Annotated in this window: 39 protein-coding genes and 3 riboswitches (1 of these 42 cut by a window edge); of the genes, 33 read left to right on the top strand and 6 right to left on the bottom strand. The window is 45.8% G+C overall.

Features of this window, described 5'->3' with window-relative positions:
- Positions 1-271: 271 nt before the first annotated feature.
- The 7 genes from cobT to ACFQ0C_RS13705 all read left to right on the top strand — a co-directional run bounded on the left by cobT (position 272) and on the right by ACFQ0C_RS13705 (position 8,715).
- Positions 272-1,336, top strand: coding sequence for a nicotinate-nucleotide--dimethylbenzimidazole phosphoribosyltransferase (gene cobT / locus ACFQ0C_RS13735; RefSeq protein ID WP_379367636.1), 1,065 nt, complete (start codon positions 272-274; stop codon positions 1,334-1,336).
- Positions 1,337-1,392: 56 nt separating this feature from the next.
- Positions 1,393-2,013: a bifunctional adenosylcobinamide kinase/adenosylcobinamide-phosphate guanylyltransferase gene (locus ACFQ0C_RS13730; protein WP_379367634.1), complete on the top strand. Its 621-nt coding sequence runs from the start codon at positions 1,393-1,395 to the stop codon at positions 2,011-2,013.
- Positions 2,014-2,387: 374 nt separating this feature from the next.
- Positions 2,388-3,374, top strand: a complete 987-nt coding sequence (gene cbiB, locus ACFQ0C_RS13725; protein WP_379367631.1) for an adenosylcobinamide-phosphate synthase CbiB — start codon at positions 2,388-2,390, stop codon at positions 3,372-3,374.
- Complete coding sequence (cobS, locus tag ACFQ0C_RS13720) at positions 3,356-4,195, top strand: adenosylcobinamide-GDP ribazoletransferase (RefSeq protein WP_379367644.1); 840 nt, start codon at positions 3,356-3,358, stop codon at positions 4,193-4,195. Before cbiB ends, cobS begins: the two co-directional genes overlap by 19 nt.
- Positions 4,196-4,232: 37 nt before the next feature.
- Positions 4,233-7,025 (top strand): cobyric acid synthase, encoded by a 2,793-nt coding sequence (locus tag ACFQ0C_RS13715; protein WP_379367629.1) that lies wholly within the window; start codon positions 4,233-4,235, stop codon positions 7,023-7,025.
- Complete coding sequence (locus ACFQ0C_RS13710; RefSeq protein WP_379367627.1) at positions 7,022-7,588, top strand: cob(I)yrinic acid a,c-diamide adenosyltransferase; 567 nt, start codon at positions 7,022-7,024, stop codon at positions 7,586-7,588. The genes ACFQ0C_RS13715 and ACFQ0C_RS13710 overlap by 4 nt, the downstream gene beginning before the upstream one ends.
- Positions 7,585-8,715 (top strand): RluA family pseudouridine synthase, encoded by a 1,131-nt coding sequence (locus tag ACFQ0C_RS13705; protein ID WP_379367625.1) that lies wholly within the window; start codon positions 7,585-7,587, stop codon positions 8,713-8,715. The genes ACFQ0C_RS13710 and ACFQ0C_RS13705 overlap by 4 nt, the downstream gene beginning before the upstream one ends.
- Before the next feature lie 137 nt (positions 8,716-8,852).
- Here ACFQ0C_RS13705 and ACFQ0C_RS13700 read toward each other — a convergent pair whose 3' ends face one another.
- A complete protein-coding gene (locus ACFQ0C_RS13700) occupies positions 8,853-9,911 on the bottom strand; it encodes a DctP family TRAP transporter solute-binding subunit (protein ID WP_379367623.1) in 1,059 nt (352 codons plus the stop codon).
- Between the two features lie 598 nt (positions 9,912-10,509).
- Between ACFQ0C_RS13700 and ACFQ0C_RS13695 the strand changes: the two genes are divergently transcribed.
- The 3 genes from ACFQ0C_RS13695 (at position 10,510) to dctA (ending at position 14,739) form a co-directional block, all read left to right on the top strand.
- Positions 10,510-12,141 carry an ATP-binding protein gene (locus tag ACFQ0C_RS13695; RefSeq protein WP_379367621.1) on the top strand — a complete coding sequence of 544 codons (1,632 nt, stop codon included), beginning with the start codon at positions 10,510-10,512 and terminating at the stop codon, positions 12,139-12,141.
- The gene (locus tag ACFQ0C_RS13690; protein ID WP_379367619.1) at positions 12,138-12,860 is read left to right on the top strand and encodes a response regulator; all 723 of its coding nucleotides are present in this window, start codon (positions 12,138-12,140) and stop codon (positions 12,858-12,860) included. The genes ACFQ0C_RS13695 and ACFQ0C_RS13690 overlap by 4 nt, the downstream gene beginning before the upstream one ends.
- Before the next feature lie 565 nt (positions 12,861-13,425).
- A complete protein-coding gene (dctA, locus tag ACFQ0C_RS13685; RefSeq protein WP_379367617.1) occupies positions 13,426-14,739 on the top strand; it encodes a C4-dicarboxylate transporter DctA in 1,314 nt (437 codons plus the stop codon).
- 118 nt (positions 14,740-14,857) lie between these two features.
- On the opposite strand, the gene ACFQ0C_RS13680 is transcribed toward dctA, so the two are convergent.
- Positions 14,858-15,607 (bottom strand): YdcF family protein, encoded by a 750-nt coding sequence (locus ACFQ0C_RS13680; RefSeq protein WP_379367615.1) that lies wholly within the window; start codon positions 15,605-15,607, stop codon positions 14,858-14,860.
- Positions 15,608-16,022: 415 nt separating this feature from the next.
- Here ACFQ0C_RS13680 and ACFQ0C_RS13675 point away from each other — a divergent pair, with 415 nt between their 5' ends.
- The 14 genes from ACFQ0C_RS13675 (at position 16,023) to ACFQ0C_RS13610 (ending at position 34,609) form a co-directional block, all read left to right on the top strand.
- Entirely contained in the window at positions 16,023-16,943 is a 921-nt protein-coding gene (locus ACFQ0C_RS13675; protein ID WP_379367613.1) for an ABC transporter permease, read from the top strand.
- A 5-nt stretch (positions 16,944-16,948) separates the two neighbouring features.
- A complete protein-coding gene (locus tag ACFQ0C_RS13670; RefSeq protein WP_379367611.1) occupies positions 16,949-17,827 on the top strand; it encodes a carbohydrate ABC transporter permease in 879 nt (292 codons plus the stop codon).
- A gap of 62 nt (positions 17,828-17,889) precedes the next feature.
- A complete protein-coding gene (locus ACFQ0C_RS13665; RefSeq protein WP_379367609.1) occupies positions 17,890-19,419 on the top strand; it encodes an extracellular solute-binding protein in 1,530 nt (509 codons plus the stop codon).
- Positions 19,420-19,464: 45 nt separating this feature from the next.
- Positions 19,465-21,750, top strand: a complete 2,286-nt coding sequence (locus ACFQ0C_RS13660) for a helix-turn-helix domain-containing protein (RefSeq protein ID WP_379367607.1) — start codon at positions 19,465-19,467, stop codon at positions 21,748-21,750.
- 16 nt (positions 21,751-21,766) lie between these two features.
- Positions 21,767-22,810 carry a hypothetical protein gene (locus ACFQ0C_RS13655; RefSeq protein ID WP_379367605.1) on the top strand — a complete coding sequence of 348 codons (1,044 nt, stop codon included), beginning with the start codon at positions 21,767-21,769 and terminating at the stop codon, positions 22,808-22,810.
- A gap of 39 nt (positions 22,811-22,849) precedes the next feature.
- Complete coding sequence (locus ACFQ0C_RS13650; protein WP_379367603.1) at positions 22,850-25,465, top strand: alpha-mannosidase; 2,616 nt, start codon at positions 22,850-22,852, stop codon at positions 25,463-25,465.
- 881 nt (positions 25,466-26,346) lie between these two features.
- Positions 26,347-26,718, top strand: a complete 372-nt coding sequence (locus tag ACFQ0C_RS13645) for an arsenate reductase family protein (RefSeq protein ID WP_379367601.1) — start codon at positions 26,347-26,349, stop codon at positions 26,716-26,718.
- A 25-nt stretch (positions 26,719-26,743) separates the two neighbouring features.
- A complete protein-coding gene (locus ACFQ0C_RS13640) occupies positions 26,744-27,814 on the top strand; it encodes a site-2 protease family protein (protein WP_379367642.1) in 1,071 nt (356 codons plus the stop codon).
- Between the two features lie 57 nt (positions 27,815-27,871).
- Complete coding sequence (locus tag ACFQ0C_RS13635) at positions 27,872-29,053, top strand: aminotransferase class I/II-fold pyridoxal phosphate-dependent enzyme (RefSeq protein WP_379367599.1); 1,182 nt, start codon at positions 27,872-27,874, stop codon at positions 29,051-29,053.
- Positions 29,054-29,303: 250 nt separating this feature from the next.
- The gene (locus tag ACFQ0C_RS13630; RefSeq protein WP_258218223.1) at positions 29,304-29,783 is read left to right on the top strand and encodes a hypothetical protein; all 480 of its coding nucleotides are present in this window, start codon (positions 29,304-29,306) and stop codon (positions 29,781-29,783) included.
- Positions 29,784-30,052: 269 nt separating this feature from the next.
- A complete protein-coding gene (locus ACFQ0C_RS13625) occupies positions 30,053-31,135 on the top strand; it encodes a Gfo/Idh/MocA family protein (protein WP_258218224.1) in 1,083 nt (360 codons plus the stop codon).
- 25 nt (positions 31,136-31,160) lie between these two features.
- Entirely contained in the window at positions 31,161-32,180 is a 1,020-nt protein-coding gene (locus ACFQ0C_RS13620) for a Gfo/Idh/MocA family protein (protein WP_379367596.1), read from the top strand.
- A 111-nt stretch (positions 32,181-32,291) separates the two neighbouring features.
- On the top strand, positions 32,292-33,257 hold the full coding sequence (locus tag ACFQ0C_RS13615) for an AraC family transcriptional regulator (protein ID WP_379367594.1): 966 nt from the start codon (positions 32,292-32,294) through the stop codon (positions 33,255-33,257).
- 77 nt (positions 33,258-33,334) lie between these two features.
- Positions 33,335-33,486, top strand: a riboswitch (FMN riboswitch).
- 178 nt (positions 33,487-33,664) lie between these two features.
- Positions 33,665-34,609, top strand: a complete 945-nt coding sequence (locus ACFQ0C_RS13610) for a DMT family transporter (protein WP_379367592.1) — start codon at positions 33,665-33,667, stop codon at positions 34,607-34,609.
- 233 nt (positions 34,610-34,842) lie between these two features.
- Here ACFQ0C_RS13610 and gcvH read toward each other — a convergent pair whose 3' ends face one another.
- The gene (gene gcvH, locus ACFQ0C_RS13605; protein WP_379367590.1) at positions 34,843-35,241 is read right to left on the bottom strand and encodes a glycine cleavage system protein GcvH; all 399 of its coding nucleotides are present in this window, start codon (positions 35,239-35,241) and stop codon (positions 34,843-34,845) included.
- Positions 35,242-35,463: 222 nt separating this feature from the next.
- A riboswitch (glycine riboswitch) is annotated at positions 35,464-35,558 on the top strand.
- Positions 35,559-35,561: 3 nt separating this feature from the next.
- Positions 35,562-35,668, top strand: a riboswitch (glycine riboswitch).
- Positions 35,669-35,773: 105 nt separating this feature from the next.
- Here gcvH and gcvT point away from each other — a divergent pair.
- From gcvT to gcvPB, 3 genes are read left to right on the top strand one after another with little or no spacing between them, the layout of a single operon-like run.
- Positions 35,774-36,877 carry a glycine cleavage system aminomethyltransferase GcvT gene (gene gcvT / locus ACFQ0C_RS13600; RefSeq protein ID WP_379367588.1) on the top strand — a complete coding sequence of 368 codons (1,104 nt, stop codon included), beginning with the start codon at positions 35,774-35,776 and terminating at the stop codon, positions 36,875-36,877.
- A gap of 49 nt (positions 36,878-36,926) precedes the next feature.
- Positions 36,927-38,288: an aminomethyl-transferring glycine dehydrogenase subunit GcvPA gene (gcvPA, locus tag ACFQ0C_RS13595; RefSeq protein WP_379367586.1), complete on the top strand. Its 1,362-nt coding sequence runs from the start codon at positions 36,927-36,929 to the stop codon at positions 38,286-38,288.
- Positions 38,285-39,790 (top strand): aminomethyl-transferring glycine dehydrogenase subunit GcvPB, encoded by a 1,506-nt coding sequence (gene gcvPB, locus ACFQ0C_RS13590; protein ID WP_379367584.1) that lies wholly within the window; start codon positions 38,285-38,287, stop codon positions 39,788-39,790. Before gcvPA ends, gcvPB begins: the two co-directional genes overlap by 4 nt.
- A 65-nt stretch (positions 39,791-39,855) precedes the next feature.
- Here the strand turns inward: gcvPB and ACFQ0C_RS13585 are convergent, their stop codons facing one another.
- Complete coding sequence (locus tag ACFQ0C_RS13585; protein ID WP_379367582.1) at positions 39,856-41,100, bottom strand: multidrug effflux MFS transporter; 1,245 nt, start codon at positions 41,098-41,100, stop codon at positions 39,856-39,858.
- Positions 41,101-41,306: 206 nt separating this feature from the next.
- On the opposite strand from ACFQ0C_RS13585, the gene ACFQ0C_RS13580 reads away from it, so the two are divergent.
- Positions 41,307-42,386, top strand: a complete 1,080-nt coding sequence (locus tag ACFQ0C_RS13580) for a lactonase family protein (protein WP_379367580.1) — start codon at positions 41,307-41,309, stop codon at positions 42,384-42,386.
- 716 nt (positions 42,387-43,102) lie between these two features.
- On the top strand, positions 43,103-43,984 hold the full coding sequence (locus tag ACFQ0C_RS13575; RefSeq protein ID WP_379367578.1) for a 5'-3' exonuclease: 882 nt from the start codon (positions 43,103-43,105) through the stop codon (positions 43,982-43,984).
- Between the two features lie 61 nt (positions 43,985-44,045).
- Here the strand turns inward: ACFQ0C_RS13575 and ACFQ0C_RS13570 are convergent, their stop codons facing one another.
- Together ACFQ0C_RS13570 and ACFQ0C_RS13565 are read right to left on the bottom strand one after the other, a co-directional pair.
- A complete protein-coding gene (locus ACFQ0C_RS13570; protein WP_379367576.1) occupies positions 44,046-47,342 on the bottom strand; it encodes an S-layer homology domain-containing protein in 3,297 nt (1,098 codons plus the stop codon).
- A 162-nt stretch (positions 47,343-47,504) separates the two neighbouring features.
- Positions 47,505-49,160: a TIM barrel protein gene (locus ACFQ0C_RS13565; protein ID WP_379367574.1), complete on the bottom strand. Its 1,656-nt coding sequence runs from the start codon at positions 49,158-49,160 to the stop codon at positions 47,505-47,507.
- 446 nt (positions 49,161-49,606) lie between these two features.
- Here ACFQ0C_RS13565 and ACFQ0C_RS13560 point away from each other — a divergent pair, with 446 nt between their 5' ends.
- From ACFQ0C_RS13560 to ACFQ0C_RS13545, 4 genes are all read left to right on the top strand, one after another.
- Positions 49,607-50,539: an ABC transporter permease gene (locus ACFQ0C_RS13560; RefSeq protein ID WP_379367640.1), complete on the top strand. Its 933-nt coding sequence runs from the start codon at positions 49,607-49,609 to the stop codon at positions 50,537-50,539.
- A 15-nt stretch (positions 50,540-50,554) separates the two neighbouring features.
- Positions 50,555-51,430, top strand: a complete 876-nt coding sequence (locus ACFQ0C_RS13555) for a carbohydrate ABC transporter permease (RefSeq protein ID WP_379367572.1) — start codon at positions 50,555-50,557, stop codon at positions 51,428-51,430.
- 42 nt (positions 51,431-51,472) lie between these two features.
- Positions 51,473-53,062: an extracellular solute-binding protein gene (locus ACFQ0C_RS13550; protein WP_379367570.1), complete on the top strand. Its 1,590-nt coding sequence runs from the start codon at positions 51,473-51,475 to the stop codon at positions 53,060-53,062.
- Between the two features lie 271 nt (positions 53,063-53,333).
- Positions 53,334-54,984, top strand: partial view of a methyl-accepting chemotaxis protein gene (locus tag ACFQ0C_RS13545; protein WP_379367568.1) — the 5' portion only. It continues 47 nt past the right edge of the window; the window shows 1,651 of its 1,698 coding nt (coding positions 1-1,651); the start codon lies at positions 53,334-53,336; its stop codon lies off the right edge, out of view.

Here is a 54,984-nt window from a genome sequence, read left to right as displayed (position 1 = left end):
TAGGTGGGGTTGTGTTTTAACTATGTCATGGAAAAACTTTGTGAATTTTCACACGATGATTTACAAAGTTGATGATGTGTAAGGTCTGATGCAACGCTAGTGGAGGTTTTCCATGTAATTGTTTCATATCACTTAAATTTATAGCTTTTCGCAATCAAATTTTCTAAAGCTTGATTTTTGATCTTTGGCTGAATAATCACGAAGAAGGATAGAGAATGATAGATAGAATATGAAAGATTGATAGATAGTTCATGAGAGGGGAAAAAGGTAGATGCTTCAATCATTAAATCATTTATTGAAGGAAATAAAACCGTTAGATCAAGAGGCGATAGCGGCAGCAGGGCGCCATTTAGACCAATTGACCAAGCCCCCTGGAAGTCTGGGCAAACTGGAGGATACAGCACAACAGCTCGCTGGAATTACTGGAGAGACGATTACGGAGCTTGGTAAGAAGGCAGTCATCGTCATGGCGGGTGACCACGGAGTTTGTGAGGAGGGTATTAGCGCATTCCCAGCGGAAGTAACACCTCAGATGGTGCTTAATTTCTTGAGCGGAGGCGCAGCGGTTAATGTGCTGGCGCGTCAGGCCGGTGCAGATGTGGTTTGTGTGGATATCGGCGTTAATGCCGATTTGGAGCATCCACAGCTGTATTCGCGCAAGGTGCGTAAAGGAACGCGCAATATGATGCGTGGACCAGCAATGACGGAGCAAGAGGCTCTAGAAGCTATCCACATCGGAATCAACCTAGTGAAAGAACTGGTTGATGACGGCTACACCTTGTTTGCTACCGGAGAAATGGGCATCGGGAATACGACGGCAAGCTCTGCTATGCTTGCCGTGCTAACGAGCACGGATGTGGCAGGTGCAGTAGGTCGAGGTACGGGTATCGACAATGATATGCTGAGACACAAGCAAGAAGTTATTGAACGGGCAATTGAGATCAATAATCCAGATGCTAACAATCCTTTGGATGTGCTTGCCAAATTGGGCGGCTTGGAAATTGCAGGGCTAACCGGGGTGATCCTTGGTGCGGCAATTTATCGCAGACCTGTAGTGATCGACGGCTTCATTTCGTCAGCGGCCGCACTGGTGGCAAGCCGAATTTCACCACAAAGCACATCCTACATAATTGCTTCGCATCTTTCTCACGAGCAGGGACATGCTCGATTACTCGAAGCAATTGGCTTGTCGCCTATGCTGCGGATGGATATGCGACTTGGCGAGGGCACCGGAGCCGTCCTTGCATTTTCGCTGATCGAGGCTTCAGTCAGAGTAATGAAAGAAATGGCAACATTCGCAAGTGCAGGGGTATCCCAAGCTCCATCCGAGCAATAATCCGTGCTAACGAAAAAAGCTTTGCCTTGTGGCAAAGCTCTTAGGGAGGTTACACCATGCTCATACTGGTAACAGGCGGTGCCCGAAGCGGCAAAAGCTCTTTCGCTGAGCTGTATAGCTCCAGGTTGGGGCAGCAGGGCAAATACATAGCAACAGCGCAAGCCTATGATGAAGAGATGAGAGCAAGAATCGGATTGCACAAGCTTCAGCGAGACAGCGGAGGCTTTAGCTGGACAACGATAGAGGAGCCATATGCATTAGCCAAAATACTTCAAGAACTGCACATCGACGATACTAGTGCTGCTGATATAGGTCTTGGAGGTGAAGGCAATCGAAAATTAGACCAAGAGCCAGTCATCCTCGTAGATTGTCTGACTCTATGGTTGTCAAATTGGCTGCTGCAGTATGAGCAGAATACAGATATGGAAGAGCGGCTGCATGCGCTGCTAGACGAACTGAATAGTGTATGCCGTCAGTATGCAGCGGATGAAGTGAGGCATTTGGTATTGGTTACCAATGAGGTAGGTTATGGTCTGGTTCCCGAGTATAAGCTGGGGCGCCAGTTCCGCGATTTGTCTGGCAGGATGAACCAACTATTGGCCCGGGAAGCGGATAAGGTGTTTCTTGTTACAGCAGGAATTCCGGTAGAGTTGAAAAGCATCCGCTATGAGTTCTGAGGCAGGAGACCAAAGGGGATTAAAGCTTAGATATTATGTATATAAGTTTATAATAGGGTTCTGCTCGAACTTGATAAAAAGTTGAAAGTAAGTTCAGACGAGGGCTGAAGCTAGAACAAAGAACAAAGAACAAAGAACAAAGAGCAAAGAACAAAGAACAAAGAACAAAGAGCAAAGAACAAAGAGCAAAGAACAAAGAGCAAAGAACAAAGAACAAAAAACAACGAACCTAGAACATAGAACATAGAACATAGAACATAGAACGATGTAAATTAGGTAGTGAGTTGCACTGGCAGATTGGCAGCGATCGATTTGATGTTAGCTAAACGCTAAGCCGACAAGAAGCACAAGTAAGCAGGCGGGTGGGGAATAAGTTGTTGTTTTATTCTTGGCAGGAGAGCGCAGTTATGCTGTTGGCCGCAATTATAATAGATTTAATTATAGGGGACCCGCGCTGGCCAACGCATCCGGTTATCCGAATAGGGCAATGGATAAGCTGGGTTGAATCCAGGCTGCTCCCATCTGACATAAACGCGGCTTCGCCTGGTTCATTACGACGCCGTGGTGTGGTATTAACCGTTTTGACATTGCTAATTGTTTTTTCTGTAATGTGGCTGCTGCTGTGGCTCGCTCACCAGATCCATCCATGGATCGGTTATGCCATAAATACGTGGTTCATTGCCACGACAATTGCTGTCAAAGGGCTGAAAGACGCAGCTATGAAGGTGTATCGTCCGCTTCGTGAAGGGCGAATGGATGAAGCGCGGAAGTATGTAGGCTATATCGTCGGAAGGGACACCTCAAAGCTTGATGAGCCGGAGATCACCCGCGCAACAGTAGAGACGGTAGCTGAAAATACGGTGGATGCCGTCGTATCTCCGTTGTTTTATGCTTTATTAGGCGCAGCGCCGCTTGCTATGCTGTACCGTGGGGCCAATACTTTGGATTCTATGGTCGGCTATAAAAATGAAAAATATTTATATTTCGGATGGGCCTCAGCACGTTGGGATGATGTGATGAATTGGCTTCCGGCAAGATTGACAGGCTGCTTGCTTGTATGTACGGCTGCTCTGCGGCAAGGCTGCTCTGCTGCGCGGGCTGCCCGCGCGATTCGCAAGTTTGCCCGGCTGCATCCGAGTCCCAACAGCGGCATACCTGAATCAGCAGTAGCGGGCGCCTTAGGCATCGAGCTTGGAGGCATCAATGTCTATCACGGGCGGACAAGTGAACGTGCGAGAATGGGATGGCCGCTTCGGGAAAGGTGCAAGGAGGATATTATTCTTACGGTTCATATGCTGTACGGTGTAAGTTTTTTAATTGCAGGGGGGCTGATGTGCGCATTATGCTGGACTTGGTTGTAAAAGGATTAGCGGGCTGCGCAGCCGCCTTTCAATTTCTAACTCGGCTGCCCATACCCGTAAAGCTGGACTATACGGATTCTTTATTCCGGCGCAGTGTCATCTTTTATCCACTGGTAGGAATGGTGCTTGGACTGCTGATAAGTTTTACAGGGGAACTGCTGCAAGGGGATTTACTGTTAGCCGCTGGGCTCGGGCTTGGTTCCAGTGTTAATGCTGCACTACTGCTCCTCGTGTGGGTTAGTTTGACAGGCGCGCTGCATCTCGATGGTTTGATGGACACCGCTGATGGTATCCTAAGCCACCGACCTAGAGAACAGATGCTGGAGATTATGAAGGACAGCAGGGTGGGTGCGATGGGTGTTATTGCTTGCGTATTGCTCCTGCTGGTTAAATGGACATTGCTGCAGCAATGGCTGACCCTGCCGCATCATACATTTATGTTCATCCTTCCGCTTGCATTATTGTGGAGCCGTTGGTACATGGTCGTGGCGATAGCTAAGTGGCCCTATGCTAGACAAGGGCAAACGAGCCGGGGGATCGGTTCCTTTTTTCGTGGACTAAGTGTTAAGCATTTGATTTTTCATACCTTGCTTGCGTTGCTGCTGTCTTTTGCACTGGTCTGGCTGTCGGATGGGGGGATTTTGTCATTGGACGGGCTGTTGATTATTGGTGCTGCTGCGATTGGTACTGTATTGTCCGGTGTACTCATAAGCATTTACTTGAGCCGCAAGCTGGGTGGATTAACAGGAGATACATACGGGGCCATGAATGAATTGTTGGAAGCAGTGCTGCTGCTTATTTTGTATATTACAGTTCGATAATGAAAAATAGGGTAAGGCTTTTAGGAGGGGAAACTTCATGCTGGAACGGTACGGGCATGGCGGTGATTTGTGGACCGCTGCTGAAACATTTGGAATAAGTAAGGACGCGTTTCTTGATTTCAGCTCGAACATGAATCCTCTTGGACCGCCAGCTGCCGCAGAAACTATATTACGGGAGCGGTGGCGCGATATAGTTGCCTATCCGGATCCTGCTGTGAGGGAGCTGCGCACCAAGCTGGCAGCAAAATATAGGGTGCCTATGGAAGCCATTCTGGTCGGTAACGGTGCTGCGGAGCTGATAGATTTGGCGGTGCGTGTCCTGCGGCCGGGAGTTACGGCTCTGGCTCGACCTTCTTTCTCGGAGTATGAGGAAGCAGTGCAAAAAACGAATGGAGCTATATACGAAATTCCACTGCAGGCTAGCCATGATTTTCTGCTTCAGGAGGCAGATGTCGAGCAGGCATTGGCAATAGCGGATCTATTGTTTCTAGGATCACCTAATAATCCGACTGGCCGTCTTTTGCAAGCTCCAGTGCTTGAACGTCTGGCTGCAGCGGAGAAACCGGTTATTCTGGACGAAGCCTTTATCGATTTTCATCCTGAAGAGAATCGCCTGACAATGATTCGAAAAGCGTCTGAATCTCGCCAGCTGATGGTTATTCGTTCTATGACGAAGTTTTATTCGATACCCGGGCTGCGGCTTGGTTTTATAGTGGCACATCCAGACAGGATTAGGGAAATGCAGCATCAGCAGGTGCAGTGGAGTGTTAATACAATGGCCCAACTGATAGGAGCGTCGGTATTGGATGATCATGATTACGAGCGCCGAACGCATGAGTGGCTGGCTGCAGAACGTCCATGGCTGACCAACAGTTTAAGTGAACTGGGGCTTATCGTAACGCCGAGCGATACGAATTATTTATTATTTTCGACTAAGCAGTTAAAAATTACTGTGCAGGATTTGCAGGCAGAAATGGGGAAAAGGGGGATTTTGATCCGTGACGCATCCCTATTTCCAGGTTTGGATAACTCGTATGTTCGTGTAGCGATACGACTGAGAGAGCATAACGAACGGATGATCAAGGAGCTTCGAGCATCACTTGAGGTGTTGGGTGGCTTGCGGCAGCTTGAGCAAATAGCAGGTGACCATGCTGCCCAAGTGACTCTGTCGACCGGGCATGGGCAGCAGCAGAATGACATGCTTCAAGAAGCTGTCGGCTCATCTCTCGCTCCAACCTTGATGGTGCAGGGGACATCCTCGGATGCAGGAAAAAGCTTGCTTGTAACTGCGCTGTGCAGAATTTTATTACAGGATGGTCTGCGTGTTGCCCCGTTCAAATCACAAAACATGTCGCTAAACTCTTACGTTACTGCCGATGGCAAAGAAATTGGAAGGGCGCAAGGGATGCAGGCGGATGCGTGCCGTATTGCGGCCACAACCGATATGAATCCTATTTTGCTTAAGCCGAAAAAGGATATGGTTTCGCAGGTAGTTGTGCATGGTAAGCCATATCGTGATTTTGACGCCAGAACATATCGTGAAAAATATTTGTCCGAGGCGGAGACGATCGTTAAGGATGCACTTGTCCGATTGCGTTCCGCTTATCAGGTGGTTGTGCTGGAAGGGGCTGGGAGTCCGGCAGAAGTTAATCTGAAAGATCGCGATATTGTCAATATGCGATTAGCTGGTTGGGCGGATGCTCCTGTAGTATTGGTGGCTGATATTGATCGGGGAGGCGTGTTTGCCTCATTGCTCGGTACGATGGAAATATTTACACCTGAGGAAAGAGATCGTGTGAAGGGCTTCATCATTAACAAGTTTCGAGGAGACGTAACCTTGCTCAAGCCAGGCCTTGATTGGCTCGAGCAGAGGACCGGCAAGCCGGTGCTGGGAGTCATTCCGTATCTGCCCAATCTGGAGCTGGAGGATGAGGATTCGGCTTCGTTGGATCGCAAGCTTGCAACGGGTGCTTTTGGAAGCAGCGATGGTAATAATTATGCAGGTGCTTCTCAAGGTGCGTCTGAAGGACAGGACATGCAGCTGCTCTATATAGCAGTGATTCGTTTGCCGAGGCTCTCTAACTTTACCGATGTTGATCCGCTGTTCTACGAAAAAGATGTCCGCCTTCGCTATGTCAGTTCACTCGAAGAGCTGGGGCGGCCGGATGCGGTTATTATCCCGGGGAGCAAAAACACAGTCGACGACATGTTGTTTTTAAGGGAAACGGGTCTTGATCAGGCGCTGCTGGAGCACGCGCAAAGAGGCGGCTGGATCACTGGTATTTGCGCAGGCTATCAAATGATGGGAGAGCGGCTGCTGGACCCGCATCTTCTGGAGTCGGAACATCCGGAAACGGCTGGGCTCGGATTATTCCCGACAGAGACTGAGTTCACAGCTGATAAGAAGACGGTGCGTGCTGTAGGAACATCTCTTTTATATAGTGATGCTGCTGGCCGAAACCCGCTGCTGCAAGTAAGTGGGTACGAAATTCATATGGGGCGAACGCGCTTTTTACAGCCGGTAACTCATCCATTCTTCATCGCGGAGGAAGGTAGCGGTCAGGAGGCTCATCCGGATGGTGCTGTTTCGACGAACGGAAGACAATGGGGCACCTATGTGCATGGAATTTTGCATAGCGATGATTTTCGCCGGGGTTGGCTGAATGGAATTCGCGAAAGTCGCGGTTGGGAACCTTTACAAGCGGAGCTTCGGTTTCAGGAGCGCAGAGAGGCGGCTTTTGACCGGCTAGCCGATCATGTCAGAAGTCATTTGGATACGAATCGTTTATATGAGATGATAGGTTATAAGAGTAGGGAGGCGAAACGATGAGAATTTATACAAGAACTGGCGATGCCGGTCAAACCGGAGTAATTGGGGGACGTGTCGACAAGGACGATGTGCGCGTTGAAGCATACGGAACCGTGGATGAGCTCAATTGTTTTGTAGGGCAAGCGATGGGGTTTCTGGATGCGGAGAAATTTGGTGATTTGCTGGCGGACTTATTGGATATACAAAATGAATTGTTCGACTGTGGTTCCGACTTGGCATTGCTTAAGCAGGAGCTTCGCCCTTATAAAGTGAAGTCGGAGATGGTAGACCAACTGGAAGCATGGATAGACAAGTACGATGCTGAGACGCCGGATATTAAAAAGTTTATATTGCCTGGCGGCACGCAGGCGTCCTCCGCGCTTCACGTTTGCCGGACGATATGCCGCCGCGCAGAGCGCCGGGTTGTTACGCTGGCCCGGACGCAGCCGATCAATGAAGAAGTACGCCGCTATTTGAACCGGTTGTCCGATTTGTTCTTCACTGTTGCACGCCTGGCAAACGTTAGAAGCGGTGTGGGAGATGTTGAATATGCTCGTAGTGCGGATGTGTTTCGTCGCAAATGAGTACCTATTATGAACCATTAATATACATCGTTTCTCAAGAGGAAGAAGGCTTCTATTTGAAAACGATTTTGCAAAATCGGATGATGCTCTCTCGCAAGCTGCTATCGCGATTGAAGCTCACGGAGCGGGGAATCACGGTTAATGGTGATCGCCAATATATAAGCGTTCGGGTTCATGCTGGGGATGTAATTGAGGTCAGAATGCTTCAGGAGGAGTCGGATGATATTTTGCCGCAGGAGCTCCCTCTGGATATTTTGTATGAGGATGAGCAACTGATGGTGCTTAATAAGGCAGCCGGAATGATTGTTCATCCGACCCATGGACATTATGTGAATACGTTGGCGAACGGCGTCGTTCATTATTGGCAGCAGCAGGGGAAAAGCTATCGGTTCCGTCCGATTCATAGGCTCGATCAAGAAACATCAGGGGCGCTTGCTGTGGCCAAAAATCCTTTTATCCACCAGCAGGTGTCCGAGCAAATGCAGGCGCATCAGGTGAAAAAGGAGTACATAGCTCTGGTGCATGGAGTAATGGAAGCTGATGAGGGCACCGTAAATGAGCCGATAGATCGTGACCCCGAGGAGCCGCACATCAGGATCGTGACGGAGAGCGGATACTCAGCGGTCACGCATTACAAGGTGGAGCGGCGGTTTCGGGAAGCGACAATGGTGAGGCTTTGGCTAGAAACCGGACGGACTCATCAAATCCGTGTGCACATGAAGCATTTGGGACATCCGCTGTTGGGCGATAAGCTGTACAAGCTGGACAAATATGAGCCAAGCATAGTGGGCGTACAAGGCGGCTTGGAGGCGAGAGGAGCAGCACTCGATTCTGCAGGCGTCTATGAGACGAGTGCAGCGCATGAAGCGCATGAAGCGCATGAAGCCCATGAAGCCCGAGAAGCACGTGAAACCCATGAAGCCCATGAAGCCCATGAAGCCCATGAAGCCAGTAAAGCTCATAGTATTCTCGCCACAGCTTCCGCTCCATTTGGCTTGAAACGGCATGCACTGCATGCTTGTTTGCTGGCTTTTACACATCCTGGCACGAAGCAATGGATGCAGTTCGAAGCGCCGCTGCCTGATGATTTGGCTCAGTGCCTGGTACACCTTGAGAAGCTTGAATAGCTCATAACCCCCAAAAAGCTTTCATCTCCACACCAATGGTTTTGAAAGCTTTTTTGTATTTTCCAAAAGCTCAATGTACAACAAAAGTCAGGCTTGGCAGCTTGAGCTTCTGTTAGATCCCCCTGCATGGTGGTTAATTATTGCATGTACTTTTTCCGCAATCGGCGAATTTCGTCCATCAGCTCTTTCCCGATGACCGCTTCGTACTGCGGATAGATCGGCTCCCATGCCCGCATCCACTCTGATAGCTGTTCGGTTGTCAATGAATTGATTTGTAATTGCGACTCCTGCTTTATTTTCTCGAACTGTTCATCATTCATCTGGATGGCATTATGGTAAGCCCATGCAGTCGTTTCCTTCATTGCTTGTTGAATTTGCTGTTGAATTTCTGGTGAAAGCTTTTGCCAAAAGGAGCGGTTCATCAGCACTGCATAGCCGAGATAACCATGGTTAGTAAGCGTCATATATTTCTGAACTTTAAAAAACTTTTTAGAATAAATGTTGGTGATGGAATTTTCCTCTCCATCTACAGCTCCACTTTCCAAGCCGCGATATACAAGATTAAATGGCATCTGCGTTGTTTTTGCGCCTAACAGCTGGAACTCGGCATCAAGCAGAGTGCTTCGCATCGTCCTAAGATGCTGTCCCTTCAGATCATCTGGCTGGAGAATCGGCCCTTTATTGCTCGTAAGCTGCTTAAAGCCGCTGTTCCAATAAGCGAGTCCTACCATATTAACCTGATTTAACTGTTCGAACAGCAGCTTACCGATTTTGCCCTCAAATGCTTCCTGGACTGCTTCTTGTGTGAGAAAGGCGTATGGTAAATCCAGCACCATCCATGACGGCAGCACTTCGGACAAATTGGGAAATGAAGGGGCGATCATCTGCACATTTCCCTTTTGCAAGGCTTCTACTTCATCCGGCTCGGCATATAAAATGCTGTTGGGATACACCTCTACTTTAACGCGTCCCTTTGTTTTTTCCTGAACAAGCCGGGCAAACTCCTGAGCCGCTAACCCCTTTGGGGTGTTTTCAGCGACAACATGACTGAACTTTATCACAGTCTGCTCGTCAAATCCGACCTGTTCATCATCATAAACGACAGGAGCCTGCATAAAGCTTGGATAAAAGCCGATAACTATAGCAACGGCAAGACCCAACACCACAATAACCGCAACACTGAAAAAAGATTTCACCCGAGTCTCCCCCCCTCTCCTTTTTGCCCGTCTCTATCTATAGGTCCATCTTAAATGAATGTTTTTAAATTCTTAACTATATTGTATTTAAATGCTTAAGAAACTCCAAACTTTTTTGCTCTTTAGATGAAAGTTAATACTAGATATTACTAGAAAAAGAACCCAACGCGCGCGGATCCCGAGCGGGCTTGGTGCCATTGCATGGTGGTCGGTCGAGCCCACGCTGATTCAATATATTAGAATAGATGTAAAAGCTCCATCTAATTCCCTTAATTCGGTGGCACCAATTGAATATAACTTGATTTTCTGGCGTTAATTTGGCATTTATCTTTGCCAGGAAGTAGTTTCAGGCCAATTAACGGTGGGTTTTCCAGTAAAATGCTCTGATAAAGGGATTTAGAACGAAATTAGCGGGATGTTTTCCAGTTCGTTTCGTATTGCCCCAATAAGGGAGAGGCTTTTTTGTTTAAGAGATCTGATTTTAGTGTAGAGCCACTATTTTACAGATAAAATAGTGTTCCGTACAGGGATGAGCTTTTGCATCCATTCTGCTTTATTGTATGATGGTATTAAGATACCATAAGGAAGCAGGTTACGTATGCTGCAGCGTTTGAAGATTAGTTGGAAAATTACGATATTTTCTTTTAGCATCGTGGTTTTTTCCTTGTTGATCGGCGGCACTATTCTTGTCGGGTCGATTGTGAGCTTGAAGGAGGAGGAGCTGGGACGCCGGCTTCTTGTGACGGCGCGAACGGTGGCGCAGATGCCTGAGGTGACCGAAGGCATCACCGCGCAGCAGCAGCAGCCGGCCATTCAAGCCTCGGCTGAGCGCATTCGCATCATCAACGACGTCACTTACGTCGTTGTGATGGATCAGAACCGGGTAAGGCTGTCGCACCCGGTTCAAGCCATCATCGGCACCCCTTCGGGAGGGGCCGATGAAGGGCCTGCCTTTGCCGAGCACAGCTACGTGTCCAAGGCAAAGGGGAAGCTGGGCACGGTGCTGCGCGCCTTCGTGCCCGTAATGAACGCCGACCATGTTCAGGTCGGCGTAGTTCTGGTAGGGCAGCTGCTGCCGAGTATCGGGCAGGTGATGCTTGGTTTAAGCGGGCAAGCTTATGTGATTCTGCTGCTGACGCTGCTGTTCGGTATTTTGGGCTCCTGGAAGCTTGCCCAGCATATTAAGCTGCAGATGTTCGAGCTGGAGCCCCACGAAATTGCCCGGCTGCTGGTAGAGCGGACCGCTACGTTTCACGCTATGCATGAGGGAGTTATCGCCATTGATAAGGATGAACGGATAACGATCTTTAATGATAAAGCCAAGCAAATGCTAAAAATAGAGGGCGATGTAATAGGCAAGTCCATTCGTGAGGTCATTCCGGATACACGGCTGCCTGAAATACTGGATCTCAATCATCCTATCTATAATCAAGAGCTGCATGTCAGCGCGGCACATATTATGAGCAATCGTGTGCCGATTAAAGTAAACGGACAGACGGTAGGCGCTGTAGCTATTTTTCAGGATCGTACGGAAGTAACCCGCATCGCCGAGGAGCTGACGGGCGTAAAAACCTTCGTAGATGCACTGCGTGTGCAAAATCATGAATATATGAATAAGCTGCATACGATCGGTGGATTAATTCAGCTTGGGAATAAAGATAAGGCCTTGAATTATTTATTCGAAATTACGGAGCAGAAGGAAGAGCTTACCCGTTTTCTCAGCCAGAACATCAAGGACGATAGCCTAACAGGCCTTCTGTTAGGAAAAATTAGCCGCGGTCAAGAGCTGGGTATAACCGTTTCGATTGATCGTGAAAGCCACCTGATGCGTTTCCCTGAACGGCTTGATCATCACGACTTTGTTGTGCTTGTGGGTAATTTAGTCGAAAATGCATTCGATGCTCTCCAGAGTAAGCGGGATCAGTTGGACAAAAATGTATTTATCAGCATAGAGCAGGATGAGGATGTGCTTTCCATTCTCATAGAGGATAACGGAGGGGGGATAGACCCAGCCGTTCAGCAGCGTATTTTCGAACAGGGCTTTACGACCAAGGGAACTAAAGGACGTGGTATAGGGCTCTATCTATTGGCAGGCATCGTGCAAAAAGGAGCAGGAACTGTAAGGGTGGATTCAGTACCTGACGAAGGCACGTCTTTTATGATATCCTTTCCGATGCAAGCGTCAGTGGAAGGAATCGATGAAACAAAAAGGAGGATTAGTCCGTCATGAGCGAACGGTTGATGAAGGTGCTGTTGATCGAAGACGATCCTATGGTACAAGAGGTTAACAAGCAATTTGTAGAACGAGTCAGCGGGTTCATCGTCACGGGTGTGGCTAGTACAGGCTTGGAGGGGATGGAGCTGCTTCGAAAGCTGGAGCCTGACTTGGTTATTCTCGACATCTTCATGCCGCTTCAGGATGGATTGGAAACGATAACACAAATCCGACGGCAGCAGCTGTCTGTGGATGTGATGGTTATTAGCGCTGCGAACGATCAGAGTACGATTGCCCGGATGCTGCAAAATGGGGCCGTAGACTATATTATAAAGCCGTTCAAATTTGAGCGTGTTAAACAAGCCTTGGAGCAGTACCGCAGCATGAAAGGCTTGCTAGAAAAGGAAGGAGCCGTTTCGCAAAACGAGCTGGACCGATTGCTGTTTGGCTCCGAGACACGCAGTGTCAGCATCCCGAGGGTGATCCCAGATCAAGAAGCAACGGCAGAGCAGCTGCCCAAAGGCTTGCAAGGGATTACTTTGAAACAGATTACACTGTTTTTATTAGATAATCCTCATCCTCTGTCGGCGGAAGAAGTGGCTGAAGGAGTAGGCATAGCTCGAGTTACAGCGCGCAGATACCTGGACTTTCTAGAGAAGTCAGGCAAGGTCCGTCTCGATCTCCAATATGGGATAGGACGCCCGGTCAACAAGTATGTGATATCACAGCATTAAGAAAAGCTTCTATTCGAAGCCCTTTCGATGAAGATACATTCGTGTTCTGGAGGTAGCTTTTCTTGCAATATTAGAAAGGTGAACCTCCGGTTCAAACTTATACTTTCAATATTATAAAAAAAGTATTCCCTTGAAATCCGGCATCATTCCACAATGAGGAGCTTTCCTTGTCAGAATGGTGTTTTTTTTGCATCGATTTAAGACCAAAAAGACCAAAAATACCAATAAGGTCAAATGATTCACAAATCATATTGTAAGCGATATCATAAGTCCATGGAATGAACAAGAAAGTGAAGGGATACGACATGGTCAATCCTAAAGGCCGTGATGTCATGGAAGGAATACTTAAGCTGTTCAATCAGTCCGCAAGCGTAACTCTTCCCCCTACCTTCTGAAATCCAGAGGATAGTGCTTCAGGTTTGTGAAGGATGAAGCAGGTCGATCGACATGAAAGCGATTGCATCCTCTAGGACGAAGAACGGATTGAACGTTATAGCTTCCCAATGCCTTCTGACAGAAGGTTGTAGAGCTTCCACCCATTTTACAGAAGAAGAGAGGAATTACAATGAGAATCAATTTGAAAAACCTGACCGTGCAAGTGTTGATTGCGATAGTGCTTGGGATTGCGATCGGACAATTTTTCCCGGCGGTAGGTGTCCAGCTTAAAGTACTTGGAGATATTTTCGTCAAGATGATCAAAATGGTTATCGCACCGATCGTATTCTTCACCATCGTTATCGGTTTTGCTAATATGGGTGATATGAAAAAGGTAGGCCGTATCGGCGGTAAAGCGGTACTATACTTCGAAATCATTACAACCTTCGCAATGGCGATAGGAATCGGGGTCATGTACCTGGTTAGCCCGGGTTCAGGTATGGATACCAGTAAAGTCGGTGCTAGCGCTGCAGAAGTTGCCAAGTTCGCGAAGCAAGCGTCGGATACTCCTCACGGGTTTATGGATTTCGTTGTCAGTGTTATTCCAGATAGTGTTGTAGGCGCGCTTGCCAAGGGAGAGATGCTTCCTGTTCTGTTTTTCTCCGTATTGTTTGGTCTGGCTATGGCCGGTCTTGGTGAGAAAGCTAAACCGGTAACTCATTTTTTTGAAAAAATGAATGAAGTATTCTTTAGACTTGTCAGTATTATTATGCGTTTCTCTCCGTTCGCAGCTGGTGGCGCAATGGCTTATACCATTGGAAAATTCGGTGTCGGCTCCCTGTTCTCGCTTGGCAAAATGATGGGTTCGGTTTACATTACAATGTTTTTGTTTGTCGTTATCGTTTTAGGCTTGGTTGCAAGAATATATGGCTTTAGTATTTTCAATTTGATCAAATTCATTAAAGAAGAAATTTTGCTTGTACTAGGTACTTCATCATCCGAATCCGCATTGCCGCGGTTAATGGAACGTCTGGAGAAGTATGGCTGCTCCAAGTCCGTTGTCGGCTTGGTTGTTCCAACAGGGTATTCCTTTAATCTCGATGGAACATCGATTTACTTATCAATGGCAGCCCTGTTCATCGCTCAAGCTTATGGGATTGAATTGACGTTGCTGCAAGTAGTGACGCTACTCGGCGTGCTGATGCTTACGTCGAAGGGAGCGGCAGGGGTTACCGGTTCCGGGTTTATTACATTGGCCGCTACTTTAACGGCTATTCCAGGCAACGTTATTCCTATCGAAGGTATGGCTTTATTGCTTGGCGTTGACCGCTTTATGTCTGAAGCTCGTGCGATTACTAACTTGATCGGCAACAGCGTTGCTACGGTGGTTATTGCAAAAAGCGAGAATCAGTTCCGCACACAAACGAAGGAATCTTCTACAGACACTACTGGTGAAGATACCGTCTATATCGGCAATAAAATAGCTGCTTCTTCCGAAGCCTGATATCCTCTATATAGAAAAGCCATTCCTTCGGCAACACGAAGCGAATGGCTTTTTTGGACAGAAAATACTAGGAACTCCATAGTCTCAAAATTAGCTGCTAAACAGGCTATCCGGTGAGCTAGTGAACCAACAATTCGAGCAGCCCTAAATACTCTTTGGCAGCTAACGAGCTTTTTTGTAATCCGTCAGCCGAAGGCAAAAATGCGCTTAAAGTAATGGAATAGGGCCGGGGTACAAGAAAGTCTGCCGGATAAGGAGCAGTAAGGACTCCAAGCTGTTTGAAATTTTCTACAGATCTTGGGATATGAAAGGCAGATGTTACTAATACTGGCTTGGTAAAGTTTTTTTGCTTCATGATTTCTATTGTATTTAGAGCATTTTCTTTCGTGTTCCGGCTTCTGTCATCAAGCGATATGGACGACTCCGCTACTCCTAGAGCGAGCAGGTTCCGTTTGCAGATTTGGCCTTCATTGCCGGTATCTTCATAAACTTGACCACCGGATATGATAATCGGCAGGTTCGTGCTCTTGTGCAGCTTATATGCCGTAACAAGCCGGTTCATCGTGTAGCCGGTTAAATTACCGCTGCCACCCACATCAGGGGTATTTCCTACTGCACCGCCGGTCAACAGAACGATTACATCCCCTTCAATAGTGACGGGAGGTTCATAGCGATGCTCCAGGTAGCCGATCAAATTGTTCCCAATAATTGGCGTGCAAATAAGATAGATGAAGGCAATAGCTGCCCATAACAGCTTAGCGGCGCTTCGTTCCCTTTTACGTAACCAAAGATTAAACAACACGAGAACAGTAATAAAAAGTCCTGGCGGAATGAAAAAGGTATAGATATATTTAATAATATAAAGCATTAGCCTACTCCTTACTCCTGACATGACATTTCTATAGTCAATCCAATCAAATTCTTTAAGTAATATTTTATCAGAAATCAATAGAGTTGCATAAATTACTTTGAGGTTGCCCTTGTTTGATCCGAATGGATCGCTAAGGACAGCCTTTTTGCTTTTCTGAAAATTGATATTAGGGGGACCTGGCTCAAAGCTGCCTAGTTCAAACACTTATGTTGGCAAATGATTATGATATTCGTTAAATGATTATGGTTAGCTATTTACTGCTTAATGTCAGCTAATACCAGATGGTCGGCTGCTGATTATAGACTGAACAACGATATGCAAATTACATTGGGATAGAGCCGGAACAAAAGCTTTGGAGGAAAGGAGTTACGGCTTGCTATGACGGTTATTTTGTATAAGGGAGGTGAAGAAGATGGTACACAAGTTGATGAGTAGAAGCAGGGGGGATCTGGGAAGAAATGGCTGGCTCTACTTAATGCTGCTGCCCGGACTGCTGTATTTTATTTTGTTCAAATATATGCCGATGTGGGGCTTGTTGATTTCCTTTCAAAATTATCAGCCCGCGCTTGGCTTATGGGGGAGCAAATGGGTGGGGACGGCGAATTTTTCCCGTTTTTTTGGGGACCCGGCTTTTTGGCTGTTATTTCGGAACACGACTATTTTAGCGGTTTATAATATATTTATTTTTTTTCCGCTGCCGATAATTGTAGCTCTTCTATTAAATGAATTGAGGGTACAATGGTTCAAAAGATCCGTTCAGACGTTAATCTACATCCCCCACTTTTTTTCAATGGTAGTTGTTGTAGCTATAACCTATGTGCTGTTTACAACCGAAGGAGGAATGGTCAACGAATCATTAGCGGGGCTAAGTGTGGATAAGGTGAATTTTCTGACAGAGCCCTGGTGGTTCAGACCGATGGTGACACTCCAGATCATTTGGAAAGAAACCGGCTTCGGAACGATTATATTTCTCGCGGCATTGGCAGGAATAGACCCGCAATTGTACGAAGCTGCAAAAATAGACGGGGCTAACCGATGGCATCAGCTCAAGCATATAACCCTTCCCGCGATTAAAAGCACGATCATTGTCCTGCTTATTCTGAGGCTTGGTCACTTTCTGGATACGGGGTTCGAGCAGATGCTGCTTATGATCAATGCCTTGAACCGCGATGTAGGTGAAGTGTTCGATACGTATGTATACACAAGCGGTATTCTCGAAGGCCAATTCAGCTATTCGACGGCAGTCGGGCTGTTTAAATCGGTAGTAGGGCTCATCCTCGTCGTCGCGGCTAACCGGATAGCCCGCAAACTGGGGGAAGAAGGAGTGTATTGACAGCTATGCCTCACAGAAATTCTATATCAGGAATCCTGTTCGATACTTGCAATTATATGTTTCTTGCCTTTATCGCGCTGCTTACTCTGTTTCCATTTCTTCATATTGTTGCCGGCTCGCTGGCGCCTGCCAAGGAAGTGCTGAACAGCACATTTATTTTAGTGCCGAAACAGCTATCGCTAGAAGCGTACCGGTATATATTTTCGGAAAGCACATTGTCCCGCAGTTTAGGGGTAACGATATTTATTACGGCTGTAGGCACCTTATTCAATATGGCGATGACGGCTATGATGGCGTACCCACTGTCGCGGGATATTCAAAGAAAGCGTCTGATTATACTTCTGGTCGTGTTCACTATGTTGTTCAGCGGAGGCATGATCCCGTCCTTTCTTGTTGTGAAATCGCTAGGACTTTTGAATTCATATTGGTCATTATGGCTTCCTGGAGCCATCAATCCGTTTTACTTGATCATTCTGGTTAATTTTTTCAAGCAGCTGCCGGTTGAGTTTGAGGAATCGGCCAAAATTGACGGTTGCAGCGATCCGGCGATTTTATGGAAAATTATTATTCCACTGTCTTTGCCGGCGATAGCGACGTTCTCCCTGTTCTACGCTGTTGGACATTGGAACACCTTTTTCCAGGCGCTTATTTACATTAATGATGCGGGAAAATGGCCTATTCAGGTGCTGCTGCGGCAAATCGTTATTATGTCATCGGGAGGGATCGGAGATGCCAGCTTCAGCAGTGAAGCGTTGTATCAGGTTCCGCCGCAAACGGTAAAAATGGCTGTCATCGTTGTTTCAACATTACCGATTATAGCTGTCTACCCATTTCTACAAAAGCATTTCGCCAAAGGCGTGCTGCTCGGCTCGATTAAAGGTTAACATTTTGGACCTGCAATGCTGTTATTTCATATATAATATTATTTGAAAGGTAGGGCAAAAACATGAAGGCTGCAAAAAGACATACACGAGGACTTTCATTATTAAGCATCCTCACTATGGTGACCGTTCTTGTTGCCGGTTGTGCTGACAAACAAAAGGAGAGTGCCTCCGGTACTGCACCGAATGATGCGCAGCAGTCGTTAAAGCTCAGTATCATGGCGACCTATTACACGCCACAGCCGCCTAATTCCCAGAATGAGGCGTGGAAGAAGCTCCAGGAGCTGACGAATTCATCCATTGATATGACTTGGGTTCCGCGTTCGGCCTTTGATGACAAAGTCAGTGTATCGATTGCTTCTAATGATTTACCCAAAGTGATGCTAGCGCTCAAGTATAATGCTGCCCCCCTCGTGAATGCGATCAAATCAGGTGTGTTTTGGGAAATCGGACCTTATCTGAAGGATTACAAAAACCTGAATGCTATGAATGCGATTCAGTTCAACAGCACGAAGGTGGAGGGCAAGATTTATGGGCTGTACCGGCCTAGACCAATCTCACGCCACGGCATCATTTTCCGTAAAGATTGGCTTGCGAATGTTGGCTTACAGGAACCGAAAACGCCTGAGGAATTATACAATGTCATGAAAGCCTTTACACTCAATGATCCGGACCGTAATGGAAAGAACGATACGCTTGGCATGGCTGAGTATAAAGATATCGAGGCTTATTTGATGCCTCATATGGCTGCGTTGTTCGGCGCTCCGAATAAGTGGAAGGAAGAAGGCGGCAAATTCACAGCTGAATTCATGGCCAAGGAATATTTGGATGCGATGAAGTTTATTAAACGGCTGTATGATGAAAAGCTGATGAATCAGGATTTTGTCGTGACGGAGGAACTGCAGCGAAGCACTATGTTCTATCAGGGTAAAACTGGGATCGTACTTGGCAATGCGGATGGTGTTGGTTCCATGCAAAACGAAATACGAAAAAATCTTCCGGATGCAAAAGTAGAGCTTATGGGTAATCTCACGGGTCCGAAGGGTGAGCGGAATATGGCACAGCAAGGATATACAGGAGTTTATTTATTTCCTAAGTCATCTGTGAAGACCGAAGCTGAGCTGAAGCGCATACTAGCCTTCTTCGACAGGCTTCTTGAAGCGGATGCAGTCAATTTGCTCGCATGGGGTATAGAAGGCAAGCAGTACAAGCTGACGGATGGGCAAGTAGAGAAAATCGTAGACGCAGACAAGTTCACTAGCGATGTCCTGGGCCTGGATGAACTGCGGATTGATGATAAAGCAAGAGAATTGCCGGTTAAGGGTGAAGAAGAGATCGTTAAAAAGGCCAAAAAAGTGATGCAGGACAATGTGAAGCTGGCCGTTCTTAACCCGTCATTAGGTCTGGAATCGGAAACATTGGTTCAGAAAGGCTCCGATTTGAATAAAATTATTAATGATGCCAAGATCAAGTTTATTACAGGCAAATTGGATGAGGCCGGTTGGAGCAAAGCAATAGAAGATTGGACTAAGGCAGGCGGAGATAAGGTCATGGCCGAATTGGCTGCAAGCTTCACGGCTTCGAAATCCAAATAATCGGTTCTGAAACAAAGGAAAGAAACCTGCTGGCTGGAGGTCGCCATGAAAAACCATCGAATCAATTACTTCAAAAAGCTCGTTCTCTTTTGCATCTGTATAGGGATTGTACCCGTTATTATTCTCGGGTATTTTTCCTATGCGAAGTCTTCCGCCCTCTTGTTGGAGAAGGCTAATAGAAGTAATGCCGAGATGGTGGAGCAAGCCCGGCTCCGGTTCGAACAGAAGCTGAAGATGGTAGACAATACCCAGACGCAATTTATTAGCTCGTCTTCCGTCAACTTGGCGATGGATAAAAAGCTGGATAGTAACAACTACTTATTGTACGAGGAATTGATCCAGTCGATTTACAGGCTGCAAACCTATGAATTTGGATTGTCAGAGGTGTACCTTGCGAACTTGAATCAAGATTGGATTTTGGATAGTGCCGGGAGAAGAACGTTTGCGCAGCATAGTCTTTCCAGCTCTTTTATGGAGTATGCCGCAGTTCGAAAGGCTTCCTTCTGGACGGCCTTGAAATCACCTTTTTTTGAGGAAGGCAATGCTTTGAAGTGGAACATGGTGCTGGTCAAAAAGATTCCTATTAATTCTATTCAGCCTCTTGGGTTATTGGTCGCAGTATTGCCGAGTGTCGAGCTTAATAAGATGGTTCCACAAAGAAGCGAGCCAGGCCAATTTTATGTCCTCGACAATAAGCAACAGGTAATCGCGGCCGATAATCCGGAGCAGGTTGGCCTCAACCTGTCCAACGATCCGTTCACGTCCAGAATCGTCCAAGACAACCTGGAAGCCAATCAGTTTCAAATGGATATCAATAACGAACCCTACAGTATTACTTATCGAAAATCGAATTATAACGATTGGATTTATGTTACAAAGGTTCATATCGAAGATATCACGAAGGAATCAAGAGCGATAGGTTGGGTAACTGTAGCTATTTGTCTTGGCTTACTTGCACTAATCCTGCTCTTGTCTCTTCAGGGCTCGCGGAAGCTGTATCTTCCCATCCGTAAGCTGTACGAGATTGTATTGAAATCCCCTGATATGCCGAACTTGTCTGCAAGAAGTGACGAATTATATTGGATTGAGAGAAGGATGAAGGTTCTGCTTGGCAATGAAGCTCAAATGACCCAGCAGCTGCGGGATTTTTTCGTACACAAATTGCTACAGGGCGCTGTGAGCTCGAATGCAATAACCGATCGGACTCGCTCTGGAGAACTGGATACATGGAAGGAACTACGGGTCGTTTGTTTGCGTATCGACACACTTGAAGGCTCCAAGTATACAGAGCTGGATAAGGATTTGCTTCTGTTTGCCATCAACAATATGGCAGGTGAGCTGGTGCCTGCACAGATGCGATTGAATCCGGTTGTCATTAATGAATTTCAGGTAATGATCATAGGCAGCAATGTCGAATATCCAGATGAATCGAGAGCGGACATTTATGCGCTGGCGCGGAATATTCAAACGGCGGTCAAGGATTTCTTGAAATTGCCGGTCAGTATCGGTATCAGCCGCTTATTTACTGATTGTATCGAGGCTCCCCGTGCTTTCCAAGAAGCTAAAGAGGCGTTGGCCTACGGCATTCGTCTCGGAGACGAATCAATACTATTTCTTGATGATATGTACGATCCATCTATAGCCGATTCCATGACATTTCCTCAGCAAATTGTCAGGGAGCTTACCGATCATATCAAGCTGCTGGACGAAGAGACGGCTTATCGTTTATTGGATGAGTTCATGACGCTAGTCACTGCCAGAAATATTAGCCACCAGGAATTCCAATTGTATCTGCTGCGGCTGTTAATTGATCTTCTGCGCTTGTATCAGGATCTCGGTGGGAATATGTATGATCTTTCGCCGAATGAGAAGTCCTTGGTCAATGAGCTGTTCATGCTGAAATCTGCCAAGGAAATTGTCATTTGGTTTCAATCATCGATGATTAAGCCTATGATCCTGTTCATCGAGAAACGCAGAGATAACCAGTATATGAAAATTTCCGATATGGTATTGGACATCATTCATCGCGAATATGGCACACCCTTGTCACTTGAAATATGCGGTACTCGGTTGAATTACCATCCGGAGTATGTCGGTCGTGTATTCCGTAAGGAAACAGGCTTCGCTTTCGGCGATTACTTATCGCGGTACCGCTTGCATATTGCCAAGCAATTACTAATTGAGACGAATATGACAGTAACTGAAATATCCGAAAAGCTTATGTACAACAAGCCGCAAAATTTCATTCGTTATTTCCGCAAAATGGAAGGTGTCACACCCGGGCAATTCCGGGAGTCATTCCTTGCGAAGGACAAAGAAATTTCCTCTTGAAAGGGGTTTGGCAATTATGATGGAAATACGTTCATTTCGAGATAGCAATACCGGCACTGCCATTAAAGCAGTCGGGCAGAAGGGGACCGATACAGGACATTTCTATTACACGGCTATGACGTGGATGTCCGACAGCCGCCATCTTATTGCAAGCGCGCAAATTGATGGCGATAAGAAATGCCAATTTGTTCGGGTTGATACTCAAACAGGTGAATCGACCGTGTTGGTTAACAGTGGCGAGTGGGCAGGAGGCATCGTGTCTCCTGATGACAATCTGTATTATTTGGATGGATCGGCAATTCAAGCTATTAATCTAAAAACATTGGATACATGGACCGTATGTACACTGGAGCATGAAAACCGATTTTACGAACCGCTATCCGTTTCCAATGATGGCAGGACTATGGGCGTATACTGGCATGAGGATGGTCAATGGATGATTGGAGCCGTAGATGTGGCTTCGGGTAAGGTGATTTCAGCATGTTCGCCCAAGTTCGAAAGGCCGTACGAGGTAGCAAATCACGCGATGATTAATCCTGTGTATGATAATCTCGTGTTCTATGCACATGAGGGGAAGACGGAACATATTTCAGACCGATTATGGGTTTTCGATATGAAGACGGGAATGACGAACAATATATATAGGCAGCAGATGCTTGAGGACGGAACGAATGGTGAATATGTAGGACATGAGATGTGGGCTAATAATGGGGAAGGGATGTACCTGGTTAAATACAATTCCAGCCCCCTTAAGCCGACAGGTGTTTATTATGCGGATAAATGGGGAAACGGCACGGAATTTATCAATGGTGATTATGCTTATTGGCACGCTGCTCCAAGTCCTGATGGAAGATGGATCGTTGCTGATACACATGAACAGCCTACAAAAATTGTGCTGATAGATTTACAGGATAAATCCTCCAAGCTGCTGTGCGAACAGCCGATGTGGTGGAGTCATCCGGGGCATCCTCATCCTGCGTTTAGTCCTGACAGCCGTAAAGTAACCTACACATTTGCTGATGAAGATAATCATTTATGGATAGGCATTATAGAGATTTAAGTGTTCTGTGCATGAAGAGGAAAAGGAGCAAATGCATCAATGAAAATAATGGATGATCAACGACGGCAGCTGTACAACGAGGATGGCCAGCAGCCTGCTTCTGCTGATCCGTTGTCGGGTGAAGGCTATAAGCCTGTCGTACACATGATTGGCAATGGGCATCTGGATCCGGTATGGCTGTGGCAATGGCAGGAGGGCTATGCGGAAACAAAAGCGACATTCCGTTCGGCTCTGGATCGGATGAACGAGTTCCCGGAGTTCATATTCACGTGCGCTGGCGCCGCTAGCTATAAATGGATAGAAGAAAATGACCCGAGCATGTTTGCAGAAATAAAAAAGCGAATTGCCGAAGGGCGCTGGGTAGTTGTTGGGGGCTGGTGGGTTCAGCCCGATTGCAACATTCCTTCCGGGGAATCCTTCGCCCGGCATTCTCTCTACGGTCAACGTTATTTCCTGCAGCGGTTTGGTTTGACCGCCAAGGTCGGGTATAACGTTGATTCATTCGGCCACCATGCGATGCTGCCGCAAATTTTGAAGCTGAGCGGTATGGATTATTACGTATTCATGCGTCCGGAGAAACACGAGAAGAGTATACCTGCGAGCCTGTTCTGGTGGGAGAGTGCTGACGGCAGCCGGGTAATGGCCTATCGGATTCCCGAAGGATACTTCACTCACCAATTCGAAACGTCGGAACCGAAAATACATGCCGTGAATAAGATAGCTGAGGAACAACACACGGATCAAATGTGCTTTTACGGCGTTGGCAACCATGGCGGCGGTCCGACGATTGCTAATTTACAGGAAATTCGTGCGGTACGAGAGAAGGCAGGACAGGAAGCCATCGTGTTGAGCTCGCCTAATGCTTATTTTGAACGGATGGAGGCATATGCTCCTTCTCTGCCTGTGGTGGCGGACGAACTGCAGCATCATGCCAGCGGCTGCTATTCGACGCATTCCGAGACGAAGGCGAGTAACCGTAAGTCCGAGCATAGGCTGCTGACAGCGGAGAAGCTGTCTGCGGCAGCCCATTGCTTGCTAGATCTTCCCTACGACGCGGCGCAATTCAGGATGGCCTGGGAATGTGTCATGTTCAATCAATTCCATGATATTATGGGAGGCTGCAGCATCAGGGAAGCTTACACTGATGCACGTGAATCGTATGGATATGCGCTCCATATCGGAGCAGTCTCCATGAACGCAGCGATGCAAAAAATTTCATGGTCCATCGATACGATGCGTCCGGGAATTTCATCTCTGGATAAAAATAAGGATCGGACGCTGTGGGAGCAAGCCGATCAAGGTATTCCGGTTGTCGTATTCAACCCGTTATCCTGGGAAGTAACGGCTCCTGTAGCGGTGACACAGCAGATGAAAGGGATAACCGATGAAGCGGGCATTCCCGTTGAGATCCAACTTGTTCGTTCTTCTAAAACGAATGGCGGGGATAAATACGACACTTTGTTTATGGGTAAAATCCCGGCAATGGGCTATCGAGTCTATTGGATATACCGTCACAAGTCGTTTGACCTCCCAATACCGGTTACAACGGCTTCAGCTTCATTTACTGAAACGGTTCATACGGATTCGTTAAGGGTCACTTCCTCCTCAATTGAAAATGATTGGGTCAGATTGGAGATCGAACCGCATACCGGGTATGTGAAAAGCTTGTTTGATAAACGCAGCGGCGTTGAAATGATAGACGGCCGGGGAGCGGTACCGATCGTTATCGATGAGCATGACTGTGACACTTGGGGGCATGGCAAGCTGGAGTTCCGCAATGAGATCGGCCGATTTACGGACGCTGAGGTGAAGCTGATCGAATCAGGTCCAGTACGTGCAACGCTGCGAGTAACAAGCCGCTATGGGCAGTCGTTGTTACGTCAGGATTATACCCTGTATAAGGACAGTGCTGATGTTTCAGTGAGGGTGAAGCTGGATTGGCATGAAAAGCACAAGATGCTGAAGCTGTCATTCCCGGTGCGTGTTGATGAACCCAAAGCGACTTATGAAATCCCCTACGGTTATTTGGAACGTCCAGTGAATGGAGAAGAGGAGCCGGGCCAGCAATGGGTTGATTTAACGGGGATTGTACATGGAAGCTGCACGGATGCGGCCTCATCCGACAATCATACATATGGACTATCCTTATTGAACAATAGCAAATACAGCTTTGACGTAAAAGGCAATGATTTGCGCATGACGCTTGTGCGGAGTGCGATATTCGCAGATCATTACGGAAAACGAGACGATATGTGTGAATATATGGATCAAGGTGTGCAGGAGTTTGCCTATACGCTTGTCCCTCATGCAGGTTTTTGGCAGGAGGCCGGGATTGTCCGTAAAGCTTATGAGCTTAACGTTCCGCTGGTTCATATTGTAGAAACCTACCACAAAGGGAGTTTGCCGCTCAGCTATTGTGGAGTCCATTTATCATCGAAGCAAGTCGTAGTCACCGCTTTCAAAAGGGCTGAGGATGGGGACGGATACATTTTGCGCTGCTACGAGACAAGTGGAATTGAGACGGAGACGGCAGTGGACATTCCGATGCTGAGTCGGACATGGACCGCACAGTTTGGGCGATGCGAAATCAAAACCTTTAAAATCCCGGATCATGCGGAGCTTCCTATTGTGGAGACAAATCTGCTTGAATTGTAAGGAACTATGGCCCTGACTGGACTCGCTTAAAAGGGGCTGTCCCAAAAGACATTTTGAGACAACTCCTCCACCTTTTTATCCTGAATAGATGGTTGTAAAAGAGCTCTCAATTCCACTTTAATAGTTGAAGGCTCTTTTGCACATTCTGGTGTATTCAGTGACGCATAAGATGAGGTTGCTTTCCAACACGTGCTAATCGCGGGTATCGGGTATCGGGTTCGTGGTTCATGGCTCATGGCTCGTGGCTCGTGGCTCGTGGTCCATGGTTCGGGGTTCGGTTACGGCATTGCATGGCAGTCTGGCGCACTCCGTGCAATTATCAGGAAAATGTCAAGTTAGTTACTCCGAAAATAGCGTTCCAAGCCTTATAGCTGGAATTTCTCATGCTAATTCTACGTATTTTAGCTGATATCCAGCATATCCCCTCTATTAGAGTTAGTTTTTCCAGTTAGATTGATTTAAGGTGATATCCACGCTGGATTAGCGTGAGGATTTCCATCTATTTCTTTTCTTTCCGCAGCGGCCCCGACAAATCATGGCCTCCTCTAGATTGAAAGCAGCCTTTGAACATCGCTTCTTGCCCCATCACTTAAGCAACATCCAAAAAGCGGCCGAACTCATTTTTGGATTTTTGAACCCCACTCTGATGGGAATTTCCCTACAAAAAAGACGCTTCCATTTCCGCTTCCATAGTGGTTTTGGAGGCGTATTTGATCATAATTTGGGGCTGATTCATTCATTGATACTTTTTTGGGACAGCCTCTTTTTGCTTTGAGGCATAGCTATTCAAGATGCATTTTTATATCTCCCTGTTTTTTTGTATAATAAGGAAATACCGCTTGATGCGATGACAAAAAGAAACCAAAGACAGGAATGATCGTATGAGTACTCAAAGAACTGTGACTATCTATCAATACCCCCAATGCGGGACTTGCAGGAATGCGATGAAATCGCTCAAGCAAAAAGATGTGGAGATGGAAACCATCCATATTTTCGATAATCCTCCGGACAGCGGAAAGCTTAAGCAATTGATTCAACATAGCGGTCTGGACATTAAAAAATGGTTTAATACGTCGGGTGAAGTTTACAAGGAAATGAAGCTGAAGGATAAGCTTTCACAGATGACAGAGGAGCAACAGATTGAACTGCTGGCCTCGAATGGCCGACTTATTAAACGTCCGGTTGTTACCGATGGAACCAAAGTAACTGTAGGCTATAAAGAAGAACAGTACGAGCAAGTGTGGGGCGTGTAGTCCCATAATTGAAGGAGCGTGAACGCTGTTGCAGCAAAGAAAAGCGAATAAAAAAAATCCGCTATGGTTTATCGGTGCGGCAGGGGTGTTTATCCTTACTCAGGGCAAGCTTTTGTTGACCCTTTTGAAATTCGGGAAATTCGGCGGCGTGTTTCTTTCTATGCTGATTTCCATAGGTGCTTATGCGATTATTTTTCCATGGAGCTTTTCGATTGGATTTGTATTGCTCATACTGGTACATGAATTAGGTCATGTTGTAGCGGCCAAGCAGAAGGGATTGCCCGTATCTGCACCTATGTTTATTCCATTCCTTGGAGCCTTTATTAATATGAAGCGCCATCCGAGAGATGCCGTTACAGAAGCTTATATAGCAATAGGAGGGCCTGTTCTAGGTACTGTCGGCGCACTTGCCGTGTTTGGAGCGGCTTATTATTTCAATAGTCCATTGCTGTATAGCTTGGCACTAGCAGGTTTTATGATTAATTTGTTTAATCTCATTCCGATCCATCCGCTTGATGGTGGCCGTATTGTTACTGCGGTCTCAAGGTGGCTATGGCTGGTAGGATTAATCGGCGGGTTAGTTCTAATTATTTACAATTTCAGCATCATTCTTTTTATCATTTGGGTAATGTTTGCATACAATCTCTATACAAAATATGTAAAGTATCGTAAAAACGGCGGAGAAAAACGTGCTATGGCTGCAAGTTTTTTGATTCCGGCAGAGCCATTAATAGCGCAGGGTTATTTAATTCCCGGTGAAGAGCATAAAAGGGATCTGGATTTTGTCACGTATTCTGATCTTGAAGGGCAGCAGTATGTATATGTTATCTGGGAGGGCTTAGACTTTACAGGAACGATACCGCTTATGCAGCAAGCTTTAATCCGCAAAGTGCATGTGACAAGACTCGAACGTATACAAAAGGAAGACGGACTGCATCTGATGTTACATTGTCAGGTGGACTACGATCCTTTCGATAATGACAAATACTTTGAGGTTCCGAATGCTTCACGATGGAAATATGGAATTGCGTATTTTGCACTTGCGGGCTTTTTGTTTGCCATGATGTCTCTGGTTCATAAGGTCGGGAATATATAAACCCTGCATCATTAATTTATCCCAACACTCATTTTAACTAAAAGAGGTTATGATTCTATGGAACGTTTTCAATCCAAGCGGCTCTCCTTAATGGGTTCCGCTATTTTTTCTGAAATGGCTGGATGGAAGGAAGAGGTGCGCAGCAGAGGAATCGACGTTATCGATCTGGGTATAGGCAGCCCTGACCGTCCTCCTTCTGAGCGGGTCATGCAAGAAATGGAACAGGCTGTTCGCAAGCCTCAAGTGTATGGCTACCCCACCTCGGAAGGCAGCCCGGCTTTTCGTAACGCAGTTGCGCGTTGGTACCAGCATCGGTTTCAAGTAATGCTTGATCCGGAGCATGAAATTGTTACGCTCATGGGCTCCCAGGACGGACTGGCTCATCTGGCTATGGCTATTACCGATCCGGGAGACACGGTGATGGTTCCGGATCCCGGCTATCCCATCTATGGAGCGAGCTTGGTTCTAGCCGGAGTAACCCCTTATTTCATACCGTTAAGAGAAGAAAACGACTTTTTGCCTAAGCTGGAAGCCATACCTCAGCAAATTGCACAAGAAGCCAAATTTATTTTATTGAATTATCCAAGCAACCCGTTATCGGCTGTAGCTTCCTATGAGTTTTTTGAAGCATTGGTGAGCTATGCCAGAAAGTATGATCTATTGATCGTACACGACTTGGCTTATTCTGAAATGGCATTTGACGGTTTTCGTCCTATGAGCATTTTGGAGGTCGATGGCGCTAAAGAGGTTGCTGTCGAATTTCATTCCTTGTCGAAGAGCTTTAACATGGCTGGCTGCCGGATAGCCTTCATGGTCGGACAGCCGGATGTTGTAAAAGCGCTGCGCGTATTAAAGTCTAATATTGATTATGGCGTCTTTTTGGCAGTGCAGGAGGCGGGTATTGCCGCATTAGAGGAAGATATGGAGAAGGGTGAATCCGTATCCGGGCTGTACGAGCTCAGACGTGATATTGTAATTGAAGGTCTTGCAGCGGCAGGATGGTCTATTCCTCGGCCGAAAGCTACGATGTTCATTTGGGCACCTATCCCTGAAGGTTGGACATCTCGACAAATTTCCCGGGAAATTTTGTATAAAGCAGGAGTTGTGGTAATCCCTGGTGATGCTTTCGGTCAAGAAGGCGAAGGTTATGTGCGTATAGCGCTGGTTCAAGAGGAGGACGTGCTGCGTGAAGCGGTGCGGCGCATAGCCGTGTTTCTCCAGACAGCAAATTCACAATAGTAAGCAATGAAAGAAATCCGTCCTGAGTTGGGACGGATTTCTTTACGTTTATAGGATTTATATGTTCCGGGGCTCCCCGCAAAGTATCTGAATCAACTTCGAAGCAAGACCCTACTTTGTGGGGAATTTTTTGTTGAACCGGGTAAGATGATCTGAAACGAGCATGGGGCGGTTTAACAATCCTTTGAATAATGCTGCTGAAATAGTAAATACTACCTCTGATTCCATAGCAAGGATTGGAGGATTTCGTATGCGAAAAAAAGTGATAGCGAGTATATTTCTAGGACTCTATCTTTTAATTCAAGCTCCGATAATGCAATTGAATGTAGCTGCCTCAGCACCGTCAGTTAACGTAGAAGAAGAGAACTACATTGAGTCAAAAGCATACCGATCGGGAAGGGGAAGCTACCGCTCACCGGCAGGCGGATACACCGGCGGTACCCGCAGTGGGGCTACTCCCGGAAGCAACACGGGTCAAACCACACGTACGCCTGGAGTCAATGAGCCAGCCAATCGAGCGCCTGGCACTTCTACAGGGAGGTTCGGGAGCTTTTTCGGAGGATTGGCCGCAGGTACATTGCTCGGCAGCATATTGAATCCATTCGGCTTTGGCGGTTTTGGAGGAGCAGGTATGGGTGGGGGTTTTTCGCTGATAGGCCTATTGTTTTGGGCTGTTATTATTTATATGGCGTACCGAGTGCTGCGCAGGCTGTTTGGAGGTACACGGTAATAGGGGCACAATGAACACAAAACAGAGAGATAACGGAAGCAGGTGCTTCGTTATCTCTCTATTTTGTGTGCTTTTCATGCCGTAGCGGAATGATTATTTCCGCTAATGCTCACATCCATCCCTCCTGCGCGTCAATAAATTTTGCTGCTCCTCATTTAATCCAGATGTCACAAAATTGCACTTCTTTCTGTCATCAAATTGCAATTCAAAGTTCTGGGAAAACATGCTAAGATAAATCCAAGTCATTATTTTATAGGAGGAATTATCTTATGTCGGTTAAAGTAAAAGTAGCGATAATCGGGTGTGGGGGCATTGCGAACGGCAAACATTTGCCTGCTCTGTCTAAGCTCGATCATGTTGAGATTGTCGCTTTTTGTGATATTATCGTGGAGAAGGCTCAACAGGCTGCTGAGAAATACGGTGTCGCTGGAGCTAAGGTCTACGAAAGCTATGAAGAGCTATTAAACGACAGCTCTATCGATATCGTACATGTGTGTACCCCGAATGATTCCCATGCTGAGATCTCCATTGCAGCTTTGGAAGCAGACAAGCATGTTATGTGCGAAAAGCCGATGGCCAAGACAGCTGCAGACGCACGCCGTATGGTAGAAGCCGCAAAAAGAACGGGTAAGAAGCTGACCGTTGGTTACAATAACCGTTTCCGTTCCGACAGCCAATACTTGAAAAAGGTTTGCGAGGAAGGCGACTTGGGCGAAATTTATTTTGCCAAAGCTCATGCGATTCGCCGTCGTGCAGTCCCGACTTGGGGTGTGTTTTTGGATGAGGAGAAGCAAGGCGGTGGTCCGCTTATCGATATCGGTACACATGCGCTTGATTTGACTCTGTGGGTAATGAATAATTATGAACCGAAGGCTGTTCTTGGAACAACTTTTCATAAGCTGTCGCAGAAAGAAAACGCTGCCAATGCATGGGGCTCTTGGGATCCGAAGAAATTCACTGTAGAGGATTCAGCTTTTGGCATGATCACTATGAAAAATGGGGCTACCATTATTTTGGAGTCTAGCTGGGCTTTGAATACGTTGGATGTGAAGGAAGCAAAGTGTACGCTGAGCGGTACCGAGGGCGGAGCCGATATGGAGGAAGGCTTGCGGATCAATGGTGAAAAGCACAGCCGTTTATATAAAAATCAAGTCCAGTTGGATGCTAAAGGCGTCGATTTCTATGATGGAAAACAAGAAAACATGCAGGATACGGAAATTCGCCTTTGGATCGATGCAGTATTGAACGATAAGCAGCCTATCGTAACTCCGGAGCAAGCTTGCGTTGTATCAGAAATTCTTGAAGCGATTTATGAATCTGCGAAGACCGGCAAAGCCGTTTACTTCGATTAAAGCAGAAAGCGGAGGAACCAAACTTATGATTAGAGTTGCGATGCTGAGCTTTTGGCATGTTCATGCCAAGGATTACGCCCGTCAGGCAATTGAACATCCGGATACAGAGATTGTTGCCCTGTGGGACGAACTTCCTGAACGAGGCCGTAAGGAATCGGAAGCACGTGGCATCCCGTTTTATGAAAATTTGAACGAGCTGCTTGCGCAATCTGATATTGATGCGGTTATTGTAGATACGCCAACTAATATTCATAGGGATGTCATTATAGCTGCGGCCAAAGCAGGTAAACATATTTTCACTGAAAAAGTTGTCGCGACAACAATTAAAGAATGCAATGAAATCATCGCAGCTGTTGAAGCGGCGGGAGTTAAGCTGACGGTTTCGCTGCCCCGGTTAAACTTTAATTACACATTGGCCATACAGGATATAATTAGCAAGGGTTTGATGGGTGAGCTGACATTAGTTCGTACCCGTCTATCTCATAATGGCGCTCTTCCTTCGGAACGAGGGCCAGAGGGATGGCTGCCAACCCATTTCTACAACAAAGAGCAATGCGGCGGCGGAGCAATGATCGATTTGGGCTGCCATCCTATGTATTTGGCACGTTTGTTCTTGGGCCTTCCGGAGAGTGTAACAGCGAATTACGGCTATGTGACTGGTAAAGAAGTCGAGGATAACGCTATATCGGTCCTTCGTTATTCGAACGGTGCCTTGGCTGTTATTGAAGCCGGATTTGTAAATCCTTTTTCTCCTTTTGTTATTGAAGTGCATGGAACCGAAGGAAGCTTGCTCTACTCGACCCATGATAACAAGCTGCTGGTCCGTAGCTCCAAGTTTGGCGAGGATGCGAATAGAGAGTGGCAGGCTCAGGAGCTGCCGGAAGAGCGTGAGTCTGCATTCCACCAGTGGGTCGCCCATATTCAGAATGGGACGGTTGCGTCTGAAAATATCCAATATGCGTTGGATTTGACCCGATTAATGGAAGCTTCGAATGCGTCGGCTCAATCGGGAGCAGCGTTCAAACTAAGCGACTTAGCGGAATAGTTATGCAACAATAAGAAGATGGGGATGCTGTCTTGTAGACCTTGCTATTATTGCGGGTTAACAGGCGGCTTTTTCCATTTTATATGAGCTATAACAGGAGGTGCTCAACCTATGGACAATCATGGCCGCGCCACTCCCAAGCCTTATACTTTTGAATTAATGCTGGACCAGCCTTATGCCCTTGACCGACTTGATGTTGAGTTCCGTTGGGGCAATTACGGTATTCGTATGCTCAGATATCACCATACAAGCTTTGCTCCGGGACGAACGGTTTCCTTTCATAAGCATTCTGAGTTTGAGTTTCATTTCATCCCACGTGGAAAAGGAAAAGTCATTCTAGGCGATACCCCTTACGCGCTGCAGGAAGGCATGCTGTACCTTACCGGGCCTAATGTGATCCATTATCAGGAAGCGGATGCCAATGAAGCTATGGATGAGCTTTGCTTGCACATTGATATTGTGAAGCTGCATGACAATGGAGGCGAGCAGGAGTCGGGTATGTCCAATTGGGTAAGCAAATGGGAAATTGCTGAGGCGCATGCATGCGTACAGCAGCTGCAGCAGCTGCCCTTGAAGCCTGCCATGGACCAGTATCGGGCGATGGAATGCTTTTTGACCGCTTACCGCGCGTGGTATGAGAATCAGCCGGGCTTATTTACTGTTATTAAGCAATCGATTATTCAAATATTGCTGCGCACGACTAGAGCTTATGCTTCAGTTCCTCAACCGGACCTGCCCTCTCGGGATATGAAGCATTACCGCTACAAGCTGGTGGAGCAGTTCATTAAGGATAACTATATGGAGCCGTTGACATTGGACACTATAGCCGAACGTGTGCAGATCAGTCCGCGTCAATTGCAGCGCATTTTCCGTGACCATACGGGTGGTACATTCAGTGAGTATATCGAGCAGGTGCGCTTGTCACATATTTGCAATGAGCTGAGCAAAAATGATTTGACAATTGATCAGATTGCCTTTAAGAACGGCTTCTCAAGCGCTAACTATTTGCACTATGTATTCAAAAGGAAGTTTGGGATGACTCCGGCTCAGTATCGGATGCAGCATGTGCGTAATTAGGTCGGCCTGACGAAATAAATTGCAAAACAGATCTTGTTGTGCACAGAGTCCTGTGGTAAAATGCAATCTAATTGAATACGGACCTTCGGGGCAGGGTGAAATTCCCGACCGGCGGTGATGGTTCTTCCGAACCTAAGCCCGCGACTCGTTGATTGCCTATGTGGTAGTTAGCGACTGATTTGGTGTAACTCCAAAGCCGACGGTATAGTCCGGATGGGAGAAGGTCAAAAGCAGGCATGGTACCAGGAACGTTTTGTAAAAAAACGACTTGGCTCCAAGTCTCTTTATGTGCGCCCCGTTATCGAATCTGATAGCGGGGTGTCTTCTTTCGAAACGTCCTATTCAAAAAAACGAAGAAATGGCTTAAAAAGCAGGCTTCTTCGCAAATTTGTAGGAGGTTATTGAAAATGGAAAAAAGTATTTTGATTCATCCGTCTGGACAGCTTGAGCGTACTGGCATCAGTACGAGGAGCGGAATATGGTACGTGGCGCTCGGTGCTGCGCTCTGGGGGATTGATCCCCTGTTTCGTATTCTGCTGCTAAAGCATTTAACCTCTTCCCAGATCGTATTGTTCGAACATCTGCTGCTGCTTGTGTATGCAGTGCCGATTCTATGGCTGCACCGCAAGGAGTTACGAGGGTTGGCAATTCGTCATGTGCTTGCTCTATTGTTTATTTCCTGGGGCGGTTCAGCAATTGCTACCATCATGTTTACCTCAGCATTTGCTTATGGGAACCCCAATGCAGTACTGCTGCTTCAGAAGCTGCAGCCTTTATTTGCAATAATTATGGCAAGGTTGATATTGAAAGAAAGGCTTCCGGCCTTATTTCCTTTACTGCTGCTAATGGCGCTTGGCGGTACTTACCTGCTTACATTCGGCTTCGCGGCTCCGGTCGGAAGTATGTCCGAATTTGCTGCGGCAAGCGGGCTGCTGTCTATAGGGGCAGCTGCTTTATGGGGTGGATCGACCGTAATGGGGCGTGTATTGCTAAATAAAATGCAGTTCGAAACAGTCACGGCACTCAGATTTACTTGCGCACTTCCACTACTATTTGCAACAACCTGGTTGGAAGGCGATAAGCTGCAATTGCCAGTCGGTGCAACGGATTGGTTTGCTTTATCCGGCAATCTGCTCCTCCAAGCCGCTCTTCCCGGACTGCTTAGTTTACTGCTGTACTACCGTGGATTGTCAGGGACCAAAGCGTCCTTTGCTACACTCGCCGAGCTGCTGTTTCCTGCAGTAGGGGTATTAATTAATTGGCTTGTTTTTCAACAAACCGTGACTTTTGTGCAAATCATAGGTTTCCTGCTTATCTGGTTCATGTTATTCAATCTGTCAAGGCAGCGCTGATCTACAAGTTACAAGTTACAAGGCAAGAAGTTACAAGACAAGTTACAAATTACAAGTTACAAGTTACAATTACAAGTTAGAGAAGCAAAAAGACTTCACACTAAGAAGCATGTACAAATCCCGGGGGAATGTTGCGGTGTTGCATGCCGGTCGATCGTACCGCATGTGCAAAATATGTTGAAAGAGGCCGTGCTGCCGCACGGCCTCTTTTCAATAGCTGCTTTTAAGAGCGGCTACTCCTGATCCGCTGTAAATTCCTTGTACTGCTCAGCGCTTAGCAGGTTTGCTAATGCTTCTTCCGCTGATTGTTCAATTTCGATCTCGACCATCCAGCCGCCTTCATAAGGCTCTTCATTCACCAGTTCAGGCTGATCGATCAGAGCGGAATTTACCTTGGTTACCGTTCCTTTTACTGGGGAGTACAGGTCGGATACTGTTTTTACAGATTCAATGCTTCCGAGACTGTCGGCTGCATTTACTTGTGCGCCAATCTCGGGAAGTTCAAGAAAAACAATATCTCCAAGCTGATGTTGTGCAAAATCGCTTATTCCGATCCGAATGGTACGATCTCCAATGACCTCTGCCCATTCATGTTCCTTGCTGTACAATAATTGATCCTTAACCTCTGACATAATCAATCCTCACCTTCAACATATTGTTGTTCTCCCTATAAAGCATTAACAGACAGAGTGGAAATAAAACGGAACACATTGAGCAAAGTCCTATTCTCTGTAGATTAATCATCAATGCCTTCCATGTCAATATATGTAACAAAAAAATGTATATTATCGGAAAATGATGTTGACAATGAGGCTAACGATAGAGTAATAATGAGTATATAATGAAATAAGCGGATGAGGGCAAAGGGAGAGATTACCGCTTGACGGTAACGCCGAAGGAGTAAACCCGGAAGGGTGAATCTCTCAGGCAAAAGGACTTTTGCAGGACGCAGCTCTGGAGAGATCCCGGTGAAAGTTAAGGGGCGCCCAAGGTGAAACTAATTTTTTTCCGGATTATAGGGGAAGCTTATTAGGTAACTCTCAGGTACAAGGGACAGAGTGAGAAGCAGAACGGTCGTTCATGAACAATGGGCTTCTGCTTTTCACTCTGTCCTCTTTTGTTTTGTCTAAAAATGAGCAAACAAACTAAAATTGAGGTGAGCTTATGTCCGGATTGAAACGAACGCCGCTTTTTCCAATCTATAAACAGTATGGGGCACCAAGAGTAATCGATTTCGGGGGCTGGGAGCTGCCAGTGCAATTTTACGGTATTCAGAAGGAACACGAAGCCGTTCGCCAGCGCGCGGGCTTGTTTGATGTTTCCCATATGGGAGAAGTCATGGTAACAGGCCGGGATGCACTGACGTATTTACAAAACTTGACCGTCAACGATGTGTCGAAGCTTATGGACGGACAGGCGCAATATAGTCTGATGTGCTATGAGAATGGCGGAGTTGTGGATGATCTGCTAGTGTATCGACTGTCTCAGGAGCGGTTTATGCTGGTTATCAATGCTTCGAATATCGAGAAGGATGTAGAGTGGATGCAGCAGCAGCTAACCGGAGATGTCACCTTAGACAATATATCGGAGCAAACTGCATTGTTGGCGATTCAAGGTCCGGCTGCAGAGAAAATATTGGGCAAGCTAACATCTGCACCGTTAAAAGAGCTTAAAGGCTTTTCTTTCTTTTCAGATACGGTGGTTGGTGGGGTCAAAGCCTTGGTGTCGAGAACCGGATACACGGGAGAAGATGGATTTGAGCTCTATATTAATAGCAGTGATGCGCAGGCTCTATGGGAACAGATAATGGAAGCAGGCGAGGAGCAGGGCTTGATGGCTGCTGGACTTGGGGCGAGAGATACACTGCGGTTCGAAGCTAAGCTGCCGCTCTATGGACAGGAGTTATCAGCAGGAATCAGCCCGCTTGAAGCATCACTCGGATTTTTTGTTAAGCTGGACAAAGGTGATTTTATAGGTCGGGCAGCCTTAGTTAAGCAAAAAGAAGATGGTGTTCCCCGCAAGCTTGTAGGCATCGAAATGATAGACAGAGGAATCCCACGCAGCCATTATCCGGTTTATGCGGATGGCAAGCTGATAGGTGAGGTAACAACCGGTACCCAGTCTCCGACTTTAAAGCAGAATCTGGGATTGGCTTTGATAGATACCGAGTACAGTAAGCTTGGAACTGAAGTTTGGGTAGAAATTCGCGAGAAGCAGCTTAAGGCTGTTGTTGTGAAGGCGCCTTTTTATAAACGTGAAATGAGATAGAAAGCGGAAGAGGAAATTCACATCATCATAATTATTAGGAGTGGATCAGGTGAAGCACCGCTATATACCGATGACGGAGCAAGATCAAACGGATATGCTGCAAACTATAGGCATTGATTCTGTGGAAGATTTATTCGTAGATATTCCTGCAAAAGTACGTTTTCAAGGCAGGTTAGAAGTATCGGAGGCTCTGGATGAGCACGCGCTTTTAAAGCACATGAATCAATTGGCCGGTAAAAATGCCGATTTTGAGCGCTATACAAGCTTTCTTGGAGCTGGCATTTACGATCATCATCTCCCGGTTGTTATCAATCATGTTATCTCTCGTTCCGAATTTTACACGGCCTACACGCCATACCAGCCAGAGATTAGTCAAGGCGAGCTGCAGGCGATTTTCGAGTTTCAATCGTATATTTGTGAGCTGACTGGAATGGCTGTAGCGAATGCGAGTATGTACGATGGGGCAACTGCATTAGCGGAAGCAGGAGCACTTGCCCATGGAGCTACGAAACGGAAACAGCTGCTCGTTTCCCGGGCGATTCATCCTGAAGCGAGGCAGGTAGTTGCTGCAACGGCCAAAGGGCTTGGACTGGAGATCGTTGAAGTCGGCACGAAGGATGGCGTAACCGATCTTGAAGAGCTGACTTCCCTTGTCTCGGTGGAGACAGCGGGCGTGCTTGTTCAGTCGCCGAATTTTTTCGGCTGCATTGAGGATCTGCGTGCAGTTGAGCCGTTGGCGCATGCTGCAGGGGCATTATTCATAGTAAGCGCAAATCCGCTTTCCTTGGGTTTGCTTGAAGCGCCAGGCAAGCTGGGCGCTGACATTGTCGTCGGCGATGCGCAGCCGTTCGGCATCCCGGCTTCGCTCGGCGGGCCGACCTGCGGCTTCTTCGCGGTATCTACAGCATGGATGCGCAGGATGCCGGGACGCATCGTTGGGCAAACGGTCGATCGTGATGGCAAGCGCGGCTTTGTGCTGACATTGCAGGCCAGGGAGCAGCATATCCGCCGCGAGAAGGCTACGTCGAATATTTGCTCCAACCAAGCCTTGCTTGCACTTTGCGCTTCCGTATACATTTCGACCATGGGTAAACAAGGGATTCAAGATGTGGCTGACTTGAATGTGCAAAAAGCCCATTACGCGGCAGATGTGTTAAGCCGCGTCCCTGGGGTATCCATTCCTTATATGCAAACGCCATTCTTCAATGAGTTTGTAATCAAGCTGTCCGATGCTGGAGCTGCGGGCATAAAACAAATCAATAGCAAGCTGCTGGATGCAGGGTTTATTGGCGGCTATGACTTGGGCAACGATGATCCGGCACTTGAAGGCCATATGCTTGTTGCCATCACTGAACGCAGAACCAAAGCGGAAATAGACGAATTTGCGAGACAACTGGAGGCTGCCATATGAGTGATACCATATCTGTACAACCGGGAACTGAATCAGATGTAGCTGTGAAGCATGATAAAGCACTCATTTTTGAAATGAGCAAACCAGGTCGTGTCGCCTATTCGTTGCCTGAATGCGATGTTCCGCGTCAAGATACGGCCAAGCTTGTACCAGAAAACTTGCTGCGTGCTAAACCGGCTGAATTGCCGGAGGTGTACGAAGTAGACGTCATTCGCCATTATACAGCGTTATCCCGTAGAAACTTCGGCATTGATAACGGCTTTTATCCGCTTGGTTCCTGCACGATGAAATACAATCCCAAGATTAATGAGGATGTAGCACGTTTTGCAGGCTTTGCGAAAATACATCCGTATCAGCCGGAGTCTTCCATTCAAGGTGCTATGGAGCTGCTGTATCAGCTGCAAAATGATATCGCAACCATCACCGGCATGGATCAGGTTACACTACAGCCAGCTGCCGGCGCTCATGGCGAATGGACCGGCTTGATGATGATCCGCGCTTACCATGAGAGCCGCGGCGATCACCGCACCAAGGTTATTGTTCCTGACTCCTCACACGGGACGAATCCCGCGAGTGCGACTGTGGCTGGCCTTGACACCATTACCATTCCGTCTAACGCCAAAGGCTTGGTCGATCTTGATGCTCTTCGTCAAGCAGTTGGTCCCGACACGGCTGCATTGATGCTGACAAACCCGAACACGCTTGGCTTGTTTGAAGAGCAGATTGTAGAAATTGCAGCGATTGTGCATGAGGCTGGCGGCTTGCTCTACTACGATGGGGCTAACTCTAATGCAATCATGGGCATTACCCGTCCGGGCGATATGGGCTTCGATGTCGTTCACTTGAACTTGCACAAAACGATGAGCACACCTCATGGTGGCGGCGGTCCTGGAGCAGGCCCTGTCGGAGTTAAGAAGCTGCTTGCTCCGTTTCTGCCAAAGCCTATCGTTGAACGTGCAGCGGATGGATCTTATTACTTCGATTACGACAAACCGCAATCGATTGGCCGAGTGAAAGCTTATTATGGTAACTTCGGCATCCTGGTTCGCGCATACACTTATATTCGTACTTATGGTCCCGAGGGCTTGCGTCGGGTTTCCGAATGCGCTGTGTTGAATGCCAATTATATGCTGCGCAGGCTTGCTCCTTATTACGAAGCGCCTTTCGATCGCGTCTGCAAGCATGAATTTGTAATTTCGGGCAAAGGGCTCAAGAAATTCAACGTACGCACATTGGATGTAGCCAAACGATTGCTAGACTTTGGCTATCACCCACCAACGATATATTTCCCGTTAAATGTGGAAGAGTGCATTATGATCGAGCCAACGGAAACAGAAAGCAAAGAAACACTGGATGCTTTCATTGATACGATGATTCAAATTGCCAAAGAAGCGGAAGACAATCCGGAGCTGCTTCAGAATGCTCCTTACACAACTCCTGTCCGCCGTCTTGATGAAACCCAGGCAGCGCGCAAGCCTGTTCTGAACTGTACTTGCGGATAGCTCTATAAAATAAGACCGCGGCAGCCAACTCAAAAATTGGCTGCCGCGGTCTTATTTGCCTTTCATTATGTTGTAATGCTGACAGTCTTCGCCTTGCGTCGTACTAGGGTCCAATAGCATAAGACCGCACCGATCTCCGCTGATGCAATTACGATGCCCATTGGAACAGCAGTACCTTCTCCTCCCAAGCCTACGAGAGGTGCAACGATTCCGCCAAAGATGAAGGAAAGTACGCCTAGTAGCGCGGAGGCGCTTCCCGCGGCTTGCTTCTGATTTTGCATGGCCAGAGAAAAACCGGCTGTCGTAACAATCCCGACACTGGACACAACAAGAAACAAGCAAGGTAATACAGCAGCAAGTCCAGCTCCTGCAAGGATCATGATGAGCAGCATGATGCCGCCTAATAGAGCTATGAGTAGTCCGCTGACTAACAGCTTCATCTCTCCGATACGACTTACCAATCGACCGGCGGTTTGGCTGGCGATAATAATACCCAAACCGTTAATAGCAAAGAACAGACTGAACATTTGCGGAGTTGCTCCATAAATATTTTGTATAACGAAGGGAGATCCGGAAATATAAGCAAACATGGCGGCGACTACAAGCCCTTGGGAGAGGGCGATGCCCATAAAACTTTTGTCACTGATGAGGCGGCGAAATGTGGAGAGTGTATTGCGGATTCCGCCTTGCAAACGCCGCTCAGCCGGCAAGGTTTCAGGCAATCCGAACATGACGATGACGAACATGAGTAAGCCGATTAAACCTAATACAATGAATACGACAGGCCAAGAGCTGAAGCGCAGCAGCTGCCCGCCGGCAACGGGGGCCAGGATCGGAGCCACACCATTGATCAGCATCAAAAGTGAGAAAAACTTAGTAAGTTCCGTACCGGCATATAAGTCCCTTACGACGGCTCTGGAGATAACAATTCCAGCTGATCCGGCCAAGCCCTGAATGAATCGGAGTATAATCAAAACCCAAATCGAAGAGGTAAAAGCACATAGCAGCGATGCTGCTGTATAGATCGCAAGTCCAATAAGCAGGGGAATGCGGCGGCCTCGTACATCGCTGAGCGGTCCCGCGAGCAGCTGCCCTAACGAAAGTCCGAGCAAGCAGGCTGTCAGACTGAGCTGGGCGAGTGAGGCGCTTGTGTGCAAATCATTGCCAAGCAGAGGTAATGCAGGCAAATACATATCGAGAGAAAGCGGGCCGAATGCAGCTAATGAACCCAATATAAGCGCCATCCATAATCGTCGTGAGGGTGAAGGCTGCTGCAGCTGGTCCTCGTGTTTTTTAGAAGTAGTATTCATTTGTTACAAGTCGTACTCCTTTCTTTTATGCAGTTCTTCCGGTAGATCTCAAACAAACATACGAATAAGCATCATGCTTGTCAATCCTTTCGACTGTTTCACCTATGAAAAGAATATGATATGGTTAGGATAATATGGTAAACGAACAAAATTTTTGCTTTTAACAAGGATGAAATCACATTAATAAAAAAGGAGTGACGCGGCAAATGAATCAAATGAATGAGAATGAGCTGTTAGTTTATGTAGGTTCTTACGCTCCATCGACATCGAAAGGGATTAATGTATATCGTCTTAACACAGACAACGGTTCTTTAACCTTGGACCAAAGCTTGAGCGAAATCGAAAACCCATCCTTCTTAACTCTTAACCATAATCAAACTCGGTTATATGCGGTTAGTGAAATCGGTAAAGCCGATGGTACGGTTACTTCCTATACGGTTGATCCTCAGGATGGAAGGCTTACCTTCCTAAACGAGCAGTCTTCTCTGGGAAAAGCCTCTTGCTATGTAACTGTGGATGAGGATTCCTCGTGCTTGGTGTTGGCTAATTATACTAGTGGTAGTGTTGCTTTGTATCCGGTGAATAGCGATGGCAGCCTTGGTGAGGCGGCAGACAAAGTACAGCATGAAGGCAGCAGTATTCGTACGGATCGGCAGGAAACGGCACATCCCCATTCAGCGGTTGTTGACCCCAGTGGCCGATACGTATTCGTTCCTGATCTAGGTCTCGATCAAATCAAAGTGTATCAATTAGACTATGAACAAACTCGATTGTTGCCTCATAATGAGGTTCATGCTGAACCGGGAGCGGGTCCGAGGCATTTGGTGTTCCATCCTTCGATTTCGTTTGCGTATGTCATTAATGAATTGGATTGCACGATAACCGCATATTCTCATAATACTGAAGACGGTGCTCTCCATCATGTTCAAACCGTTCCTGCGCTGCCAAAAGATTTTACAGAGTACAATATATGCGCTGATATTCATATCTCGCCATCAGGCCATTATTTGTATGGGTCTAATCGTGGACATAACAGCATTGTTGTATATAAAATCGACAAGTCGGCCGGGACACTAACCTATGTGGAGCATACGTCTACGCAGGGTCAGACCCCACGTAATTTCGCCATTACGCCGGATGGCCGCTTTTTGCTGGCAGCTAATCAGGATTCAGATTCGATTGTTACTTTTGCCATTGATCAGCAATCAGGCCGATTGACAGAGACAGGACAGACTGTGACCGTAACAAAGCCGGTTTGTATCAAGATAGCCAAGCGCCATAACTGATTTGTACAGGAAGTAAGACCATTCGATAACGCATAGTTGACGAATCGCAGCATCAAGTGATGAAGAATGAGCGAGCAATTTACTTTACTTTGATTATTGTTACAATAGAGCTGATGGCTTTAACGTGCTGCTTTATCAAAGTGGATTTTTATAGGGATAGGGGAGAAGTTGCGCTGCAAGGATCTATGGGGGATTTGAACGGAACAGGGAGTTCCGTTATTTCCTCAACAGCCTCCAATTTAAGGCGATAGCGGAAGTCGTAATTCCGTTATGTTGGGCAAATAGGAGCATTAGACACTAAATCAGAGGGATAGCGGAACGAACTGTTCCCGTATCTCTCTGATTTTTGGTCATTCCAGCTGATAGAGGAAGCAGCACTTCCGCTAATGCTCTTCACTTCAGTGGTAGTACTTAGGCTGCTGCTCTTCACCTCAGTGATAGTAGTACTTGGGCTACTGCTCTTCACTTCAGTGGTAGTACTTCCCCTAATGCTCCTCACATTTCTGGTAGCAGCACTGAAATTGCTCAGAGTCATTTCCAGCCGAACCAACGTAAATTGTGCACCAAGGAAGTCACATTTTTTTCATCCAATGGTCAATTAATTATGAACTGGCTGGAAAGTATTGATAGAGGAAATTTAGTCCATACCTATTTTCAATAACGGAAAGGTCTGGTATGTTTAGTAATGTTATATAAATTATATTTGGAGTGTACATATGGAAAACAACAGGGAAAGCAGCAACCGAACTTTAATTGTAGATGGAATGGCATTATTGTTTAGAGCTTATTACGCACAATCTTATGGTGGGTACATTCGGAAGACGAGCGACGGCACCCCTACTAACGCAATATTTGGGTTCATCCATTATTTATTCGATGCTATCAAGGAGTTTCAACCTACTCATTTGCTCTGCTGTTGGGATTTGGGGAGCGCAACTTTTCGAAATGAAATGTACTCATCCTATAAAGCCAATAGAGCGGAAGCTCCGGAAGAATTAATTCCGCAATTTGGTCTGGTAAAGGATGTTGTCGATTCACTTGGTATACCGAATTTTGGAGTGCCGGGCTTTGAAGCAGACGATTGTATAGGTACCATTGCTAACCAAATTAGCACGGAGACGGATGTTCTTATATTAACAGGGGATCATGATATGCTTCAGCTCGTAACTGAGAAGATTTCGGTTATTATAATGAAGAAGGGCAAATCCAATTATCAGGTTTACACACCTGTATCACTATGGGATGAGAAGGAATTGTATCCATCTCAAATCGTTGATTTGAAAGCCTTTATGGGGGATACTGCGGATAATTATCCGGGAGTTCGGGGAATTGGCGAGAAAACTGCACATAAGCTTATTAAAGAGTACGGATCTGTGCTTGGCGTGTTAGAAAACATTGAAAAGCTCCCCGTTAGCACCAAATTAAAAATAGAGAGTAATAAGGATATGCTTTTCTTGTCCAAAGACTTGGCGACAATTAAAGTGGACGTACCTGTTGAATGTGCTTTGGAAAATTGTTGTTGGAAAATAAATCGCAGCTCAGCACTTCAAAAATTTGAAGAGCTTGAATTCAGCAGTTTGATTAAATTGATTGGCTAACAAAAGACTAGACCTAGCAGCGGTTATCGCTGTTAAGTCTAGTCTTTTTGAATGGCAATAATTAATTAATAAATTGAACGTATTGCAGCAAACGTTTCAGCATAACGGTAGCTTCAGCTCGTGTAGCGTTAGCGGAAGGCACGAATGTTGTATCGCTGACGCCATTAATGATTTTAGCATTAACGGCAGCTGCTACTGCAGCTTGAGCCCAACTGCTGATCATGCCGCTATCCGTGAACGAGCTTGTTGAATTCAGGCTACCCTTGGCCTTGTTGCCTGTGAAGTCAATAGCTCTGGAAATCATCACAGCCATTTGCTCACGTGTGATCGTATCGTTTGGTTTGAAGTTGTCGCCTTCGAAGCCATTAACGAGTCCTGCCTTGGCAGCAGCGTTAACCGTCTCGGAATACCAGATGTCGGAATTCACATCTTTGAATATTCCATCTTTTACCGGGTTCAATCCAAGCGAACGAACTAATAAAGAGGCAAATTCTGCTCGGGTAATGCTTTTATCCGGTGTAAATAATTGGTCTGTGGAGCCCTCTACTACAAGCTTGGAGGCTAACAGCTCAATATCGTTTTTAGCCCAATGAGTGCTTATATCGCTAAATGTTTTACGATTTTGAGCGATTGTATAAATGCTGTTGCCTGAACGTTTAAATGTAACTTGCGATCCGGAGTTGTTGAATATAGCCGGTACGAACGAAAACTTACCCGTACTAGGATTATAAAGCAGCACTGTAGTTGTTTTGTCGTCCACCGAATTCGGTAAGGCTAAGCTTCTTGAAACATAAACCCCGTTGAAATCAGCTACTTCAACGACATTAGCCGTAATTTTATAATCAACCATATCTCCAAGCAGGTTCAAACCGCTCTGAGCTGCCTTCTTTGAGATTTCATCAGCCAATGGACCGCTGATTTTTTCAATTTGAATGTTGATCACATTATTTTTGGCGTCGCCGTTGAGTAACTTTGTAATTATATCTGCACTAAGCGCTTTAATGGGTAGATCGTAGGTGGATGTGTCTGACTTAATAGAAAGTACTATCCCAGCAGCAGAATTTTGTGCATTTAGCCAGGCGTCGGCTGTTAGCTGAACAAGGGCAACGGGTTCCTTGCCTTCTACCTGTATAGTAATTTTTTGTTGGCCGGACTGATTGTTTTTAATGGCATCGATTGCTTTGTTTAAGCTTTCGGAATTAATGATAACTCTATTTACTGTTTTATCGCCGACTTTCTCTTTTACTGTAGCAGCATCGAGTTTCACGCCATCTTTGTTTACGTTCGAATTGCTTCCAGAGGCAGGATCAGTACCTGTACTGACAGGACCACCACCACTTCCGCCACCAGATGTTCCTCTTGAAGGAGTGGAATGAGAATCCTGTTTATAAGGTCTGGCGCTAACTTCATTAGATTCCGCATATTCTCTTTCGGAGTCAAAACCTGTAACCACATAAGTATACGTTTGGTAATTAGTTAAGCCGGTTTCCGTAAACGAATAGGTTGCAGCACCTACAGTGCCTACTAATTTATAAGTATTATCGTTCATTTTTCTTTTTACAAAATAACCTTGAGTAGCTTGCGGAGATGGAGTCCACGACAATCCGACCGATTGGTTTAAGTCATTTGCTGATAAGGTAGACATACCAATTTTCCCTGAAGTTTTAGATTTTTCCATAGCTTCTTTCATTTTAGCAAGAAATCCACTAACCTCTTCGTAAGGCGGTGTGGTAAGAGTTGAAGGATGGCCAACATCACCCGGATTCCAAAGCAGCTCTGCTGGAATAAATCCGCGATAATCGCTGGATCTAACTCCCGTAAAAAGTCTGTTCAAATCCATGAGCTCTTTGGTTTCCGCACCTGCCGGTTTTTTCTTTACTTGAAAATTGTTGGAATACGGAAGAACCGCATTGATATCAGCATACCAGTTATAGTCTAGAGCCGAGCCGCGAAAAGGTCTGAAGTAACCCGTATCATCAATAATTCCAATGTTAGGATGATCAACCCATTTGATAATTTGGATAATTTGATCAGCCGTAGATGTAAAATCTCCATGATTCTGCAATCCAATTTGAACACCTTTAGCTGCACCATAGGCTGCTAGCTCCTTAAGGTGAGGAACAAGTCTCTCCTTGGCTATTTTCTCCCATCCCAATTGTTTCGCATCTGATGGCGTAGCGCCTGCGAACACTCGAATAACGGGAGCTCCCATTTCAGCAGCTACATCAATCCAAAATTTATAACGTTCCATGTCGATCGCACGCTTCTCATCGCTAGGTTGAACGAAATTATTTTGCGCGCCTGTCCCGCTAATGGCAATTCCAACTTCTTTAGCCTTTGCCTTGATTTTTCTGGCCCAGTCCATTATTGCTGGTTTAGCCGATTCTTCCGTCAGCTTATCATCGTATCCGGGTATATAATATTCTGTCACATCGACAGCATCAAATCCGGCATTTTTCGCCCATTGAATAGCATCGAGGGGATTCAGCGCCAATGGATCGGTTTGAGGTACAACATTCCATTTGGATTTCCATGCATTTAAATTCGAGTTGAAGCTGTAAAAGTTAAGGCTAAGCTTGTAATCACCTGTGTAATAGGCATTTTTTCGGGGAACAACCTTGCCATTCCCATAACCGGTATAACCGTAGGTGTCAATAGGCCCGGATTGCCCATCGTCGCTGTTATCACCAATGACCTTTATAACAAAGCCTTCAAATGCGAAGACATTCTCGTATTTCTCAATAGCCTCTGGAGTCGGGACGTATATCTTTACATCTCCTGTTGCTTCTTTAAACCAGTAACCTTCATCGCCGCCTTTACTGCCTATCATTGTGGGAGGTACTTCCCCCATGATTAAAGCTTTAATGGGGCTTCTATAGAAGGCTCTGTCGGCGATGCTGGTTACTTTAGGCAATTCTACTGTTTTTAGATTGCCTCCTTCTGCAGCAATGGCCTGATAAAACACCCTTGATTGAAGAATCTTTGTATTTAGAAGTTTAACAGTCTGCAATGATTTATTTCCCTCAAATGCTTTGCTTGGCAATGTGGAATCCACAAAGTCTGCTGTTCCTATAACTTGAAGGATTGCAAGGTTGGTTAGCTTCTCATTGATAAATTTAATGTCCGTTGAGTTCAACAATCCGGCTGTAACGGTGAGGCTATTAACATCCAAGTAGGGGACATTGGTAGCGTTAACTACACTTTGCAATTGTCCATAGGTTGACGTTGTGACGGTTATTGCTGCGCTGCCAGTTGCTTGGGCCGCCACTGAATTCGCTGCTAAGGCGGCGACAGGCAGGAGCGCTGTTAACATCAGTGCAACAAGGATCGAACTCAAAGCTTTTTTCAAAGTATTCATTGTATCCTCCTAGAAATAGCTATAAATGGATAGATCATTAGAAAATGTTGATGAACTGTATAGGTAAACGTTTACTCAAACTCATTCCTATTACCTTGCTGTCTGTGCTGATAAGCTTGAGATAGTTTCCGGACACCGTAGAATGCCCGGAGCTCGTGGCTATTATAACGGTTTTGCTATTTGGGTATCGTGGATGGCCGCTTTAACCTTTGCAAGGAACTGTTTAATTTCCTCATAAGGAGGCTCAGCAAGATCATTAGGATGACCCGGGTCACCCGGCCGCCATAGCAATTCAATGGGAACGTAGCCACGGTAACTGCTATTTCGAATATCGGTGAAAAGCCTGGTTAGATCAACAAAGCTGTCCGTTTCCTGGCCGGCAGGCTTCGTCTTCAGTTGGAAATTATTCGTATAGGGGAGAACGGCCCTAATATCGGAATACCAATCATAGCCTAAACCGTTATGGCTGCGGAACTTTCTAAAGTAACCGGTATCGTTGATAATTCCAATATTAGGATGATTAACCCATTTTATAATTTGGATGATCTGACCGGCTGTAGCTGTCATGTCTCCGTGGTTTTGCAGCCCGACCTTAACGCCTCTTGCCGCAGCATACTCTGTACATTCCCTTAAGGCTGGAGCAATTCTATCCCTTGCTATGGTTTCCCAATCGGAATCCATAATATCTCTGGGGACATTTCCTGAGAACAAGCGGATAACTGGAGCGCCCATCTCAGCAGCAATATCGATCCAATACTTAACCCGCTCAAGGTCGAGAGCACGCTTCTCATCCCTCGGATCAGCAAAATTATTTCCCACACCGGTGCCGCTAATTTCAATATCCAGTTCTTTGCAGAATGCCTTTATTTTCCATGCGTATTGAAGGATTTCTTCATGGGGCTTGGTTGGCATCGTCTGGTTGCTGTACCCGGGAATATAGTAGGCTGTGACGTCGACAGCGTCAAAACCGGCTTCTTTGGCGAATCGAATAGCTTGCAAAGTATCCATCGGAGGTGCAGCGCTGCCGCCGTTTGTAAGCCATGCATTCAGGTTCGCGTTAAAGCTGTACAGATTAAGGCCTACCTTAATTTCACCTGTGTAATAGGGACCCGTGTAATCGTAAATTAAATCAGCATCGTATTTGTAATCATAATAGGACCTGCTGCTCTCATCATCATTGTCAACGCTGTCATCGCCCACTAATTTCACCTTGAAATCTGAGAATTCATAAATATCCTTATATTTCAAAATAGACTCTTGGGTCGGGACAAAAACCTTCAATGAAATAATTTCCTTAAACCAATAGGACCCAATAAGAGCGGGCGGTTCTTCCCCAAGTAAAAGAGAGATGAGGGAGGTGCATCGGTAAAATGTTCTGTTTTCCATGGAGGCTAACTGAGGCAGGCTCGCTTGCTTTAATGCGTAGCAGTTATAAAATACTCGGCCATTCAACATGGTTACAGCCGGCAGATCTGCTGTCAACAGATTGGAGCATTCCTCAAAAGCGCTTTCATTAATCGTCGCTGTATGTAATAGCTTTACGTTTTCCAATACTTTATTAGCTTTAAAAGCGCTAGCCGGTACAGTGGAGTACTCAAAATCAGCCGTGCCTGCAACTTCGAGAGTGATAAGATTCATGAGGTTGCGGTTGATAAATTGGCAGTCAGCTAAATTCAATGTTCCGGCAGTTACGGTGAGGTTTTGGATAGTTAAGTACCCGGCACCCGCCGCATCAATAGCATCCTTTAGTCCGCCGCCTTCTGCACATGTAGTGATGGTTATTGCAGCTTCAGCTGTATCTGTTCCTAGAACATCCATGATTTCCGTACCTCCTTGTTTTCAATAAATTTAATTAATAAAGTGAAGTAAACGTTTACATGAGTTTATATTTCCTCCCCCGTATTTATTAGCTGCATCCATGAGCGGCATTCCAGCATTCAGAAGCATTAGAGCTGTTCAAAAATAAACGCTTCTTCTAAGAACGAAAAATTTTCAAAATTAAGGAATTGACACTAACGGATATTGAAGTTAATATCAAATTCATAAGCTGTATTAACGTTAATGCAATTATACAATAAATACCAGCCTAACTCAAGAAGGAGATGAATTTAAAATATCCAACAATGGTTCATCCGTAAAAAAATTCCCTTTGCTTCGGTTTTGAATGCGCTATCATTTCATCAGTTCTTACAAATTTTCTCGACTAAGATCATAAGGTGGGGGGACTATTGAATCAGACTCAAGGGTCAGCTGCAGTTACAAACATGCAAAAAATTCAAAAATCTAAAGTAAATAAAGATAGTCTGTTATTTAATATTCGCAAGTATAAAATGCTTTATTTATTATCGCTGCCGGGGATTCTATACTTTATCATCATCAAATATATCCCGCTTTTTGGTTCCGTAATTGCGTTTAAGGACTATAACATTTTCGCAGGAATTTGGAAAAGCCAGTGGGTCGGTCTGAAATACTTTCGTCAGTTTTTTAGCGCTCCCGATGCCTTGCACTCACTTGTTAATACATTGATTTTGGGCGGCTATGAGCTGCTATTTTTCCCTTTGTCGATGATAGTGGCATTGATGCTGAATGAAATGAGATTTGTGTTTTATAAAAGGGTCATCCAGACGGTAATTTATGTGCCCCATTTTTTATCCTGGGTCATTATCGGCGGAATTTTTATGGGAGTAATGTCTCCATCCACAGGTATCATCAATCATGTCATCCAGTCGTTAGGGTTTGAACCGATTTATTTTCTGGGATCGGAATCCTATATTCGGTCAATTCTCGTAGGTTCCAGTATTTGGCAAGGTATTGGCTGGGGAACCATTGTCTACTTGGCTGCACTGGCAGGGGTGAACACCGAGCTGTACGAAGCGGCATCCATTGATGGCGCTAACAGATGGAAGCAGCTGTGGGCCATCACGATACCTTCTTTAATGCCGACTTTTACGATCTTATTGCTGCTGCATCTTGGAAAATTTTTGGATATTGGGTTCGAACGAGTATATCCGTTTCTTAATCCGCTTAACATGAACAACGGTGACATTCTGGATACCTTTATTTTCCGGATAGGCTTGTTGGGCTCACAATATAGCCTTACAACGGCGATAGGGTTATTCAAATCGGTAATCGGGTTTATCTTAATCATGACAACCAACTATATCAGTAAAAAATTAACTGAAAACAGCTTGTTTTAAAGGGGGGACTTTCCTATGAGGAAGTCAAATCCAAGCAGAGATTTGTTTCAAATCCTCAATCTTGTTGGTCTTACGTTGCTTGCTTTAACGATCTTTTTACCCTTTATTAACCTCATTGCCGTCTCTTTCAGTTCACCCTCCTCCGTAGTAAACGGGGATGTAGGCCTATGGCCGGTCCATCCAACTCTTATTAACTATCAGTTTGTGTTCCAGGATAAGCAAATTTGGAATGCCTATGGGATTACCATTTACATTACCGTTGTCGGAACTTTGCTAAGCTTAATCATGACTTCTACACTTGCTTATTCACTTTCACGCCAGGAATACAAGTACCGCAAAGCCGTGCTGATGATGGTGATGCTAACGATGATTTTCTCGGCACCTTTGATTCCAACTTACTTGGTGATTAAAAATTTGCATATGGTTAACACGCTATGGGCATTAATGGTTCCTGCGATGATCAGCCCGTTCAACTTAATCGTAATGCGTACCTTTTTTATGGGAATCCCTAATGCACTGATCGACTGCTCACGTATCGATGGATGTGGAGAGGCTGGTATATTGCTCCGAATTATCCTTCCTTTATCTGCGCCGATTATGGCGACAATGGCCCTGTTTTATGGAGTTGGTTTCTGGAACAGCTATCAATCCGCACTTTACTACATACAAAGCCGGACGCTGATGCCGTTGCAAATTATTTTGCATGACATGGTTACTCACGATAATTTGAGCACGAGCTCAGGAGATCTCTTTGAATCGATATTGCAGAATTCACCTTTTGGAGTGCAAATGGCGACTATACTAGTCGCGACAGTACCTATTCTTGCCCTTTACCCGTTTCTGCAACGTTTCTTTATGAAAGGAATGCTGCTTGGATCGATTAAAGAATAAAGTTTTGATTGGCTTTGAACCTAAAAAGGGAGGGATTAAGCTTTGAAAAAGAAAATGAAGAAGACGGTAGCAATCAGTACAGTTTCCTTAATGGGCGTGGTGGCGATAGCGGGTTGCAGTCCTGGTAATGATACGGGTGGGGGTGCAACGACGGTGTCGAAAGCTCCTGTAAGCACGAATTTTAGCATTTCAATGCCTTATAATGCGACTTACTTGTCGAAGAACCCCGATATTGATAATGACCCCTATGTAAAAAAGCTGGAACAATTAACGAATACCAAAATAAAGTTCAAGGTGCTGGCGGATCCTTTCTCCAAGTCTATGGATGTTATGTTTGCCTCAGGGGACATTCCGAATGTTATTGCTACAGGGGGAGGCTTTGGATCATCTAACGGTATAGCCCTTCAACAGGCCTTGCAAGCCGGAATGTTTATGCCATTGAATGACCTCATTGATAAATACGGCCCCGAATTGAAGAAGTTTATTCCTAAAGACGCCTGGGATAAGGAAACTTATGATGGGAAGATATACGGGATACCGCAGTTTATTACGGTTGCAGAACGTTCTTCGACGTACATTCGGATGGATTTGTTGGAAAAAACCGGATTGCCGGTTCCCAAGACGGTAGATGAAATGGTCAATGTATTGCGTGCGTTTAAAAAGCTGGGAGTAGCGCAACCGTATGTCGGACGACAAAATTTTGAACAGATGGATACATTCTTCGGTGCCTTTGATGTGCTGCCTAACCAGTGGACAGTAGATACGGGGGGCAATCCGGTTCCCAAATTTTTCAATGCCGCGAATATGCAGCAAGCACTTCAAACCTATAGGACCATGTATGAAGAAGGCTTAATGTCCAAGGAATTCCTTACGCAAACTAAAGTTCAATACCAGAATGTAATCAATACAGGCAAAGCGGGAATGTTCCAAGCCAATGCGAACAACTTCATTCCTTTACAAACCGGTTTGTCGAAAAATGTCCCTGAGGCCAAGCTGGCACTTATTCCTTCGCCAATAGGACCTGACGGATCAGGCGGTTACAGCTTGATAGATGAAGTAACCCGTGCTTTTATGATAACAAAAGAAACCAAAAATCCTGAAGTCATTGTTAAATTTTTGAACTGGATGCTGACGGATGAAGCGACCAAATTTTTCACCTACGGGCTTGAAGGCAAAGACCATACCGTTGAGAATGGTGTAATTAAATACGATCCCAAAACCGATGAGCAGATTAGAGCAGAAAGCTTCCGTGGCTGGCTCTGGATGATTCAAGATAATACGTACAACAAGTTATTGCTGGAGGCATCTCCATTGGGACAGCAGCTAATTAAAGATTTCAAAGATATCGTAGCGAAGGAAGGACGGGAAAACATACGTTGGAATCCTCCTTTAACCGCATTGGATGCCAAGCCGACACTCAACTTGAATACTGGAATTCCGCCTATGATACTGGAAGCGATGAGTAAAATAGTGGTTGGGGAAAAACCGGTCAGCGATTGGCCTAAAGTGATTACTCAGTGGAAGCAGCAAGGCGGGGACCAAGGACTTGCAGAAGCTGCTAATGCATACAAAAGCAAAGCCTATCATCCTTTAAGAATAAAAGTTAATCCGATTCCCGTTGTTAAAGATTAAGCAGGTGGGGGACCCTTGGTACTTACTGTGGGTCCCGTTTCATTCATTTTCTACCACGGCGCATCACAGCCTCAATGGATTTTTAGAGGAATAAATTTACAATTGAGTCTTGTATTCAAAAGTGTACATGGTATAATTCCGATATTGAGGGAATAGTTATTTCTAGGAAGAAAGGAGAAAAAGATTTGTAAACGCTTACTGTATACCATTATGTAAACGTTTACCTACTCACATGAAAAGAAGCAGTATTAACGAAGGCGGGATATTTGGAATGAGGTTTACTATACGCAGCAAGCTTCTTTTAGGATTTTTGGCTGTTTCTTTGTTATTTTTAATTGCGATTGGCTGTAATATGTTAATTCAGGTTAAAGTTAATTCACTGTCGAATGGAATCCTTAATAACGAGAATGAGCAATCCGTTCTGCAGAAGCTGAGCTATCTGGTCCGTAGCACGAACGCAGACGGCGCTTGGTATCTGATGAGTTCGACTGATGAAGGAAAGAAGAAATATTTGTCCTTATTTGAAAAAGACGTCCAAGAAGTATCCGATCAATTAACGATTATTATCAAAAGCCATTATCATGACAGCGGAGAGCTGTCAGCAATCACTACCTTCGATATGGAATGGAATAAATATTTGAAGCAAATTGATGCGGTTTTTACAAAATATCCATCTCAAGCAATACAAAATGCCCAAGCTCAATATATAGAGGTTCCTTTAGAGCCGGTACTGAATTCTTTAAATTCCTATACGGATAAGTTATCGAAGGTAATAGCAGAGCAGGAAAAAGAAATTACCTCTTTTAATTCCTTTGCTAATCGATTTAATATTTCCGTTATTGTCGTTACATTTCTAATAGCAATAAGTCTTGCACTGATCTTATCCAAGAGGATAGTCAAGCCAGTGCTTCAAGTAAATCAACAGCTGAAGCAGATCGCGGAAGGTGAAGGGGATTTAACGAAGCACATTCTTGTAACTACAAAGGATGAGATTGGAGATTTGGCGCTGTATTTTAATCAAATGATCAATAATCTTCGAATGATGATACAGCATGTCGGTTCCACTGCGGATCAGGTTGCTGCTTCTTCAGAGCAATTAACTGTCAGTTCCGAACAAAGCAACCTGTCGACCGAGCATATAGCGCAAATTATGCAGACCATAGCTTCCGGATCTGAGAAGCAAGCAGCTTGCTTGCATGACAGCCTTGCAACCATTAATGATATGTCCAGGAGTGTTCATGAAATGGCTTCGAACATTCAGGATGTTTCCACGGCCTCCAATCAATCCTCCGATATTGCATCCATAGGTAACGAAACGATACAAACAGCCATACAACAAATGAATTCCATAGAACTTTCCATCCAGAGGTTAGCCAATATAATAAAAAATCTTGGTGAACGTTCACATGAAATTAATCAAATCGCTTCAGTCATCACGGGTATATCCTCACAAACGCATTTGTTGGCACTTAATGCAGCAATCGAAGCTGCACGTGCCGGTGAGCAAGGGAAAGGGTTCGCAGCTGTTGCAGAGGAGGTGAAAAAGCTCGCCGAGCAATCGGATGGTTCAGCGAAACAAATTACTGAACTGGTTCATACGATTCTAACGGATACTAGCCATGCAATGAGTTCTATGGATGTAAGCCTTAAAGAAGTAAACGAGGGAACCGTGGTCATAGATCAAGCGGGTAAAGCATTTGGCAAGATTCAATTATCCGTATATCAAGTATCCGGGCAAATTCAAGAAGTCTCTGCAGCTATTGAAGAGATGGCTGCCAGTGTAGATGAGGCAGTAAATTCTATACAAATAGTTAAGCGATTATCTGAAGAAACTGCGGCAGGTACACAGACTGTTTCAAGCGCATCCCAGGAACAGCAGGCTTCGATGGAAGAACTCTCATCGTCGGCTAGTTATCTTGCTC

This window comes from Paenibacillus sp. GCM10027630, from assembly GCF_042676305.1.
Lineage (GTDB): Bacteria > Bacillota > Bacilli > Paenibacillales > NBRC-103111 > Paenibacillus_S.
Note: the sequence above shows the minus strand (reverse complement) of the source record. Positions and strands in the feature narration are given on the sequence as shown.

Excerpts from the sequence above, each read along its gene's own strand:
- cobT (WP_379367636.1), top strand. The coding sequence starts at position 272 with ATGCTTCAATCATTAAATCATTTATTGAAGGAAATAAAACCGTTAGAT.
- ACFQ0C_RS13730 (WP_379367634.1), top strand. The coding sequence starts at position 1,393 with ATGCTCATACTGGTAACAGGCGGTGCCCGAAGCGGCAAAAGCTCTTTC.
- cobS (WP_379367644.1), top strand. The coding sequence starts at position 3,356 with ATGCTGGACTTGGTTGTAAAAGGATTAGCGGGCTGCGCAGCCGCCTTT.
- ACFQ0C_RS13715 (WP_379367629.1), top strand. The coding sequence starts at position 4,233 with ATGCTGGAACGGTACGGGCATGGCGGTGATTTGTGGACCGCTGCTGAA.
- ACFQ0C_RS13710 (WP_379367627.1), top strand. The coding sequence starts at position 7,022 with ATGAGAATTTATACAAGAACTGGCGATGCCGGTCAAACCGGAGTAATT.
- ACFQ0C_RS13705 (WP_379367625.1), top strand. The coding sequence starts at position 7,585 with ATGAGTACCTATTATGAACCATTAATATACATCGTTTCTCAAGAGGAA.
- ACFQ0C_RS13695 (WP_379367621.1), top strand. The coding sequence starts at position 10,510 with ATGCTGCAGCGTTTGAAGATTAGTTGGAAAATTACGATATTTTCTTTT.
- ACFQ0C_RS13690 (WP_379367619.1), top strand. The coding sequence starts at position 12,138 with ATGAGCGAACGGTTGATGAAGGTGCTGTTGATCGAAGACGATCCTATG.
- dctA (WP_379367617.1), top strand. The coding sequence starts at position 13,426 with ATGAGAATCAATTTGAAAAACCTGACCGTGCAAGTGTTGATTGCGATA.
- ACFQ0C_RS13680 (WP_379367615.1), bottom strand. The coding sequence starts at position 15,607 with ATGCTTTATATTATTAAATATATCTATACCTTTTTCATTCCGCCAGGA.
- ACFQ0C_RS13675 (WP_379367613.1), top strand. The coding sequence starts at position 16,023 with ATGGTACACAAGTTGATGAGTAGAAGCAGGGGGGATCTGGGAAGAAAT.
- ACFQ0C_RS13670 (WP_379367611.1), top strand. The coding sequence starts at position 16,949 with ATGCCTCACAGAAATTCTATATCAGGAATCCTGTTCGATACTTGCAAT.
- ACFQ0C_RS13665 (WP_379367609.1), top strand. The coding sequence starts at position 17,890 with ATGAAGGCTGCAAAAAGACATACACGAGGACTTTCATTATTAAGCATC.
- ACFQ0C_RS13660 (WP_379367607.1), top strand. The coding sequence starts at position 19,465 with ATGAAAAACCATCGAATCAATTACTTCAAAAAGCTCGTTCTCTTTTGC.
- ACFQ0C_RS13655 (WP_379367605.1), top strand. The coding sequence starts at position 21,767 with ATGATGGAAATACGTTCATTTCGAGATAGCAATACCGGCACTGCCATT.
- ACFQ0C_RS13650 (WP_379367603.1), top strand. The coding sequence starts at position 22,850 with ATGAAAATAATGGATGATCAACGACGGCAGCTGTACAACGAGGATGGC.
- ACFQ0C_RS13645 (WP_379367601.1), top strand. The coding sequence starts at position 26,347 with ATGAGTACTCAAAGAACTGTGACTATCTATCAATACCCCCAATGCGGG.
- ACFQ0C_RS13635 (WP_379367599.1), top strand. The coding sequence starts at position 27,872 with ATGGAACGTTTTCAATCCAAGCGGCTCTCCTTAATGGGTTCCGCTATT.
- ACFQ0C_RS13630 (WP_258218223.1), top strand. The coding sequence starts at position 29,304 with ATGCGAAAAAAAGTGATAGCGAGTATATTTCTAGGACTCTATCTTTTA.
- ACFQ0C_RS13625 (WP_258218224.1), top strand. The coding sequence starts at position 30,053 with ATGTCGGTTAAAGTAAAAGTAGCGATAATCGGGTGTGGGGGCATTGCG.
- ACFQ0C_RS13620 (WP_379367596.1), top strand. The coding sequence starts at position 31,161 with ATGATTAGAGTTGCGATGCTGAGCTTTTGGCATGTTCATGCCAAGGAT.
- ACFQ0C_RS13615 (WP_379367594.1), top strand. The coding sequence starts at position 32,292 with ATGGACAATCATGGCCGCGCCACTCCCAAGCCTTATACTTTTGAATTA.
- ACFQ0C_RS13610 (WP_379367592.1), top strand. The coding sequence starts at position 33,665 with ATGGAAAAAAGTATTTTGATTCATCCGTCTGGACAGCTTGAGCGTACT.
- gcvH (WP_379367590.1), bottom strand. The coding sequence starts at position 35,241 with ATGTCAGAGGTTAAGGATCAATTATTGTACAGCAAGGAACATGAATGG.
- gcvT (WP_379367588.1), top strand. The coding sequence starts at position 35,774 with ATGTCCGGATTGAAACGAACGCCGCTTTTTCCAATCTATAAACAGTAT.
- gcvPB (WP_379367584.1), top strand. The coding sequence starts at position 38,285 with ATGAGTGATACCATATCTGTACAACCGGGAACTGAATCAGATGTAGCT.
- ACFQ0C_RS13585 (WP_379367582.1), bottom strand. The coding sequence starts at position 41,100 with ATGAATACTACTTCTAAAAAACACGAGGACCAGCTGCAGCAGCCTTCA.
- ACFQ0C_RS13580 (WP_379367580.1), top strand. The coding sequence starts at position 41,307 with ATGAATCAAATGAATGAGAATGAGCTGTTAGTTTATGTAGGTTCTTAC.
- ACFQ0C_RS13575 (WP_379367578.1), top strand. The coding sequence starts at position 43,103 with ATGGAAAACAACAGGGAAAGCAGCAACCGAACTTTAATTGTAGATGGA.
- ACFQ0C_RS13570 (WP_379367576.1), bottom strand. The coding sequence starts at position 47,342 with ATGAATACTTTGAAAAAAGCTTTGAGTTCGATCCTTGTTGCACTGATG.
- ACFQ0C_RS13565 (WP_379367574.1), bottom strand. The coding sequence starts at position 49,160 with ATGGATGTTCTAGGAACAGATACAGCTGAAGCTGCAATAACCATCACT.
- ACFQ0C_RS13560 (WP_379367640.1), top strand. The coding sequence starts at position 49,607 with ATGCAAAAAATTCAAAAATCTAAAGTAAATAAAGATAGTCTGTTATTT.
- ACFQ0C_RS13555 (WP_379367572.1), top strand. The coding sequence starts at position 50,555 with ATGAGGAAGTCAAATCCAAGCAGAGATTTGTTTCAAATCCTCAATCTT.